We start from the raw sequence: 56,580 nt of genomic DNA on the forward strand, positions 1-56,580 counted from the left end.
TTGTACATACAAGCATATGCAAGGTTGTTGCCAACTCGACGCGTCGTTGAACAGAGAGGCCTGTAAGGCGCTGAAACACCTGAGTTGCGCGGCCAGCCCTCCGCGAACCCATCGCGCGAATCAACCTTGGCGAGGAACTTGCGCACGGTATTGAGGCACAAAGTAACAATCTGCCAGAAGCTGGTGCGCGCACGAGTAACATCCCACGGCATTGACCAGCACGCGTGCACCTGTGGTCACAACCCGTTACTGTCGACCCTGGAAAGATCCGGCCCGCGGCGAAAACACGCACTCAAGGCTTTTGAGATTTTCGTGCCAAACCACGGTTTTTCGTACCCAGCCCAGAAATTTGAGAGAAAATGCAAACCCAGCACACGGTCCGTTGTCATTTGCCCCATGCGTAAACTTCTTGGCTTCACCCTCATCATGGCCCTGGTCGCCGCCGTTTCCGCCTATCTGGTCTGGACCCAGGAGCGCCCCGTGGGCCATTACCTGTCCGACCTGCGGATCAACCTGGCCGTCGACCAAGGCGTGCCCGCCGACCGCGGCAACCTGCTGGGCATCCAGCCGGAACTGTTCCCCGCCGACTACCAGAGCCTGGAACGCCTGCACCTCAAGCTGGCGGCCTATCTGCAAAACGCCCGTGACCAGGGCCTGATCAACGACAAGACCATCGTGGTACTGCCGGAACATATCGGCACCTGGCTGATGGTCAGCGGCGAAAAGAACGAGCTGTACCAGGCCACCAACCTCAAGGAAGCGATGAACTGGTTGTCGGCGAGCAACCCACTGCTGTTCCTGCGGGCCTTGATCAGCGCCAAGGGTGACGACCGCATCGACGACGCCTACCTGCGTATGAAGGCCCCGGCCATGGCCCGCGACTATCAAGTGCTGTTCGGTGGCCTGGCCAAGGAATTCGGCGTGACCCTGGTGGCCGGCTCCATTGCCCTGCCCAACCCGAGCGTCAGCCAGGGCCAGCTGCAGATCGGTCATGGCGCGCTGTACAACACCAGTGTGGTCTTCGACCGCGATGGCTTGCCGCTGGGCCAGCCGCAACGCCAGCTGTATCCGATTTTTGACGAGCGCGGCTTTATTGAGCCGGGCGATGAAAACAGCGTCAGCGTGGTCGATACCCCGGCCGGGCGCCTGGGCATCCTGATCGGCAGCGACAGCTGGTACCCGGACAACTACCGCAAGCTCAACGAGCAAGGCGCCCAGTTGGTGGCGGTGCCGGCCTTCGTGATTGGCCGCGAGACCTGGGACAAGCCGTGGCGCGGCTTCAAAAGCGTATCGACGCCAGCCGAGATCAGCCTCAAGCCCGAAGAGCTCAGCGAAGGCGAAGCCTGGCACCGCCTGACCCTGATCAGCCAGCAACCCATCAGCCAGGCCACCGCCGGCATGAGCGTGTTCCTGCGCGGGCAGTTCTTTGACATGGGCAGCGCCGGGCAAAGCTTCCTCAGCAGCAACGGCCAGGTGTTCGCCGACGGCAATGCCCGTGGCGCGCGCCTGCTGAACGTGTGGCTGTAACTCAATGAAGCCGGTGCGGCTTGGGGATTTGTCGGTGGGCTTCGTCCACACCTTGGCCGATGCGATCCACAGCCATGGCCTGGACCCGCAACCGTTGCTGCTGCAATACGGCCTTGACCCGGCACGCCTGGCCGAGGCGGGTGCACGCTTGTCGATCCCGCGCTATATGCGCCTGGGCTTTGCGGCCATCCAGTTGACCGGCGACGCCAGCCTGGGCCTGCGCATGGGCCAGCTCAGCCGCCTGAGCCAGGCCGGGCTCGCCGGGGTCACCGCCGCCCAGGCGCCCACCGTGCGCGAAGCCGCCCGTACCCTGACGCGCTTCGAAGCCTTGTACGGCTCCAACTATCGCGGCCAGTCGAGCTTTCACGAGGACACGGATGGCGCCTGGTTGCGCTTCTATTCCATCAGCCCCTACAACGCCTACAACCGCTTTGTGGTGGATTCGATCATCGCCGGGTGGCTGCATCAGTTGTCGAGCCTGAGCCTGCAACCGGTGCAGGCGCAACGCATCGAAATCGAATTCGAAGCACCGGACTACAGCGAGCGCTACAGCGTGCTGGGGGACTGCCCGATCCAGTTTGGCGCCGAGCACAACCAACTGCGCCTGAGCCAGAAAACCCTGGCCATGCGCAACCCGGAACATTGCCCGAGTACCTGGCAATTACTGGTGCAATTGTGTGAACGGGAACTGGAGCAGTTGACGCGCACCCGCAGCCTGCGCGAGCGCATTACCCGCTTGCTCGGGCCGATGCTCAATGGTGGCCGGGAACCCGACCTGGAAGAAGTGGCGTCACGCTTGAAACTGCCGACCTGGACCTTGCGGCGCAAGCTGGCGGAAGAAGGGACTCAGTTCCGGGCGATTCTCAATGACACTCGCCGCGACCTGGCCATGACCTACATTCGCGATACCGAACTGGCGTTCGGTGAAATTGCCTATCTGCTCGGTTTTGCTTCAGCGGAAGCCTTTCAACGGGCGTTCAAGCGCTGGAACAGCCAGACCCCAGGGGAATTTCGCCGCAGTCAGCGGCATTCCGCCTGACGTCTGTCTTACAGCTCGGTGGCATCATCGGCCGGATCCAGCGGATCCAGTTCAAAGGCGTGGTACTCGAGCAATTCTTCCTGGTAATCGTCCATGGTTGACTCCTTGTTTTATGAAAAGGGGTTGCTTAGTGACCTGCACAACCAGCCTAAAGTGCCGTCATGACGAAAAAATGTCCGTGGCATGACGTTCCTGCACTTCAGGATTAAACGTAGCAGGATTGCCTTGATTTAGCCGGATGAATTTTAGATGCAACTGCAATCATTGCAATTGCAATCGTAAGCCGAATTCCTTTAGGGTATGGGCACCCGTTGCCAAGCGACCCTGCTCATGACTGCCAGCACCGAACGCTCTGCCCTGATCTGCATCGACGCCCTGAATGCAACGCAGCAGCCCCGCTGCTCGCCCCTGTATAGCGTGATGACCATGGCCAACACCCTGGAGTCCAGCCGGCAGGCGTGGGTGATTCGCGGCCAGTCGCGCTCACGCCGAGTGGTGAGCTGGCCCACCTGGTTCGCGCGCAATACCGGGGAAAAACCCATGCTGTACCTGCACACGGCCGCGTCATCGGCGCAGTTGCGCGCGCTGTCCGGCGAGACCCGTCAGCGGGGCATCCTGTGCAACGACAATGCAACCCAGCCCTCCCCTTCACTGCCCTTATGGCTGGCCAGCAATCCTCACTGCACACCTTATGACCCGGCCTCCGGCGAGGAAGCCCGGGCGATTGTGCTGGCGGGTTTGCAGGCGCTGTATGTCGACGGCGAGCCAGGGTTCTACTACCTGGCACTGCACGATCAACACGAAGGGCCAGGGCTGAGCCCGCAGGATAGTGACCATGCGCTCAGGGGCATGTACCGGGTCCGACGCTCATACGCCAGTGAATTGAGGGTGCGGTTGCTGGGTGCGGGTCGAGCGTTTGAAGAAGTCGTGCACGCCGCGCAGTTGCTCGAGACGGATTGGAACGTCGAGGCGCAACTGTGGAGTTGCCCCAGCTATACACGGCTGGCCCGCGAAGCAGATGCAGCGCAACGCTGGAATCGCCTGCACCCGTTGGCACCGAAGCGCAGTTGTCATCTAAGGGATTGCCTGGCTGGGGATGGCGCGCCGGTGGTCGCAGTCACCGGGTATCCGCAGCCTATCGTCGATCAATTGGCGGGGCATGTGGATGCGCGTTTTGTAGCATTGGGTGCGGGCTCCGTGGAAACGTCAGCACCCAGTCGATATTGGGTAGCGGTGCTGGCATTGAAGGCGTTGGCGGATGACGGCTGGATCGAAGCAGAACAGGTGGAGAACGCCCTGAATCGATATCACCTGAAATGACGATCTGCAATCCATCGCAGATCAAATGTGGGAGCGGGCTTGCTCGCGAAGACGGTGTACCTGTTGATATTACTGTTGCTGACACACCGCTTTCGCGAGCAAGCCCGCTCCCACACGGAATCCGCGTCGCCTGGAGTCTTTGCTTCAGGTCTTACGTCGCCCGCGGGTCTGCACGCCCGCCTCCATCGCCAGCCCCGCGGTACGCTCCAATGCCTCGGCAAAACCCCGGCGTTGCTCGCTGTCGAGCTGCGACAAAAACAATTCATCCACGCTGCTTTCGTAGATTTTCCACATCTTTTTACGCAATACCCGGCCCGCGTCGGTGATCGAGACAAAGGCAGCACGCCCGTCACCGTCGGAGCGCGAACGCACCACCAGGCCGTCCTTTTCCAGGCGGTCGACCAGGCGCGTCAGGTTGTAGCGTTCGATGGCCAGCACATCGGCCAATTCGTGCATGCGCCGGGTGCCATCGGGGCCACTTTCCAGGCCCCACAAAGCGTCGTACCAGGCATACGGCGGCAGACCGGCATCGGCCAGGCGCCGCTCGATTTCACGGATGACCGTCCTGTGGGCCCGAACAAAACGGAACCAGACATCAGGCTCTTTCGACGACATGCAACACCATCCGGGGAATTTCAAGAAGGTTGCAATAGTAGCTCATCCCGCGCTAGATTCAGTCATGTAGTTGCAATTGCAACTACATTCGCAAAGCTCCCACAAGGAGCCCACACGCTGAAACCCGTCCACCCTGGAGCCTGACATGACCCCGAACACTGCAGTACGCCTCGACGACGATCCACAGGAAACCCGCGAATGGCTGGAGTCCATCGAATCGGTGCTGTCCACCGAAGGCCGCCCGCGCGCGCATTACCTGATTGATCAGTTGCTGGATTTCGATGTGGCGCGGCATGGCGACTTCTACGGGCGGGTGACCACCCCGTACGTCAACACCATCCCGGTAGACCGCCAGCTGCCCTACCCCGGCAACCTGGCCACCGAGCGCCGGCTGAATGCGTTTATCCGCTGGAACGCCATGGCCATGGTGCTGCGCGCGGGGAAACATTCCGGCGTGGGCGGGCATATCGCAACCTATGCATCGGCTGCGGTGCTGTATGACGTAGGCTTCGACCATTTCTTCCGTGGCCGAACTGAAAGCTTCGATGGCGACCTGGTGTACATCCAGGGCCACTCCGCGCCGGGCATTTACGGGCGGGCGTACCTCGAAGGCCGGATCAGCGAAGCGCAGCTGGACAACTTCCGCCGCGAAGCCGGTGGCGACGGTTTGTCATCCTATCCGCACCCTCGCCTGATGCCGGACTTCTGGCAGTTTCCTACGGTTTCCATGGGCCTCGGACCGATTACCGCCGCGTATCAGGCGCGCTTCATGCGCTACCTGGAGTTCCGCGACCTCAAGCAGCACCAGGGCCGCAAGGTGTGGGCGTTCCTCGGTGATGGCGAGATGGATCAGCCGGAATCCCTGGCGGCCATTTCCCTGGCCGGGCGCGAGAAGCTCGACAACCTGATCTTCGTGGTCAACTGCAACCTGCAACGCCTGGATGGACCGGTGCGCGGCAATGCCAAGGTGATCCAGGAGTTCGAAAGCCTGTACCGCGCCGCCGGCTGGAACGTGATCAAGGTAATCTGGGGCGGCGGCTGGGATGCGCTGCTGGAAAAGGATAAAAGCGGCTTGCTGCGCCAGCGCATGATGGAGTGCGTGGACGGCGACTATCAAAACTACAAATCACAAAACGGCGCCTACGTGCGGGAACACTTCTTCGGCAAATACCCGGAGTTGCTAGCGCTGGTGGCAGATATGTCCGACGACGATATCTGGAAACTCTCACGGGGCGGCCATGACCCGGACAAGGTCTACAACGCCTATGCCGCCGCCGTGCGTCACAGCGGCCAGCCGACGGTGATCCTGGCGAAAACCGTCAAGGGCTTCGGCATGGGCGAGGCCGGCGAAGGCCAGAACATCAACCACCAGCTGAAAAAGATGGGCGCTGAAGCCGTCAAAGCCTTCCGCGATCGCTTCGGGCTGGAAGTGGCCGACGACCAACTGGCTGAAATCCCGTATCTCAAACCGGCCGCCGACAGCGAAGAGGCCCGCTATTTCGCCGCCCGCCGCCAGTCACTGGGTGGCTACGTGCCGGCTCGCCATAGCGCGGTCGAGTCGCTGAAGATCCCGGAACTGGATGCCTTCGCCACCCAGCTCAAGGACACCGGCGAACGCGCGATCTCCACCACCATGGCCTTTGTGCGCATCCTCGGCACCCTGCTCAAGGACCCGAACCTGGGCAAACTGATCGTGCCCATCGTGCCGGACGAGTCCCGCACCTTTGGCATGGAAAGCCTGTTCCGCCAGATCGGCATTCACTCCGCTGTCGGCCAGCTCTACACCCCACAGGATGCGGGCCAGCTTTCCTACTACAAGGAGAGCAAGGACGGACAGATCATGCAGGAAGGCCTGAATGAATCCGGCGCCATTTCCTCATGGATCGCAGCGAGTACGTCCTACGCCAACCACGGGTTGATGACCGTACCGTTCTACATTTTCTATTCGATGTTCGGCTTCCAGCGGGTCGGCGACCTGGCCTGGGCCGCGGGCGATGCGCGGGCGCGGGGCTTCCTGCTGGGGGCGACCGCCGGGCGCACCACACTGATGGGCGAAGGCCTGCAGCATGACGATGGCCACAGCCATGTGCTGTCGTCGGTGATCCCGTGCTGCATTTCCTACGACCCGACGTTTGCCTTCGAGCTGGCGGTGATCATTCGCGAAGGCATGCGCCGGATGTACGTCGAGCAAGAGGACATCTACTACTACATCACCCTGCTCAACGAAAACTACCCGCACCCGGCGATGCCCGAAGGCGGCGAGGACGGGATTCTCAAGGGCATGTATCGGTTGAAGGCGGCTGAAGACACCACGCAACCACGGGTACAGCTGATGGGCAGCGGTTCGATCCTGCGGGAAGTCATCGCCGCCGCGGACCTGCTGCGCGATGATTTTGCCGTGGCCAGCGATGTGTGGAGTGTCACCAGCCTGACCGAGCTGCGCCGGGAAGGCCATGCCGTGGAGCGCTGGAACCTGCTGCATCCTGAAAGCGAACCGCGTACCAGCTATGTCGAGCAGTGCCTTGAGGGCCAGCCCGGGCCCGTGGTGGTCGCCACCGACTACATGAAAATCTTTGCCGATCAGATTCGCCCGTTTGTACCGGGCCGGCGCTTTGTGGCGCTGGGCACCGATGGCTTCGGGCAATCGGATACCCGCGAAACCTTGCGCCAGTTCTTCGAGGTGGACCGGTATTTCATTGCCCTGGCGGCCTTGAAGGCGCTGGCGGATGACGGCCTGATCAGCCGCGCCAGGGTGGCGGAGGCGATCAGCCGCTACGGGATCAACGTCGACAAGGCCAACCCCGTAGCGGTGTAGTTACTGCGCAGGCGTCGGCAGAGGCGGAATCGCTTCGGTCGGCGCCGGCAGCGCAGGAGTGGTGGCCTCTGGCGCAGGTGCCGGGGCTTCCTTTGGTGCAATCGGCGCAGGTTCCGCCGGTGGTACCACCGGCTCCGATGCCGCTGGCACTACCGCCGGCGTCACTGGGGCTGCCGGTGTGGCCGGCGCTTCTTTTGGCACTTCTTTCGGCGCTTCAACCTTATCGGCCTTATCGGCCGCCGGAGCTGCCTTAGGTTCCGGGATGCCCAGGTCAGCCTTGGGCTTCTCTGGAATATGCGCTGCCTTTTTCACTTCCTGGGGCAGGAAAACGTCCACCAGGGCGAAATAACGCTCATAAAACTTCGGCGCAGACACCGTCTCGCTGGCCACCTTGACCATGGAGTCGTCGGTGGAGCCAATCGGCATCGACACCGAACCCAACACACCCACACCGAGGCTGGCGGAGTTGTTGACCTTCTTCAAGGCGTAGCGATCCTGCAAGGCGTTGGCGAACATCGTCGAGTGATGATTGCCGCTGCCATCGTCGGCACACACCACGTTGAAGCTGATCTGCAGGTGAGTTTCGCCGGTCTGCTGGAAGCTCTTGTTACCCGCCACCAGCTTTGGATCGCTGCTGGTGATGATGTAACCCTGGCTCAACAGCGCACGCCGCGCCGCTTCGCAGGCCGCCGTGTCACTGACCGGGTAATCACGGGAAAACGTGCCGGAGTCGTCGAAGTTCTCATGTTCATAAATAGCGGTCTTGGGTGACGAGCAGCCCGCAGCGCCCGCCAGCACCAGCGCCAACCCGAGGCTACGCAAGTGAAATGATGTCGACATCGAAAATCCTGAGGAAAACAGTCAGGGCGGTATTGTGCAACAGAACGTGGCCTCGGCGCGCGAATTCCTGTCGGTAAAACGTCACAGCCTTACGGGACGGTGTCCGCAGGAAAAAGCCGCTCGCCCATATGGTCGATAAACACGCGCAATTTCGCCGAGGCATGGCGACTTGATGGCCAGAGCATCCAGAAGCTGCCGCTGTGCTCCAGGTAATAGTCCAGCACCCGTTGCAGCCGGCCCTGCTCCACCGATTCGCGGACCATGAAGTCTGGCAGGCAGGCAATCCCCAGGCCTTCATGGGCCACGTGCATCAGTGATTCGATGGTGGTGGAGACCAGCGGCGCACGCAGGGTCGGCTCCGGCAGGCCCGGCTCCGGGCGCAGTGGCCAGGTTTCCAGTTTGCCGGTGGCGCAGAATTTGTGGCGCAGGCAGGCGTGGTCGCTCAAATCCCGGGGCTGGCGCGGCGTACCGTGCAGGCGCAGGTACTCCGGGGACGCCACCAGCACCAGGCGGTAATACCCGAGGTGGCGCGCCATCAAGCGTGAGTCCTCGGGTTTGCCGGTGCGGATCACCGCGTCGAAACCCTCCTCGATCACATCCACCATGCGGTCGGAGAAGTCCACGTCCAGCTCGATCTCGGGATAGGCGCGCATGAAATCCGTCAGTACCGGCATCAACAAGCCGCGCACTTGCGGCAGGCTGACGCGCAACTTGCCTCTGGGGGTGGCGGATGCCTGGCTAAGTTCCTGTTCTGCGGCTTCGACTTCCGCCAGGATGCGCCGGGAGCGTTCGAGAAACAGCGCGCCCTCGCTGGTCAACGTGATACTGCGGGTGCTGCGATGGAACAGCCGCACCCCCAGGCGCTCTTCGATGCGCGCGATGCTTTTGCCAATCGCCGAGGACGACACCCCCAGCATGCGCCCGGCCTCGGTAAAGCTGCGGGTTTCGGCCACCTGCACAAACACTGAAATACTGCCCAGGCTGTCCATCGTCTCGCTCCCGAGGATTGCGGACATTGGCGTCCGATAAGTTCGGAACCTTAGCCTGTTTTTCTCCACCGTGCAGCACCCTACTCTGGCTCCCTGCCCTTTCGTCTGAAAACCGGAGCCAAAAAACATGAGCGACAGCGCCCTATCTTCCACGACCCGCGCGGTGAGCCGTGAACGACTGCCTCTGGGCGGTCTGTTGGCATTGGCTACCGCCGGCTTCATCACCATCCTCACCGAAGCCATGCCGGCGGGCTTGCTCCCGCAAATGGGCGCCGGCCTCGGGGTGTCCGAAGCGTTGGTGGGCCAGTTGGTGACCCTGTACGCCCTGGGCTCGCTGTTGGCCGCGATTCCCCTGACCATCGCCACCCGGGGCTGGCGCCGGCGGCCATTGCTGATGATTGCCATCGGCGGGTTTGCCTTGGTCAACAGTGTGACGGCGTTTTCCAGCGATTACCTGCTGACCCTGGTGGCCAGGTTCTTCGCCGGGGTGTTCGCGGGATTGCTCTGGGCGCTGCTGGCCGGTTATGCCAGCCGCATGGTTGCGCCGCACCTGCAAGGCAGGGCCATTGCCGTGGCCATGCTCGGCGCGCCATTGGCGCTGTCACTGGGTGTACCGGCCGGGACTTTCCTGGGCACCACGGTGGGCTGGCGCCTGAGCTTCGCGATCATGTCCGGCCTGACGGTTGTGCTGCTGGCCTGGGTGCGCTGGCAGGTCCCGGACTTTGCCGGGCAACAGGCGGAAAAACGCCTGGGGCTGCGCCAGGTGCTGGCACTGCCAGGGATTCGTCCGGTGCTGTTTGTGACTTTCACCTACGTGCTGGCTCATAACATTCTCTACACCTATATCGCGCCGTTCCTGGTACCTGCCGGGATTGCAGCGGACATCGACCAGGTGCTGCTGGTGTTTGGCCTGGCGGCGCTGCTGGGTATCTGGATCGTCGGCGCGCTGATTGATCAGCGGCTGCGCGCGTTATTGGTGATCAGCTGCGCAATGTTCGCGCTGTCGGCCCTGGCGCTGGCGTTCTGGATCACCTCGGCGACGGTGATCTACACCACGGTGGCCTTATGGGGGCTGGCGTTTGGCGGTTTGCCGGCATTGCTGCAAACGGCGCTCGCCAAGTCGGCCGGGGATTCAGCCGATGCCGCGCAGTCGATGCTGGTGACGGTGTGGAACCTGGGCATCGCCGGTGGCGGACTACTCGGCGGCATGTTGTTGCAGGGGTGGGGAGTGACATCGTTTCCATGGGCGGTCGCCGCGTTGGTCGTACTGGCGCTGATCGCGACGCTGCGTTTAACCGATGTTTAAACGAAACGTGACGTGATGTTTCTTAACTCTTATGATCGCACCGGGTGCGCTGCTGCATACGGCACAGCGCAGGTTAAAGGATAAGCATTGGTCGGGCCGCCAATGGAGACTTGTCGTGCCTGATAAACACCCTGCTATTCCGCGCCCCCAGGTTCTGGTCGAAGGCGCCCTGTCCGCATTGGAGCGGTTTTCAAGGATCGAAGCAGTCAGCGGTATCGTGTTGCTGCTGGCAGCGATCGTCGCGCTGGTCTGGGCCAACAGCCCCGTCGCAGATTCCTACGAACACTTCTGGAACACCCCACTCACTATCGGACTGGGAGACTTCACGGTCTCGCGCTCGTTGCACTTCCTGGTGAACGATGGGCTGATGACCATCTTCTTCCTGGTGGTGGGCGCCGAGATTCGCCAGGAGATCAGGGACGGCGCACTCGCCAACCTGAAACTGGCCACCCTGCCCCTCGGCGCTGCGCTGGGTGGCGTGCTGATGCCGGCACTGATTTACACCCTGCTCAACCATGGCACCGTAGCGGCCAGTGGCTGGGCAGTGCCCACTGCCACCGACATCGCATTTGCCGTGGGTGTGCTGGCGCTGCTGGGCAAATCGATTCCGGCTGGCGTGCGCATCCTGTTGCTGGCTTTGGCGATCATTGATGACATCGTCGCCATCCTGATCATCGCGATTTTCTATACCGCCAGCCTGGACTACATGGGCCTGGTGATCGCGGCCTGCGGGCTGGCGCTGGTGCTGGTTTTTCAGCGGATGGGAATTGGCAAGGCGGTGGTGTACCTGTTGCCAGGGGCGATTGTCTGGTTTGGCCTGCTCAAGACCGGCGTCCATCCGACGCTCGCGGGCGTAATGCTTGGCCTGATAACGCCCGTGACTTCCAGACCGACTCGGGAACGCCCTCTGGACACCATCGGGCGCACGTTCAACGAGCTGATGGAGCGGCTTTCACAATCGGCTGAAAGTGCCCATCAAGTCGCCAAACCGTTGAAGCAATTGAGACAGGCCCAGCGGGAAATGCTGCCGCCGGTGCAACGTATTCAAGCGGGCTTGCACCCCTGGGTGGCCTTTGGCGTCATGCCACTGTTTGCCCTGGCCAACGCCGGAGTGAGCCTGCAAGGGTTCAACCTGGACGATCCACTGCCCCACGGCGTGTTCATGGGGGTCATCCTGGCCCTGGTGCTCGGCAAGCCGCTCGGTGTGATGCTGGCGAGCGTGGTGCTGGTCAAACTGAACATCTGCCAACTGCCGGAGGGCGTGACCTGGAACGGCGTCGCCCTGGTGGGCCTGCTGGCGGGAATTGGTTTCACCATGTCGATCTTCATCTCGTCACTGGCCTTCTCCGATCCGACGCTACTGTCGGCTGCCAAGCTGGGTGTGCTGAGCGCTTCGACCCTGGCGGCTGTGATTGGCCTGAGTTGGGGCAAGCTCAAGTTTGCGCGTTGAATCAAGACTGGTTGAGTCAGCTGATTAGTGGATAAAAAAAGACCCCGGCCTCTTCAGGCCGGGGTCTTTTTATTCAGGCTGTTACGAGATCAGAACTTCTTGATCTCAGCCTTGGTTTCCAACTGCTTGCGATAGGCGGCGAAGTCTTGCTGGCCGACACGGGACGCGAGGAAGCGGCGGTACTGAGCCTTCTCGTCATCGGTCGGTGCAGCGGCTTCATTGACCGCGTTCAAGCGCACGATCACCAGGCTACCGTCTGGCAGGGTCACGCTGGTGAAGGTCGGCTTGTCCTTGGCCGCAGGCTTTGGCATGCGGAACAGGGCTTGCAGCACAGCTGGCTCGACGCCTTCCTGGCCACGGGTGGCCGCTTCGGTGACTTTCCAGGCCTGGCCATCCACCGGCTGGTTCAGCGGTGTCTTGCCATCACGCAGGTTGGCAATCAGCTCGTCCGCGTGAGTCTTCGCCGCAGCGCTCGCGCGCTCCTTGGTCAACTGGGCACGGATGGCAGTGGCAACGCTTTCCAGCGGCAGCTGGGTAGGCTTCAGGTGCTCTTTGGCACGCAGTACCACGATGGTTTCCGGGTCCAGCTCGATGGCGGTGCTGTTGGCACCCTCATCCAGTACTTCAGGGCTGAATGCAGCGGTCACCACGGCACGGTTGGCAGCGATGCCTTCGCCACCTTCACGGCCAAACGGCGCGGAGGTGTGCACGGTCAGCTTCAGGTCCGACGCCGGCTGGGCCAGGTCGGAAGCTTCGAATGCAGCGTCTTCCAGTTGCTTGGTCGCATCGACGAAACGCTGTTCAACCTGTTGGGTCTTGAGCTCGCGGGTCAGCTTGTCTTTCAGGCTGGCGAACGATGGCACTTCAGGTGCTTCAACGCCCAACAGCTTGATCAGGTGCCAGCCGAAGCTGGAACGCACCGGTGCCGAGACCTGGTCCTTGTTCAGTGCATACAGCGCTGTTTCGAAGGCAGGGTCGTAGACGCCAGGGCCAGCGAAACCGAGGTCACCGCCGTTGTTCGCAGAACCCGGATCCTGGGAGAACTCCTTGGCCAGGGCTTCGAATTTCTCGCCCTTGGCCAGGCGTGCCTGGATCTCTTCGATCTTGGCCTTGGCCTGCTCGTCGGTGGTCTTGTCGTTGACTTCAATCAGAATGTGCGCCGCGCGACGCTGTTCAGCGAGGTTGGCGGTTTCTTTCTGATAGAGGGCTTGCAGCTCATCGTCCTTGACCGCGACCTGGTCGAAGAAGGAAGCCTTCTTCAGCTCCAGATAGTCGATGACCACCTGGTCCGGGGTCATGAACTCCTTGGCGTGCTGGTCGTAGTAAGCCTTGACCTCGTCGTCAGTGATCTTCACTGCTGCAGGGTCGGCCTTGACGCTGACGGTGGCGAAATCGCGGGTCTGTTTTTCCAGACGGGCGAACGCGAGCACTTCGGCATCAGTCACAAAACCGCTGCCGGCAATACCAGCACGAACCTGGCCGATCAGCATTTCCTGGCTCAGCATCTGACGGAATTGCATACGGCTGTAGCCCAGCTGACGGATCACCTGGTCGAAACGCTCAGCGTTGAACTGGCCATCCACCTGGAATTCCGGCGTCTGCAGGATCACTTGATCCAGCGCAGCTTCGGAGAAAGCGAATTTCGAATCGGCCGCGCCTTGCAGCAGCAGCTTGCGATCGATCAGGCCCTTGAGGGCGGCGTCGCGCAGCAGCTTTTCGTCCAGCAAGGAAGCATCGAAGTCCTTGCCCAGCTGTTGCATCAGCTGGCGACGTTGCATGTCGACGGCCTGGCCCAGTTCGCTTTGGGTGATTTCTTCACCGTTGACCTTGGCCACGTCCTGCTTGTTGTTGGTCGAAGCCTGAAAAATAGCCTCGATACCGGTGAACGCCATCAATGCGACGATGATCCCGATAATGGTCTTGGCAATCCAGCCTTGTGAATTGTCCCTGATATTCTGCAGCATGCGTCCCCCAGAAACGGTTGAACTTCAAAATTAGGCAACCGTGGAGCGTGGGTAGAGTCCGGATAGAAGAAAGGCGCATCCGAGGATGCGCCTTCTCGTAACTGGCGGAGCGGACGGGGGCTTGAACCCACACCCCCGGCGTGGCGACCCGATGGATACTCGGGTCAGCTGCCGCTCCGCTGCCAGGTCAGACCTGCGTCCGACCCGGATGGGTAAGGCTTGAGCGAAGCTTAGTTAACGGCTTCTTTCAGGGCTTTACCGGCTTTGAAACCTGGTTTTTTGGCAGCGGCGATTTGCAGAGCCTTGCCAGTCTGTGGGTTACGGCCAGTGCGAGCTGGACGATCGGTCACAGAGAAAGTACCGAAACCAACCAGTACCACAGAGTCGCCGGCCTTGAGAGCGCCAGTGACGGATTCGATTACTGCGTCCAGCGCACGGCCAGCAGCGGCTTTCGGGATATCAGCAGATGCAGCGATAGCATCAATCAGTTCCGACTTGTTCACTCTAAGTCCCCTTATATCTATTGAGTATGATTCTAAGTTTTTTGGTGAAAGCAAAAACCAGTGCTGAATGGCCTACAGACACTTAAGAGCCGCTTTATAACAAGGGCTCTAAAAAGCTGTCAAGGAAGCCCCCAGGCTTAAACGTATTAATGCGTGCTAATTCTTTCCTTAGAGTCAGTCTCGCGTTTTTCATCCTTTGCAACTATCTCAGGAGCCACATCCGGCAAGGGCTCCGGCGCGTATTGCAGCGCAATTTGCAGGACCTCGTCAATCCATTTAACCGGTTTAATCTGCAGATCCTGCTTGATGTTGTCAGGAATCTCCTTCAAGTCGCGGACATTCTCTTCAGGAATGATCACAGTCTTGATACCACCGCGGTGTGCAGCCAGCAATTTCTCTTTGAGGCCACCAATGGCCAGTACCTGGCCACGCAGGGTGATTTCCCCGGTCATGGCGACATCGGCGCGCACCGGAATGCCGGTCAGGGCTGATACCAGTGCCGTGCACATGCCTACGCCTGCGCTAGGACCGTCTTTCGGCGTTGCCCCTTCCGGCATGTGGATGTGGGTGTCGTGCTTCTCGTGGAAGTCCAGGGGGATCCCCAGGCTCTTGGCGCGGCTGCGCACCACGGTCTGCGCGGCGGTGATGGATTCAACCATCACGTCACCCAGGGAACCGGTCTTGATCAGTTGCCCTTTGCCCGGGATCACGGCGGCCTCGATGGTCAGCAATTCGCCGCCCACCTGGGTCCACGCCAGGCCAGTGACCTGGCCTACCTGGTCCTGCTGCTCAGCCAGGCCGTAGCGGAATTTGCGCACGCCCAGGAAGTGTTCCAGCAGGTCAGCGGTGACCTTCACCGAGAAGCGTTTTTCCAGCGCATGTTCCTTCACGGCCTTGCGGCAGATCTTCGCCAGTTGACGCTCAAGGCCCCGTACACCGGCCTCGCGGGTGTAGAAACGAATGATGTCGCGGATCGCGTCGGCATCAAATTCGATCTCGCCTTTTTTCAGGCCGTTGGCCGCAATCTGCTTGGGCGAGAGGTATTTGACGGCGATGTTGATCTTCTCGTCTTCGGTGTAACCCGGCAGACGAATCACCTCCATCCGGTCCAGCAAGGCTGGCGGAATATTCATCGAGTTGGAGGTGCACAGGAACATTACGTCGGACAGGTCGTAGTCGACTTCCAGGTAATGGTCGTTGAAATTGTGGTTCTGCTCGGGGTCGAGCACTTCCAGCAAAGCAGACGCCGGGTCGCCACGCATGTCGCTGCCCATCTTGTCGATTTCATCGAGCAGGAACAGCGGGTTGCGCACACCCACCTTTGTCATCTTTTGAATCAATCTTCCTGGCATCGAACCGATGTAAGTCCGGCGATGACCACGGATTTCCGCTTCATCACGCACACCGCCCAGGGCCATGCGCACGAATTTGCGGTTGGTGGCGTGGGCAATCGACTCCGCCAGCGAGGTTTTACCCACACCAGGAGGACCGACCAGGCACAACACCGGGCCACGAATCTTCTTCACGCGCTTTTGCACGGCGAGGTATTCGAGAATGCGTTCCTTGACTTCTTCGAGGCCGTAGTGATCGGCGTCGAGAATATCTTCGGCGCGGGCCAGGTCCAGGCGCACCTTGGTCTGGGCCTTCCACGGCACCTGCACCAGCCAGTCGATATACGAACGAACCACGGTGGCTTCGGCCGACATCGGCGACATTTGCTTGAGCTTGTTCAGCTCGGCAGTGGCCTTGGTCAACGCGTCTTTCGGCAGGCCGGCGGCATCGATGCGCTTTTTCAGCTCCTCGATTTCGTTGTGGCCTTCCTCGCTGTCGCCCAGCTCTTTCTGAATGGCCTTCATCTGCTCATTCAGGTAGTACTCGCGCTGGCTGCGCTCCATTTGCTTTTTGACACGGCCGCGAATGCGCTTCTCAACCTGCAGCAGGTCGATTTCGGCATCCAGCAGCGCCAGGACGTGTTCGACCCGGGCCGACAAATCGATGATCTCGAGAATGTCCTGCTTCTGCTCGATTTTCAGCGCCATGTGCGCGGCCATGGTGTCGACTAGGCGGCTTGGCTCATCAATGCTGTTGAGGGAAGAGAGGACTTCTGCGGGGACTTTCTTGCCCAGTTGCACGTATTGCTCGAACTGGGACAGCAGGCTGCGAACGAACACTTCGGATTCGCGCTCAGGGGCGTCGACTTCGTCGATCAGCGCCACTTCGGCACGCAGGTGGCCGTCCACTTCCATGAAGCGCTCGACCGCACCGCGCTGCTCGCCTTCCACCAGCACCTTGACGGTGCCATCAGGCAGCTTGAGCAGTTGCAGGACAGTTGCAACGGTACCAACGCGATACAGGGCATCTTCGCCCGGATCATCGTCAGCAGGATTTCTCTGGGCCAGCAGCAGGATCTGCTTGTCGCCCGTCATCGCGGCCTCGAGGGCTTCGATAGACTTCTCGCGCCCCACGAACAGCGGGATAACCATGTGCGGATAGACGACGACATCACGCAACGGCAGGAGAGGCAATTCGATGGTTGTCTTCATGATTTCGCCTCTATGACAGATGAAAGTAAGCTTGAAACCAAGATGGGGGCTGCCTGCAAAAAAAACAAGCGTAATGGCATCAGTTAAACGCAGTAAAAACAAAGGGGCCCCTTAAGGCCCCTTTATTTTGTACAGCTCGGCAGTGCAACGCTTACGCGTCTGGCGCAGCCTTGGCAGCCGGCTCACTGTTTTCGTAGATATACAGTGGCTTGGACTTGCCTTCTATAACGCTTTCGTCGATCACCACTTTACTCACCTCGGACTGCGAGGGGATTTCGTACATGGTGTCGAGCAGTACGCCTTCGAGGATCGAGCGCAAACCACGGGCGCCGGTCTTGCGCTCCAGTGCCCGCTTGGCCACCGATTTGAGCGCGTCAGCACGGAACTCGAGGTCCACACCTTCCATCTCGAACAGCTTGGCGTATTGCTTGGTCAGGGCGTTTTTCGGCTCGGTGAGGATCTGCATCAACGCAGCCTCATCCAGCTCGTCCAGCGTCGCCAGGACCGGCAGACGACCAACGAATTCAGGGATCAGACCGAACTTGACCAAATCGTCAGGCTCGACTTCACGCAGGGATTCACCGACTTTCTTGCCTTCTTCCTTGCTGCGTACTTCTGCACTGAAGCCAATGCCGCCACGGGTGGAACGGTTTTGAATAACCTTTTCCAGGCCGGAGAACGCACCGCCACAGATGAACAGGATGTTGCGCGTATCAACCTGAAGGAATTCCTGCTGCGGGTGCTTGCGGCCGCCTTGTGGCGGTACGGAAGCAACCGTGCCTTCGATCAGTTTCAACAGCGCTTGCTGCACGCCTTCACCGGAAACGTCCCGGGTGATCGACGGGTTGTCGGATTTGCGCGAAATCTTGTCGATTTCATCGATGTAGACAATGCCCATCTGGGCCTTCTCCACGTCGTAGTCGCATTTCTGCAGCAGCTTCTGAATGATGTTCTCGACGTCTTCACCTACGTAACCGGCCTCGGTAAGAGTGGTTGCGTCGGCGATGGTGAAGGGAACGTTCAGCAGGCGAGCCAGGGTCTCTGCAAGCAGGGTTTTACCCGAGCCTGTAGGGCCGATCAGCAAGATGTTGCTTTTGCCGAGCTCGACGTCGTCGCTTTTCTTGTCACGCTGGTTCAGACGCTTGTAGTGGTTGTACACCGCTACGGCCAGAACCTTCTTTGCACGCTCTTGACCAATCACATACTGATCAAGGATGCCGCTGATTTCTTTAGGCGAAGGCAATTTATGCGCGCTGCTTTCGGCCTGGGCTTCCTGCACCTCCTCACGGATGATGTCATTGCACAGGTCGACGCACTCGTCGCAGATAAAGACCGAGGGGCCGGCAATCAACTTGCGTACTTCATGCTGGCTTTTGCCACAGAAGGAGCAATAGAGCAGCTTGCCGTTGTCCTCGCCGTTGCGGGTGTCAGTCATTCGTTCGATCCAAATCCGATAGGCTTGCAACACAAGATGAAGGCTATTGAGGGCTTTTTCAAGTCCACTGGTGGTCGGACCTGCCGACCAGCCCTATTTTGAGCTGCTTATATTAAGCGGGGCGCTTTTCGATCACTGCGTCGATCAACCCGTATTCACGAGCCGCTTCGGCGCTCATGAAATTGTCACGGTTGGTGTCGCGCTCGATCTCTTCCAGGGTATGCCCGCTATGCTTGGCCATCAGCGTGTTGAGACGCTCACGAATGAAGAGGATTTCCTTGGCATGGATTTCGATGTCCGATGCCTGGCCCTGGAAACCGCCCAGTGGCTGGTGAATCATCACGCGTGAGTTCGGCAGGCAGTAACGCTTGCCCTCAGCACCAGCGGTCAGCAGGAAAGCACCCATGCTGCACGCCTGACCGATACAGGTGGTCGATACGTTCGGCTTGATGAACTGCATGGTGTCGTAGATCGACATGCCCGCTGTCACCGAACCGCCCGGGGAGTTGATGTAGAGATGGATGTCCTTGTCCGGATTTTCCGCTTCAAGGAACAGCAGCTGCGCACAGATCAGGTTGGCCATGTAGTCCTCTACCGGACCAACCAGAAAGATCACTCGCTCCTTGAGCAGGCGCGAGTAGATGTCATAGGCGCGTTCGCCACGAGCAGATTGCTCGACAACCATCGGGACCAGGCCGCCAGCGGCCTGGATATCAGAGTTCTGCTGAATATACGAATTACGGAACATGCTCTGCAGTTACTCCCAAATAGTCATGTCTTGAATACGCATAAGCCAGCGCGAGGCTGGCTTATGGGTGTATTTTCAAACGAGTTGAGCGATCAGTCGGCTTGTGCTGCTTCAGCCGGCTTGACTGCTTCTTCGTAAGAGACCGCTTTATCGGTCACCTTAGCCTTCTGCAGAACAGTATCCACAACTTGCTCTTCCAGCACAACCGAACGCACTTCGTTCAGCTGCTGGTCGTTCTTGTAGTACCAGGACACAACAGCCTCAGGCTCCTGGTAGGCCGAAGCCATTTCCTGGATCATTTCGCGAACGCGGGTTTCGTCAGGCTTGAGGTCGAATTGCTTGACCACTTCAGCCACGATCAGACCCAGTACAACGCGGCGCTTGGCCTGTTCTTCGAACAGTTCGGCCGGCAGTTGGTCAGGCTTGATGTTGCCGCCGAACTGCTGAACAGCCTGCACGCGCAGACGATCAACTTCGTTGGACAGCAGGGCCTTCGGCACTTCGATCGGGTTGGCAGCCAGCAGACCGTCCATCACCTGGTTCTTGACCTTGGATTTGATGGCCTGGCGCAGTTCACGCTCCATGTTCTTGCGAACTTCGGTGCGGAAACCTTCGATACCGGTTTCCTTGATGCCGAACTGGTTGAAGAACTCTTCGTTCAGTTCTGGCAGCTTGGGCTCGGAAACGGTGTTGACGGTCACGGTGAACTCGGCGGTTTTGCCAGCCAAGTCCAGGTTCTGATAGTCAGCCGGGAAAGTCAGGTTCAGAACGCGCTCTTCGCCGGCTTTGGCGCCAACCAGTCCGTCTTCGAAACCAGGAATCATGCGGTTGGAACCCAGCACCAGCTGAGTACCCTTGGCGGAGCCGCCAGCGAATGCTTCGCCGTCAACCTTGCCTACGAAATCGATGTTCAGCTGGTCTTCGTTCTGGGCAGCACGATCGGCCACTTCAAAACGGGTGTTCTGCTTGCGCAGGATTTCCAGCATGTTGTCCAGGTCGGAGTCAGCAACATCAGCGCTCAGGCGCTCGATGGCGATCGAATCGAAACCGGCAACTTCGAACTCAGGGAACACTTCGAAGATTGCAACGTATTCCAGATCCTTGCCTGCTTCCAGGGACTTGGGCTCGATGGAAGGCGAGCCAGCCGGGTTCAGCTTTTGCTCGACAACGGCTTCGTAGAAGGAAGCCTGGATCACGTCACCTACAGCTTCCTGACGTGCATCAGCACCGAAGCGGCGCTTGATTTCGCTCATTGGCACTTTGCCTGGACGGAAACCAGCGATCTTGGCCTTTTGGGCAGTCTGCTGCAGACGCTTGTTGACCTGGGTCTCGATGCGCTCGGCCGGCACGGTGATGCTCATGCGGCGCTCAAGAGCAGAAGTATTTTCAACAGAAACTTGCATGGATATTCCTCGTTGCACAGACGTTAGCTGGCCGTTTCCGACCCCAGAATCAAGGGCATGCATTCTAGTGGGTCAAACTCAAGAAGTCACCCTACTGAAAACGGGTAAAAAAACAGCAGGCAATTTATAGGTGCGAATGCACGAGTGCAGCTCGCCCCGGTGGCAAATACATCCCATCATGCCAGGGCTCTGCGCCAACCCTTCTATATATAGAAGCGGTTGCCAATCATCTCCCTGACAACCGACCCTGCGGACAAGGCCGGCAGGCAGTGCGGCATCATCGCGAAACATAAATACGACGAAACGCCCTGCCCTGCAGCCCAACACCTGCGACTGCGTTGAAACTCAAACCGCTGAAACAAAAAAGGCGCCAGACTATTAATCTGGCGCCTTTCGAAATATGGGGTGGACGAAGGGGATCGAACCCTCGACAACGGGAGTCACAATCCCGTGCTCTACCAACTGAGCTACGCCCACCATATTGCGTGACCAAAAAGCCCGTCAAAAAGGCTATTTGTTGAGCTTCGCGCCGACCCGCAGGCCTTCACGAAACTTTATTTGGTGCGGATGAAGAGACTCGAACTCTTACACCTTGCGGCGCTGGAACCTAAATCCAGTGTGTCTACCAATTCCACCACATCCGCGCTTGAAGCTTTTAAAGCAAAGGCGCCAGACTATTAATCTGGCGCCTTTTTAAATATGGGGTGGACGAAGGGGATCGAACCCTCGACAACGGGAGTCACAATCCCGTGCTCTACCAACTGAGCTACGCCCACCATATTGCGCTACTTGTGCCAAAGCTGCCTAATGGCGCACCCGGCAGGACTCGAACCTGCGACCATCCGCTTAGAAGGCGGATGCTCTATCCAGCTGAGCTACGGGCGCCTTATTAATCTGTACTCTTGGAGGATTACAAACTAACCAGTGCTAGGCTGTGCCCGACAAGTGCGACGAATAGTATAGATGGACCCGAAACCCGTCAAATCCTTTTTATAAAAAATTCATTTTATTTAAGGGGTTAGGGGAATTTGCAGACCAAGCGCCTTTGCCCTCACGCCATGGCATGCGAGAATGCGCACACTTTTCTTCCCCCTCTCGATGGTTAATCACGCGTAATGACTGCACAACTTATCGACGGCAAATCAATCGCCGCCAGCCTGCGCCAGCAGATCGCCAAACGAGTCGCCGAGCGCAGCCAACAAGGCCTGCGCACGCCGGGCCTCGCGGTGATCCTGGTCGGCAGCGATCCTGCCTCTCAGGTTTATGTCTCGCACAAGCGTAAAGACTGTGAAGAGGTCGGCTTTATTTCCAAAGCCTACGACTTGGCTGAAGACACCACCCAACAGGCCCTCACCGACCTGATCGACAGCCTCAACGACGATCCGGCCATCGACGGCATCCTGCTGCAACTGCCATTGCCCGAGCATCTGGACGCGTCGAAATTGCTCGAACGCATCCGCCCGGACAAGGACGTCGACGGTTTCCACCCTTATAACGTCGGCCGCCTGGCCCAGCGTATCCCGCTGCTGCGCCCGTGCACCCCGAAGGGCATCATGACCCTGCTGGAAAGCACCGGCGTCGATCTGTATGGCCTGGATGCCGTCGTCGTCGGCGCCTCGAACATCGTCGGTCGCCCGATGGCCATGGAACTGCTGCTGGCCGGCTGCACAGTGACCGTGACTCATCGCTTCACCAAGGACCTGGCCGGCCACGTTGGCCGCGCCGACCTGGTGGTCGTCGCCGCCGGCAAGCCGGGCCTGGTCAAGGGTGAGTGGATCAAGGAAGGCGCCATCGTCATCGACGTGGGCATCAACCGCCAGGACGATGGCAAGCTCGTGGGCGACGTGGTGTACGAAACCGCCCTGCCCCGTGCCGGCTGGATCACCCCGGTACCCGGTGGTGTCGGCCCGATGACCCGTGCCTGCCTGCTGGAAAACACCCTGTACGCCGCCGAAACCCTGCACGTCTAATAACCAGCCGTTCTGAAAGAGCCCTGCCTTATCGCAGGGCTTTTTATTGGCCGAAAAAAAGTAGTTTTTTCTTTGTTTTTAAGGGGTTTCATCTGTTTCTAGAAGAACATTCGACAGTTTCTGATCCATACTTCTAGAATGTAACGTTATTTGTCAGAACCTCCGTTGCAGAACGGTATATCCCTACTTTTTTTAGCGAGTTCATCCGCGTGAAAATTCATCTTTCCATTGTCAGCCTATTTTTTGCATTGACAGGCACCTTCGCGAGCGCAAGCGAAACCACCACCGCTCCCCGCGACATGTCCACCCTGCACATCGCCTCCGGCAGTGCGATGGTGGTAGACCTGCAGACCAACAAAGTCATCTATGCCAGCAACCCGGATGTCATCGTGCCGATCGCCTCGGTGAGCAAACTGATGACCGGCCTGATCGTGCTGGAAGCCAAGCAGAACATGGATGAATACATCGACATCAACATCAAGGACACGCCAGAGATGAAAGGCGTGTTCTCCCGGGTCAAGATCGGCAGCGAGATGCCGCGCAAGGAGATGTTGTTGATTGCCCTGATGTCCTCGGAAAACCGCGCCGCCGCCAGCCTGGCCCACCACTACCCGGGCGGCTACCCGGCCTTCATCGCGGCGATGAACGCCAAGGCCAAGGCACTGGGCATGACCAGTACCCATTACGTGGAACCAACCGGCCTGTCGATCCATAACGTGTCCACCGCCCGCGACCTGAGCAAGCTGCTGGCCGCCGCACGCAAGTACCCGATGCTCAGCCAGTTGAGCACCACCAAGGAAAAGACCGTCTCGTTCCGCAAACCCAACTACACCCTGGGTTTCTCCAACACTGACCACCTGATCAACCGCGCCAACTGGGACATCAAGCTGACCAAGACCGGCTTTACCAACCAGGCCGGCCATTGCCTGGTGCTGGTGACCAGCATGGGTAATCGCCCGGTGTCGCTGGTGATCCTCGATGCCTTCGGCAAATTCACCCACTTTGCCGATGCCGGGCGCATCCGCAGCTGGGTCGAAACCGGCAAGAGCGGCTCGGTGCCAGACGTCGCCTTGCGCTACAAGGCTGACAAGAACCTGAAGAACCGCCCACGGGCGAATGTTCAGGTCACCGAGTCCCGCTGATCCGTAAATAGCGACATAAAAAACGGCGCCCCTAAGCGCCGTTTTTTATTTGGCCTGACTGGCCAGTGTCTTGACCGCCTGGGCCGCCGCCTGCTCCTGGCCCGCCTGCGCGGTGGCACTTGCGGCCTGCTGCCAGCGCTGGGCGTCGACCTTGGCAGGCAACTGGGTAGGCCGCTGAATCAGTACCGCCCACTTGCCGCCGTCTTTCCACGCCGACTCAAACGCGCTGAAATCCATCGGCATGCGCCGCGCCAAGCCTGAACGCAGCAACACCATGCTCTTCTGCTTGTTGTAACCCACCACCACGACATACCGCGGCCCGGCCCAGAAGGTCGAGCCCTGGGTGATACGCGCCATCACCGGGTACCCGGCCGCGACCTGTGCCAGCAGCGCCGGCAGCTGATCTTCCAGCGGGTACACCAACATCCCGTATTCACGGGCCAGCACCTGCATGTTGCGCTCAAGGTCCGCTTCAGCGCCCGGCAAATGCAGTGGCTTATCCAATAGCCCCGGTGTAATCACAATGCCTTGTTGAGACAGCATGCTGGCCAGAGCGGCTGGGCCACCGAGGTAAGTCTCACCGCGAAACGCCGGCACACCCTTGAGCTCGACACTCTCCGGCAGCCCCGGGATGCTCGTGGGTTTTGGATGCGAGGAACAGGCCGCCAGCCCCATGAAACAGGCGGCGACCCACCAGGAGGTTTTAATGTTCGAGGGAAACCGCAACTTCTTCACTCACTTGATCAACGGTCGACGTGGGCCCTGATCATAGGACGCTCCGGGGCGCGGGTATAGCCTTGCAGCGCAGTAAAAGGCCGGCGATAGAGCAAACAAGTTGGACGCACACGACCATTGGTCAATAGCAGGCAACCTGCGGATAGCTAGACTGTCCATTGAGAAGACAGTGTGTGCCCGGCACCGGGCGAAAGGAGGCACTTATGAGCCTGACAACAACGATTCTGCTTTTGATCTGTGGCTGGCTGGCCGTCGCCGCCGCCATGCTGTGGGGCGTGATGCGCGTGACCCGCCGGCACCATCACCCACACGTAAAACCCGCAGCACCCGGCAAGCTGCACAAACCCGCCGGGCACCACGCCTGACGCCTTAGCCAGGCATGCAACTGAAGTCTTCGGTCTGCGCCAACTCCTTGCCGTGGCTATCCTTCAACTCGGCACGCACCGTCGTACCCAGGCTGGATTCCACCAGGGTGTAATGCTCGCCGGCCTTGAAGTTGCCGTAGGTTACATGCCCGCGACAATCCTGCTGGTTATCATCCCCCGCCTCTTCTTCAAACAAGGTGACGTCCAGGCGATGCGCGCCGGGTTTCACTTCGAAGTAGCGGCCATCATTAATGTTTTTACCGTCTACCCGCTCGGCCATCAGGTCGTTGGGTGCCTCCTCTTGCAAGCCGATCCAGGCTTCGCTCGGGTCCGCCTTCGGCATCGGGCCGGCACACGCCGACAACAACAGGACCGCACTCAAGGCCGGGATCAACAACAAGGGTTTAAGAGACATGGCAGAACTCCAAATGGATAAAGAGTGAACAGGCGAAACAGCTCCCGTTCGATCGGTATCCAGCTTGTTACTGTCACCATTGTTGAACAAATGAATACATATGAAAGGATCTTCAGCCGTTAACTAAATCTTCCTTCACCTGGCTGAAAGGTGCGTGTTAGGTGGGTCCGTCAAGACTGCGAGCGTTTGCAATCCAACTCCTTTGGAGGTTACGGCATGCTCGGGCTGGTAAAGACCGCACTGCTCAAGCCCTACACGTTTATCGTGCTGGCAATTTTCATCTGCATCATCGGGCCCATGGCGGCCTTGCGTACCCCCACTGACGTATTTCCCGATATTGGCATCCCCGTCGTTGCGGTGGTTTGGCAGTACAACGGCCTGTCTCCGGACGCCATGGCCGGTCGCGTGATCTACACCTACGAACGCTCCCTGAGTACCACCGTCAACGACATCGAGCACATTGAATCGCAGTCGTTACCCGGCATGGGCATCGTGAAGATTTTCTTCCAGCCCGGCGTGGATATCCGCACCGCCAACGCCCAGGTAACAGCGGTGTCACAAACCGTGCTCAAGCAGATGCCACCGGGCATTACGCCGCCGCTGATCCTCAACTACAGCGCCTCTACGGTGCCGATTCTGCAGATGGCGTTCTCCAGCCCCAGCTTGTCGGAAGCGAAGATCCGCGACCTGGTGCAGAACAACATCCGCTTGCCCCTGAGCGCCCTGCCCGGCCTGGCCATGCCCACGCCAATGGGCGGCAAGCAACGCCAGATCACCCTCGACCTCGACCCCCAGGCGCTGGCCGCCAAAGGTCTCTCGGCGCAGGACGTAGGCAACGCCCTGGCCCTGCAGAACCAGATTATCCCGGTGGGTACCGCCAAACTCGGCCCCAACGAATACACGATTTTGCTCAACAACAGCCCGAAGGCGATTGATGAGCTCAACGACTTGCCGATCAAGACAGTCGACGGTGCGATCATCACCATCGGCCAGGTGGCCCACGTGCGTGACGGCTCGCCGCCGCAGACCAACATCGTGCGCGTCGACGGCCACCGTGCGGTGCTGATGCCGGCCCTGAAAAACGGCAGCATCTCCACCCTGTCGATCATCGACGGCATCCGCCAGATGCTGCCGCGCATCAATGAAACCCTGCCGCCGTCGCTGAAGACCTCGCTGCTCGGCGACGCCTCGGTGTTCGTCAAACAGTCGGTGGGCAGCGTGGCCCAGGAAGGCATCATCGCCGCCTTGCTGACCAGTGCGATGATCCTGCTGTTCCTCGGCAGCTGGCGCTCGACCATCATCATCGCCGCGTCGATTCCCCTCGCGGTACTCTCGGCCATCGCCCTGCTGGCGGCCACCGGGCAAACCCTCAACGTCATGACCCTCGGCGGGCTGGCGTTGGCGGTGGGGATCCTGGTGGACGACGCCACAGTGACCATCGAGAACATCAACTGGCACCTGGAACAAGGCAAGGCGGTGAAGGACGCGATCCTCGACGGCGCCAAGCAAATCGTCGGCCCGGCGTTCGTGTCCCTGCTGTGTATCTGCATCGTGTTTGTGCCGATGTTCATGCTGCAAGGCATCGCCGGCTACCTGTTCCGCCCGATGGCATTGGCGGTGATTTTCGCCATGGCCAGCTCGTTCATTCTGTCGCGAACCCTGGTGCCGACCCTGGCGATGTTCCTGCTCAAGCCGCACGTGCCGGAGCAAGGTGAAGGTCATCACCCGGAAGATGAATTCATCAACCATCACGAGGGCGACCAGCACAAACCGCAGCGCAACGCGGTGCTGCAATCGGTGCTGAATTTCCAGCAGGGTTTTGAGCGTCACTTCTCCAACGTGCGGGACGTTTATCACGGCCTGCTGACCCTCGCCCTGGGCGCACGCAAGCGATTCATCGTGGGTTTTCTGGCGTGCATCCTTGCCTCGTTCCTGCTGCTGCCAAGCCTGGGTCAGGACTTCTTCCCGGCCACCGACGCCGGGGCCATGGCCCTGCACGTGCGCTTGCCGCTGGGCACACGCATCGAAGAGAGCGCGGCGGCCTTTGACCGGATCGAAGCGCGGATTCGCGAGATCGTTCCGGCCGACGAACTGGACACCATCGTCGACAACATCGGCATCCCGCTGAGCGGCATCGACATGGCCTACAGCAGCAGTGGCACCATCGGCCCACAGGACGGCGATATCCAGGTCACCCTGAAAAAGGACCATGCGCCCACCGCCGACTACGTGAAAAAACTGCGTGAAGCGTTGCCCGAAAGCTTCCCCGGCAGCCAGTTCGCATTCCTCCCGGCAGACATCAGCAGCCAGATCCTCAACTTCGGTTCGCCGGCCCCGCTGGACGTGAAAATCTCCGGGCGCAGCGATGAAGAAAACCGCGCCTACGCCATCGAACTGGAACGTCGCCTGAAACACATACCGGGCATTGCCGACCTGCGCATCCAGCAGTCCACCGGCTACCCGTCACTGCAAGTCAACGTGGACCGCATGCGTGCCAACGGCCTGGGCATCACCGAGCGTGACGTAACCAACAGCATGGTTGCGTCCCTGGCCGGCAGCTCGCAAACCGCACCAACGTTCTGGCTCAACCCGGCCAACGGCGTGTCGTATTCGATCGTGGCAGCCACCCCGCAATACCGCCTCGACAGCCTGCCGTCCCTGGAAGCGTTGCCGGTAACCGGTGCCGATGGTCAGTCGCAGATCCTCGGCGGCGTGGCGACCATCTCGCGGGTACAAAGCCCGGCGGTGGTGACCCACTACAACATCGAGCCGACCCTGGACCTGTACGCCAACGTGCAAGGCCGCGACCTCGGCGGCGTCGCCAGCGATGTGCAAAAAGTGCTGAACGACATGGCCCCGATGCGCCCCAAAGGCGCGACCATCAGCCTGCACGGGCAGATCGATGCGCTGCATGAAGCGTTCAACGGCTTGAGCTTCGGCCTGCTCGGTGCGGTGGTGCTGATCTACCTGCTGATCGTGGTCAACTTCCAGTCCTGGACCGACCCGTTCGTGATCATCACCGCACTGCCGGCAGCGCTGGCGGGGATCGTGTGGATGCTGTTCCTCAGCGGCACGTCATTGTCGGTGCCCGCACTCACGGGGGCCATCCTCTGTATGGGCGTGGCCACCGCCAACTCGATCCTGGTGGTGAGCTTCTGCCGAGAGCGCCTGGCCGAACATGGCGATGCACTCAAGGCCGCACTGGAAGCCGGCTACACCCGTTTCCGCCCGGTCTGCATGACCGCCCTGGCGATGATCATCGGCATGTTGCCGCTGGCCTTGTCCGAAGAACAAAACGCGCCGCTGGGACGTGCCGTGATCGGCGGCCTGATCCTCGCCACCACTGCCACTTTGCTGTTTGTACCCGTGGTCTTCAGCCTGGTCCACGGTCGTCACCCTACTCGCGCTGCTGCTGGAGAAACTTCACATGTCGTCTGATCACAAACCCTCGCGCAAGCGTCTGATGCTCATGGGTGTCGGCGGCCTGACACTGGCCGCCCTGTTGGTCGCCAACGGCCTGCACGCCCGTACGATGCATGAAAAATCCGTCACCGCCTGGACCGAAACCGCCGCCGTGCCGCAGGTGCTGGTGTTCCAGCCCAAACAGAACGCGGCCGGCGACACCCTGCGCCTGCCCGCGCATCTGGAAGCCTGGAGCAAGGCACCGATTCATGCGCGGGTCAGCGGTTACCTGAAAGACTGGAAAGTCGACATCGGCAGCCAGGTCAAGGCCGGGCAGATTCTCGCCGAGATCGACAGCCCCGACCTCGACCAGCAAGTAGCGCAAACCCACGCGCGCATGGTGCAGGAACAGGCCAACGCACGACTGGCAGAAACCACTGCCACCCGTTGGAAAAACCTGCTGGACAGCCATTCGGTATCGCGCCAGGAGGCCGATGAAAAAACCTCCAACGCGCTGGCGGCCAAGGCCAACGCCCAGGCCGCCGAGGCTGACTATGCGCGGCTCTCGGCGCTGGAAGACTACAAGACCATTCGCGCGCCATTCGCCGGTGTGATCACCGCGCGCAACACCGACATCGGCCAGTTGATCAAGGCTGACAGCGACAGCGATCCGGAACTGTTCGACATCGCCGACACCCACCAACTGCGCCTCTACGTGCCGGTGCCGCAGAACTACGCCGCGGTGATTCATCCCGGGCTGGCCGCCCAACTGACGGTACCCGAGCACCCCGGCGAACACTTCAGCGCGAAGCTGATGGGCGACTCCACCGCCATCGACCGCCGCTCCGGCACCCTGCTCGCACAGTTCGTGGCCGACAACCCGGACGGCAAGTTGCTGCCCGGCGACTACGCCGAAGCCACCCTGGCGATTCCGGCGGATACCCATGGCGTGAGCATCCCGGCCAGCGCCCTGATCTTCCGGGCCGAAGGCACCCAGGTCGCGGTACTGGACGCCAAGAACCACGTGCACCTGCAAGACATCCACATCGGCCTCGACCTCGGCGAGCGCCTGGTGATTGACCAGGGCCTGAAACCCACTGACCGCGTAGTCGACAACCCACCCGACGCACTGCGCGAAGGCGACGCCGTGCAAATGGCCGATGCCGGAGGTGCCCATGCGCCCAAGGCTTAAACCCCTCGCCGCCCTGGTATTGGTGGCACTGCACGGTTGCTCGCTGGCGCCCACCTACAAGACGCCAACCATCGACCTGCCGGCCAAGTACCGCGAACAGACCAGCGACGGTCCGTGGCACAGCGCACAACCGTCCGACCAACTGGCGCCGAAGTGGTGGCAGCTTTACCAGGACCCGCGCCTGAACGACCTGCAGGAACAACTGCTCAAGGCCAACCCGGACCTGGCGGCGGCGCTGGCGCATTTCGATGCGTCCCAGGCGTATGCCAGCCAGTTGCATGCCGGGCTGTTCCCGCAAATAACCGCCAGCGCGCAACCGTTGCGCCAGCGGCAATCGGACAATCGGCCACTGCGGGGTGATACCCAGCCTTCGGTGTACAACAGCAACACGGCGGGGTTTGCGCTGAGCTTCGATCTGGATCTGTGGGGCAAAATCCGCAACCAGGTGGCGGCTGGCGATGCACAGGCCCAAGCCTCCGGGGATGATTTGGCGGTGGCACGCCTGAGCCTGCAGCATCAGTTGGCGACGCTGTACGTGCAGCTCAACGGACTGGATGCCCAGAGCCGGATTCTCAGCAGTTCGCTGGATGATTTTGGCCAGGCGCTGAAACTGACCCGCAGCCGGTACGAGGGGCAGATCGCCTCGGAGCTCGACCTGACCCGGGCGCAGAATCAGCTGGCTGAAGCACAGGCGCAGCTTGACGATGTGCGCGGTCAACGCAATCTCACCGAGCATGCGATTGGTGAATTGGTGGGCGTATCCGCCAGTGAATTCCAGCTGCCGCCGAGCCAGCAATTGATCGCCTTGCCGGGAATTCCACAGCAGTTGCCGAGCCAGTTGCTGCAACGTCGGCCGGATATTGCGGCGGCGGAACGGCGGGTGTTTGCGGCCAACGCGAATATCGGCGTGGCCAAGGCGGCGTGGTACCCGGATTTCAGTTTGACCGGCTTGATTGGCGGGCAGACCCAAGGTGTGGGCAACTTGTTCTCCGCCGCCAATCGGTATTGGGCGCTGGGGCCGCTGGTGAATCTGCCGATCTTTGATGGCGGCCGGTTGAGCGCCAATGAGCGCCAGGCCAAGGCGGAGTTTGAAGAGGCTTCGGCGCACTATCGCAGCCAGGTGTTAAGAGCCGTGCGTGAGGTGGAAGACAACCTTGGGCAACTGCGCGACTTGCAGCAGGAGGCGATGGACGAACAAGCCGCCGCGAATGCCGCCGAGCACACACAGGCACTGGCGATGAACAGTTACCAGGCGGGGGCTGTGAGCTATCTGGATGTGGTGACGGCGCAGACGGCGGCGTTGCAGGCGCAGCGCACGTTGCAGGCGGTGCAGACGCGGCAGTTGCAGGCGAGTGTGGGTTTGGTGACGGCGCTGGGCGGCGGCTGGTTGCCTGGGGCGTGAGGTTGCTTCCTACAACCGGGATCACATACGGGAGTTTTGTTGATCCGGACGTCAGGGCGCCAAGTAGGCTCCCACAGCCTCGAGTGCTCGAAGCTTCAAATAATCCGCCTTGATGACCGCGTTGTCGGCATGCACCAAATAAATGGTACCCGGTTGGCTGAATACGTCTTTGGTCATGCCAATCGGCTGCCCGCTGCCAACGTAGAACACCGAATAAAAATAGGACTCGAGCTTCAGAAGCTCGCTTAAAAACAGCTCTTTGGTGAAACAACCCGGCGAACGATTGATTAGGCAGACGTTATAGCTGTGCAGCAACAATTCATAACCTACCTGGGCGTCAAGCAAGCGCTCAAATTGTTCCGGCTCAACGATGGACATAACCGTGGCGCGAATCTGCCCCAGTCCTGTCGTCTGTTCGGATACTTCAGGACGAAGAATTCCGTCGGTGCGCGCTGCGATCTCCACAAGTCTGGGACCTTTTTCGGTCAGCATAACCTCCGCGTGGCTAGGGCCATTTTCAATGCCCAGGCTTCTGACGACCTTGCGGGTGTAGTCGACCAGCAGCTCACACTCAGGCTCGGCAGGGCTGACCAGTTCATCAATGTCGTAAATGACGCTACCGCTGTCCAGCCGCTCCTTTCGGTATCTCACCACTTCAGTGACCATCTGCCTCGCGCCCAGGGAGACCATATTCACAACATATTCCACACCAACCAAATATTCCTGGATCAGGACCTGAGCGTTCCTAATATTGAGTCGATTGGTCGTTCCCAAAACCTTTCCGAAGGCGACCTCACAATCTTGCAAATCATCGCAAATATAAACCCCATCCGCGCCTGCACTATCCAGAGGTTTCAGCACCACGGGAAACCTGCCATGCCCCAGGATCCAGGCCTTGGCCGCATTCCATGACTCAACGATAGCCTGTTGCGCGGCTGGCAGCCCAGCGTCGGCGACACAACGGATCATTTCAAACTTGTTCCTGCGCGCCTGAGTTCGGTTGAATTGGTTGCGATAAGGAAGATTGAGCTGCTCGTTGAGCCAATCAGACAACAACACACCGGTTTCAGCCCCAGCGATGATGTACTGGGGATCGAACGTCGCAACGCGTTCGACCGTCGCTTCCAACTGCTTATTGACGATCAGACATTCATAAATCGAGGCATCGAAACCCATGTAGTAATAATCATCGAGCGTCGCGGACGACGCCACATGGATCAACGTACAGCCTCGCTCACGCAACGCTTTCGCGACAAACTTACCGGATGAAAAACCATCGACTATCACGACTCTGCTCATCTCAATCCCCGCCTTTCGAGATACAGACTTGCGATTGCTCGTCCAGAGAGTAAAAAAATAATGACGCCAACCGCCGTGACACTGGCTGCCGAAAACTCCACTCGTGTGTCGAGATATTGAAGCAGCAGGACAAACACCGGCAGTGTCAGCAGTAACAGCGAGACATGGATAGCACTGAGATAATGAATGGTTTTTTGAATCAGATAAATCGGCAGCAAATGGCCAATCACCACTAACGTCAGCATCGGCCAGAACAGCTCAGGGCCCAAGGCAAAACCGACACCCGTCGCGGGAATCAAGACGACACAGGCAATGATCATCACCACATTTCGGACCGCCAGAATTTCATAAACAACCCACTGTCGAGCGAATAGCTTTTTCGAGACGATCGTATACATCACGGTGCCCAACGCGCACACCAGAACGCTGACGATGCCAAGCATTCGCTGCGCGGTAGTGGTGGAAGACACACCACTGTCACCCATGAATGACTTGAACAACATGATTCCCACGGAAATCAGTACCAGCCAGGAAATCAATGTATCCGCCAACGCGGTTTTAACCCTGTTTTTATCAAAAGCAGAGAGGATGAGCGTTAGCGCCGGCCCGCATGCCACTGAGGCCACGCCGACAACGGCAGGTTCCAGGTAACGGAGTGCGTAGAACAGGCCGCCCCAGTTCAATAGAACTGCAACATTGACTAAAAAAACTAACAATATGTTTTCGCACAGTTTTATGATAAGTTTTTTGTTACTTCGCAAGAGCGTAAAACTTAGAAAAAACGCTCCTGAAAAACTGAAGCAGTAAAAAATGACTACCAAGGGATTTATCATTTGGGTAACAAAAGCCACATACACGTCAAATGCAGCACTGATAAAGCAAAAAATCAGCCCAAGCACCATTCCGCGCCGCATCAAGCTACTCATTTAAATCACCAGATGGTGTGCAACCTTGACGGGCTTCGAATTGCTTCATCGTCTTGATGCCATCTAAAATCCGCATCAGTCAATCACCTCAACACCTCCAGCCCTCACATTGATTTTTATTATAGTTTTTACCAAAATCCCAGTTTTCTCAAACACTTCCCCGATTCCTCCGCTGCCTACTTTTTCTACTGCACAGATAACACCTAAAACTTCCCCGCCACTTGCTCTAACGGCGTCAACCAATGAAACAATCGTCCCCCCGGTACTCAACGTATCATCAACGATGACAACTCGATCATCGCGACCTATTCCGTTGAGATATAGTTTCCCGTCAAAGTATTCTGAACTAATATCCACAACCTGCTCATTTAGACAACCCAGGCTATAGGGATACCAGCGCGCCATCGCAAGAGGAATGCCAGTCAATAACGAAACCGCTGTGGCGAGAGGTGCCCCTTTATCCTCCTCAGTAACAATTTTAGTAGCAGTCAGATCCATAAGCCTAATTGACCTCTGAGCGACTTCCATCAAAACTTGTGGCCGCAGCGCGGGAATCTGATCCGCAAATTCATTAACCGTAGTCAATGCTTTTCCAGAATTCACAACATCGGCGTTCCTATAAACATCTTCAAGTAACATTTTTTCAATCCTCCCTGTATTCTGGATAAATACCATCCCAGCGACTTCTATATTTCCACGCACTATCAAAAAATAGAGTCACGATATTTTGATTGTTACACTCCCGAATAATCTCGTCACAGACCAATAAATTTGCGCCGCAAGTTGGTCCAATCTGGATACCCGAATCAACGATAAATTGCTTCATGCGCTGCCAAGACCGGGCGCCATCCACTAACCTCACCTCATCTACAAGTTCAGGTATCGTATTAATGGATAATACTCCAGCCCCCAGCCCCATAAGATTATGAGGACGATGCTTAAAAGCCGTATTTTTCTTCATCGCGTAGAGAGGTGCCGAACTTTTGACCTCTATACCTATAGCTTTAATTTCTTTGTATTCTCGTTTCAACACTTCTGCAATACCGGAAAACGTTCCCCCTGTACCGATGGAGCATATGAAAAAGTCAGGTATGACATTCATCTTTTTTAGTGCATTGACGATTTCTTCGCCACAGCCGTGCCATGCCTCTTTATTTAGTAGCGTATTGGACTGATCCAGAAAGTAGGTATTTCCTTCTAGTGCTTCTGAGGAAAACTTTTTGGCCATCGTAGCCGCTCCAGCTAAAAACTCTTCCTTTGGAGTTTCGGTTATTTGTGCCCCATAAGATAAAATTTGTGCTTTGCGTTCCTGCGTCATGCCCTCTGGCATAAAAACTCTTATTGAATAACCTTTTTCTCTGCCTATCCATGCGAGCGCGGCACCTCCGTTCCCTGTGGAACTATCCACCAGTATCATGCCAGGTTGAATAACCCCCGATGCCTCTAGCTTGGTAATGATACTCAAGTAGGTTCTATCCTTATGACTGCCCGACGGGTTCATAAACTCGCACTTTGAAAACACCCGATTTCCGCTGTCGCTTTTAACCTCCACAAGTGGCGTATCTCCTATATCACCTAGCTTCATTATTCCTCCTTTAACCCAAGCATTTATTCCGATGCATTTGACCCTATCAAAACATTGCAAAAGTAAATAGCTAGCAAAACGGTTAGGTGCTTGCAAAAAAAACTAACACCTTCAGGTAGCACCGATAACGGAAAAATGAAAAAGGGAACTTTCACACAAGCTGCTCGGATGTGACCTTCATACTATTTAACCCATTATCTGCAGTTACCAGTATCCACTGGGCTCTGGGGTCCTTGGTAAACCTGCCGATCTTCGACGGCGGGCGCCTGAGTGCCAAGCCAAGGCCGAGTTTGAAGAGGCCTCGGCCCACTACCTCAGCCAGGTTTTACGCGCCGTGCGCAAGGTTAAAGATAACTAGGGGCAACTGCCGGATTTGCAGCAGAAAGCGCTGGATGAACAGTTATCTGGCGGGGGCTCTGAGTTATCTGGATGTGGTGACGGCGCAGACCGCAGCGTTGCAGGCGCAGCGCACGTTGCAGGCGGTGCAGACGCGGCAGTTGCAGGCGAGTGTGGGTTTGGTGACGGCGCTGGGCGGAGGCTGGAAGCCCGACGCCTGATACCTGTCTCAAGAACGACAGTGATCAACTGTGGGAGCGGGCTTGCTCGCGAATGCGGTGGGTCAGCACCGGATATGCTGGCTGACACACCGCCTTCGCGAGCAAGCCCGCTCCCACATTTTATCGCAGTGACTGGACGTACTCAGGCAGCCAACTTACCGCTGGCGATTGCCACCGAAGCTGCCACCATCGCCCTCAGCAACACCGCACACCCCGCCGCCAAATCATCCGGCGCCGCGTTCTCGATTTCGTTATGGCTGATGCCACCTTCACACGGCACAAAGATCATCCCCGCGGGCCCCAGTTCCGCGACGAAAATCGCGTCATGCCCTGCCCCGCTCACGATATCCATGTTGGACAACCCCAACCCATTGGCCGCATCACGCACGGCATCCACGCAGCCTTTGTCGAAGTACAGCGGCGGGAAGTCAGCGGTGGGTGTCATCTCGAACGTGAGGCCGTGCTTGGCGCAGGTTTCGTCAATCACTTTGCGCACCTGGGCAATCATCGAATCCAACCGCGCCGGTTCCAGATGGCGGAAGTCCAAGGTCATGCGCACTTCGCCAGGAATGACGTTGCGTGAGCCCGGATACGCTTGCAGGCAACCGACGGTGCCGCAGGCGTGAGGCTGATGACCCAACGCCGCCGCGTTAACTGCAGCCACCACGGCCGCGGCACCGACCAGGGCATCCTTGCGCAGGTGCATCGGGGTCGGCCCCGCATGCGCCTCGACACCCCGCAGTTTCAGGTCGAACCATTTCTGGCCAAGGGCGCCCAGCACCACACCGATGGTTTTCTTTTCATCCTCAAGAATCGGACCTTGCTCGATATGTGCTTCGAAATATGCGCCCACCTTGTGCCCGCTCACCGGGCGTGATCCGGCATACCCAATGGCATTCAGCGCATCGCCCACGGTCACGCCATCGGCATCCGTCTTGGCCAGCGTGTCGGCCAGGGTGAATTTCTCGGCAAACACCCCGGAGCCCATCATGCATGGAGGAAAGCGCGAGCCTTCTTCGTTGGTCCACACCACCACTTCCAGCGGCGCTTCGGTTTCCACCTTCAGGTCATTGAGGGTGCGCAATACCTCAACGCCCGCCAGCACACCAAAACAGCCATCAAACTTGCCGCCGGTGGGCTGGGTGTCGATATGGCTGCCGGTCATCACCGGCGGCAACTGGGGATTGCGCCCGGGCCGGCGGGCGAAGATGTTACCGACGCCATCGATGGTCACGGTACAGCCCGCTTCCTCGCACCACTTCACAAACAGGTCGCGGGCCTGGCGATCGAGGTCGGTCAGGGCCAGGCGGCAGACGCCGCCCTTGGGGGTGGCGCCGAGCTTGGCGAGTTCCATCAGGGACAGCCACAGACGATCGCGGTTGATGTGCTGATGGGTGGATTGCAGAACGTCTATGGCAGCGTTCATAGAGATCTCCTCAGGCAGTAGTTCTTATGAATTTGACCAGACTCTCACTGGAGGACTGCGATCAAAAATGTGGGAGCGGGCTTGCTCGCGAAGGCGGTGATTCAGCTAACACATCTGGCGACTGGCACACCGTATTCGCGAGCAAGCCCGCTCCCACATTTGATTGCATTCCACATCGATTAAAGCGGTGTTTTCACCGCGACCACACGAGCCCCGCGTTTCATGCAGAGGGCGTAATACAACAGGCCACCGAGCGCCGAGCCGGTGAACCAGCCATAGCTGTAGAACCAGCTGAACGCGTCGCTGCCCAGGGACAGCAACGTCAACACCACCGGCACGCCAAACGCCAGGAAGCCATGCCAGTTCCACGCCGGGTACACGTCATCGCGATACAAACCGGCGAGGTCCAGTTGCTGTTTCTTGATGATGAAATAGTCCACCACCATGATCCCGGCGATCGGCCCCAAGAGGCTTGAGTAACCCAGCAACCAGTTGGAATAGACGGTTTCCAGGCTCACGTCGGAGATGATCAGCCCGAGCTTTTTCAGCAGTTCGTGGGCCATCAGCGCCAGGCCCACCAGGCCGGTGAGCACCACCGCCGTGGTGCGGTTGATCAGCTTGGGGGCGATGTTCTGGAAGTCGTTGGTGGGCGAGACGATGTTCGCCGCGGTGTTGGTGGACAAGGTGGCGATGATGATCAGCGCCATCGCCACGGCCACCCACACCGGGCTCTGGATATGGCCGATCAGGGTGACCGGGTCGGAGACGCTGACGCCCACCAGTTTCACCGAGGCGGCGGTCATGATTACGCCGAGGGCGGCGAACAGGAACATGGTCAGCGGCAGGCCGAATATCTGCCCGAGGATCTGGTCTTTCTGGCTCTTGGCGTAGCGGCTGAAGTCGGGGATGTTCAACGACAAGGTGGCCCAGAAACCCACCATCGCCGTCAGGCCCGCCATGAAGTAGCCGGTGAGGCTCGCGCCTTCGGGACGCTTGGGAGGGATCGCCATCAACTCGGTCAGCGACACATTCGGCAGCGCCCACACCAGCAGCCCGATACCCACCGCCACCAGCAGCGGTGCCGACAGGGTTTCCAGCCATTTGATCGACTCGGCGCCACGCAATACCACCCACAGGTTCAGGGTCCAGAAGATCATGAAGCCGATCACTTCACCGGTGCCGCCAAGGGATTTCCAACCCTCGAAAATCGACCCCAGGAACAGGTGGATCGCCAGGCCGCCAAACATCGTCTGGATACCGAACCAGCCACACGCCACCAACGCGCGGATCAGGCACGGCACGTTGGAGCCGAGCACGCCGAAGGACGAGCGCAACAACACCGGAAACGGGATGCCGTACTTGGTACCGGGGAAGGCGTTGAGGGTCAGCGGGATCAGCACCACGATATTGGCCAGCAGGATCGCCATCAGCGCCTCGCCCACCGACAACCCGAAGTACGCGGTGAGCACGCCGCCCAGGGTGTAGGTCGGCACACACACCGACATGCCGATCCACAGCGCGGTGATATGCCACTTGTTCCAGGTGCGTTCGCGCACCTTGGTCGGTGCCATGTCGTGGTTGTAGCGGGGGCTGTCGAGGACGTCGGGGCCGGCGTCGAGTTCGTACAGGCCGTTGCGCTCAATGACTTGCGATCTGTTCTGTTGCATGGCCGCTCCACGGTTTTTTCGAATTATTTTTGCTCATCCCGTGACATGCACGGAATGGCCGGAGTACCTCGTTGACAACATGACATCCGGGACCCGGCCAACCGCCACCGCACTCAATAACCGTGCCGTAAACCGTCAACCTGCCCGCACCGCTTGCATAACTTGCTGATGTTTATCAGCTTTATTGTCTCGACCGGAGAGCCCCTCGTTACTTTCAGCGTTACTCAGGCCAAATAACGCAGAAGTTGTCCGAACCATCAAGACTCAATCTGGTGCAACACAATTATTTTTATTTACCGGCCCCGTCAAGAGGCATGTCTCAAGCGTCTGATTTGCAATAGGAAATGTTGCTCATATTGGGAACCTGTCAAGTGCGTCAAAATGGTGAGAGGCCGCTACATTTTGGTGATTTTGATTTTTTATCGTTAAAAATCAATCACTTAATAAATATATAAGCTTATAAAAAATATTCTTGCTCATTCGAAAAACTCGGGCTAGCTTCTATTCCTGTCACCGCTGACAGGAATTAACTTTCCAGCGGCGCGATGCATGACAACACTTAGAACTGGCACAAGCCGGTCAAGCCTGTGAGGAACTCGACATGTCGCTGTTGATCCGTGGCGCTACCGTTATTACCCATGATGAAAGTTACCGAGCCGATGTTTTATGCGCAGACGGTCTAATCCGCGCCATTGGCACTGATCTGGATATTCCCGCCGGCACCGAGATACTCGACGGCAGCGGTCAATACCTGATGCCCGGCGGCATCGACCCCCATACCCATATGCAGTTGCCCTTCATGGGCACCGTGGCCAGTGAAGATTTTTTCAGTGGCACGGCCGCCGGGTTGGCGGGCGGCACCACGTCGATCATCGACTTCGTGATTCCCAACCCGCAGCAATCCCTGCTGGAAGCCTTCCATCAGTGGCGCGGCTGGGCCGAGAAGTCGGCGTCCGACTACGGCTTTCACGTCGCCATTACCTGGTGGAGCGAGCAGGTCCGCGAGGAAATGGCCGAGTTGGTGAGCCAACACGGCATCAACAGCTTCAAGCATTTCATGGCGTACAAGAACGCGATCATGGCCGCGGACGACACCTTGGTGGCGAGCTTCGAACGCTGCCTGGAACTGGGTGCGGTACCGACGGTGCATGCCGAAAACGGCGAGCTGGTGTATCACCTGCAACGCAAGCTGATGGCCCAGGGCATTACCGGGCCTGAAGCGCATCCGTTGTCGCGGCCTTCGCAGGTGGAAGGTGAAGCCGCCAGCCGGGCGATCAGGATTGCCGAAACCATCGGCACGCCGCTGTACCTGGTGCACGTGTCCACCAAGGAAGCGCTGGATGAAATCACCTACGCCCGCAGCAAGGGCCAGCCGGTGTACGGCGAAGTATTGGCCGGGCATCTGCTGCTGGACGACAGCGTGTATCAACACCCCGACTGGCAGACCGCCGCCGGCTATGTGATGAGCCCGCCCTTCCGCCCGCGCGGGCATCAGGAGGCACTGTGGCATGGCCTGCAATCGGGCAACCTGCACACCACCGCCACCGACCATTGCTGCTTCTGCGCCGAGCAAAAAGCCGCCGGGCGGGATGACTTCAGCAAAATTCCCAATGGCACTGCCGGTATCGAAGACCGCATGGCGCTGTTGTGGGATGAGGGCGTGAACACTGGGCGCTTGTCGATGCAGGAATTCGTTGCGCTGACGTCTACCAACACCGCGAAGATCTTCAACCTGTATCCACGCAAAGGAGCGATCCGCGTGGGGGCCGATGCTGACCTGGTGCTGTGGGACCCGCAAGGCACACGGACCATTTCCGCGAAGACTCACCACCAGAAAGTCGACTTCAACATCTTCGAAGGCAAGACCGTGCGCGGCGTGCCGAGCCATACCATCAGCCAGGGCAAGCTGGTCTGGGCGGATGGGGATTTGCGCGCCGAACGGGGTGCGGGTCGGTATATCGAACGGCCGACGTATCCGCCGGTGTTTGAGCAGTTGAGCAAGCGGGCGGAGCGTTCCAGGCCGGTTGCTGTGAAACGCTGAGGCCGCCATTCGCGAGCAAGCCCGCTCCCACATTCGCCCCCATTCCAACAGGATAAATGCAGTCGAATGTGGGAGCGGGCTTGCTCGCGAAGAGGCCGGTACCGGCAACAAAAAAACCACTGCCCACCAGAGGCAGCACCTCAAAAACCGTGAGGCCAATACCGTGATCCAGACCCTGAACCATCTTCCCCACCCCCATGAAGATGCGGCGGCCCTCGCCGCGCATTTCACCGACCTGGCGCCGCCGCTCAATGCCCGGCAAGCCCAACTGGAAGCCTCGCGCTGCCTCTACTGCTACGACGCGCCGTGCGTTAACGCGTGCCCCAGCGAGATCGATATCCCGTCGTTCATCCGCAATATCCACACGGAGAACGTCCAGGGCGCCGCACAGAAGATTCTCTCGGCGAATATCCTCGGCGGCAGTTGCGCCCGGGTCTGCCCGACGGAAATCCTCTGCCAGCAAGCCTGCGTGCGCAACAACGCCGAGGAATGCGCCCCGGTACTGATCGGCCTGTTGCAGCGTTACGCGGTGGACAACGCGCACTTCAGCGAACACCCGTTCCAGCGCGCCGCGCCCACCGGCAAGCGCATCGCGGTGGTCGGCGCCGGGCCTGCGGGGTTGTCCTGCGCCCATCGCAGCGCCTTGCACGGCCATGACGTGGTGATTTTCGAAGCCCGGGAAAAAGCCGGCGGCCTGAATGAATACGGGATCGCCAAGTACAAGCTGGTGGATGACTTCGCGCAAAAGGAACTGGATTTCCTCCTGCAAATTGGCGGCATCGAGATCCGTCACGGCCAGCGTCTGGGCGACAACCTGACCTTGAGCGAACTGCACCAGCAGTTCGATGCAGTGTTCCTCGGCCTTGGCCTGGCTGCCAGCAAACAGCTCGGCCTGCCACACGAAGACGCCCCCGGCCTGCTCGCCGCCACCGACTACATCCGTGAACTGCGCCAGGCCGACGACCTCAGTCAACTGCCCCTGGCCGACCGTTGCATCGTGCTCGGCGCCGGCAACACGGCCATCGACATGGCGGTGCAAATGGCCCGCCTCGGTGCTCGCGACGTCAACCTGGTGTATCGCCGTGGCCTGGCTGAAATGGGCGCCACCGGCCATGAGCAGGACATCGCCAAGGCCAACCAGGTACGCCTGCTGACCTGGGCCCAGCCCGAAGAAGTATTGCTCGACGACCAGGGCCATGTGCGCGGCATGCGTTTCGCCCGCACCCGCATGGTCGATGGCCGCCTGCAAGCCACCGGCGAGACCTTCGAACTGGCCGCCGACGCGATCTTCAAGGCCATCGGCCAAGGCTTCGACGACGAGGCGCTGCACGACCCGCTGGCCCACCAACTGCAACGCCAGGGCGATCGGATCTTCGTCAACGAACAGCTGCGCACCAGCATCCCCGGTGTGTACGCCGGCGGCGATTGCGTCAGCCTCGGCCAGGACCTCACCGTCCAGGCCGTGCAACACGGCAAGCTGGCCGCGCAAGCCATGCACGCTCAACTCATGCTGAATGTGGAGGCTGCGTAATGGCCGATCTCTCGATTGTATTCGCCGGCATCAAAGCCCCCAATCCGTTCTGGCTGGCCTCCGCGCCGCCTACCGACAAGGCCTACAACGTGGTCCGCGCCTTTGAAGCAGGCTGGGGCGGCGTGGTCTGGAAAACCCTCGGCGAAGACCCGGCCGCGGTCAACGTCTCATCGCGCTACTCGGCGCACTTTGGCGCCAACCGTGAAGTGCTCGGCATCAACAATATCGAGCTGATTACCGATAGGTCCCTGGAGATCAACCTGCGGGAAATCACCCAGGTGAAAAAGGACTGGCCGGACCGCGCGCTGATCGTGTCATTGATGGTGCCGTGTGTTGAGGAGTCGTGGAAACACATCCTGCCACTGGTGGAAGCCACCGGCTGCGACGGCATCGAGCTGAACTTCGGCTGCCCCCACGGCATGCCGGAACGCGGCATGGGCGCGGCGGTGGGCCAGGTGCCGGAGTATGTGGAACAGGTGACGCGCTGGTGCAAGACCTATTGCTCGCTGCCGGTGATCGTCAAGCTCACGCCGAACATCACCGACATACGCGTGGCGGCGCGGGCAGCGTATCGCGGGGGCGCGGATGCGGTGTCGCTGATCAACACCATCAACTCCATCACCAGTGTCGACCTGGAGCGCATGGTCGCCCTGCCGATGGTCGGCACCCAAAGCACCCACGGGGGTTACTGCGGCTCGGCGGTGAAACCCATCGCGCTGAACATGGTGGCGGAGATTGCCCGGGACCCACAGACACAAGGCTTGCCGATCTGCGGGATTGGCGGGATTGGCAACTGGCGCGATGCAGCGGAATTCGTCGCGCTGGGCTGCGGCGCGGTGCAGGTGTGCACGGCGGCGATGCTGCATGGGTTTCGGATTGTCGAAGAAATGAAGGACGGGCTGTCGCGGTGGATGGACAGCCAGGGTTACAGCAGCCTGCAGGAATTTTCCGGGCGGGCGGTGGGCAATACGACGGATTGGAAGTACCTGGATATCAATTACCAGGTGATCGCCAAAATTGACCAGGCGGCATGTATTGGCTGTGGGCGTTGCCATATTGCCTGTGAAGACACGTCGCACCAGGCGATTGCCAGCTTGAAGCAGGCGGATGGGACACATAAATACGAAGTGATCGATGATGAGTGCGTGGGGTGCAACCTGTGCCAGATCACCTGCCCGGTGGCGGACTGTATCGAGATGGTGCCGGTGGATACCGGGAAGCCGTTTTTGAACTGGACGCAGGATCCGAGGAACCCCTACCGCGAGGCGGTGTAGCCTGAATGATCGTTCCCACGCTCCGCGTGGGAATGCATCCGTTGACGCTCCGCGTCACGACCTTAAGAGCGGACGCAGAGCGTCCAGGGCGGCACTCCCACGCGGAGCGTGGGAACGATCTAGGGCTCCAACCCAATCCCCCGCAGGATCACACTCGTCACCGTCTGCACCGCCCGCTCAAACTGCATGTCCGACAACGGCTGATGGTCATTCAGGATCTTCACCTGATGATCAAAGTCGGCATAGTGCTGGGTCGACGCCCAGATCATATACAGCAGGCTCGACGGCTCCACCGGCAAAATCCGCTTGTCCTCCACCCACTGGCGAATCTTCGCTTCCTTCATCTTGGCCCAGTCATACAGGCTCACATCCAGCGCCTCCCCCAGGGTTGGCGCGCCGTGGATGATTTCATTCGCCCAGACTTTCGAACCATAAGGCCGGCTGCGGGAATGTTGCATCTTGGCGCGGATGTAGCTACTGAGCACCACCCGCGGGTCGTCGAACATCTCGAAGCACAAGGCGTCCTGCTTCCACACCTCCAGCAGGTCGAACAACACCGCGCTGTACAGCTCGCTCTTGGTACTGAAGTAGTAATGCAGGTTGGAGCGCGGCAGTTGCACTTCTTCAGCGATGTCGGCCATGGCGGTGCTGCCATAGCCCTTCTCGGCGAAGACCTTTTCAGCCGCCAGCAGAATCTTTTCGACGTTGACCCGACGAATACCGATCTTGTGATTGCCCATAAGGGCTCCCTGACAACAACATGGCTTCAAGACTACCATCCGCTCTAGATCGCGGCGACACGCCACTGTGAAACTTCGTACAAGAACCTTCCCCGTCGATAGCGGATTGGTTAGCATCGCCATCCCCTCGAAGGATCATCCCCCATGACTATTCGACAGCGAAGCGCGTGCGACGACCCGGTGCTGGGTGCACTGTGGGAACGCTCGGTGCGCGCCACCCATGACTTTCTCAGCGAAGACGACATCCAGCGCCTGCTGCCCCTGGTACGCGACTGCTACCTGCCGATGCCCGCACTTGAAGTGTGGGTGTACGAAGATACCCAAGGCATTGGCGGCTTCGTCGGCACCGGCGGCAATAATGTCGAGATGCTGTTTATCGACCCGAACCGACGCGGCCAGGGCATCGGTCGCCAGTTGCTGGACTTCGTCCGCGCCCGCCACGACACCCTGCGGGTCGACGTGAACGAGCAGAATCCACAGGCCGTGGGTTTCTACCTGCACTATGGTTTTATCCAGACCGGCCGCTCGCCCGTCGATGGCGAAGGCAAGCCCTTCCCCTTGTTGCACATGGCACTACCGAACGACTGACTCTCACCTGAAGGTATTGAACAATGTTGATCAAGAAGACCCTCACCACCGTTGCCCTGCTCGCTTCCCTGCTGGGCGCCTCGGCCGCGTTTGCCCACGCCCACCTGAAAAGCTCGGAGCCTGCCGCCGACAGCAGCGTCGCTGCGCCCAAGGACCTGCGCCTGACGTTCAGCGAAGGCGTTGAAGCGACCTTCACCAAGGTATCCCTGAGCAAGGACGGCACCGAAGTCGCGATCAAGGGCCTGGAAACCCCGGACGCCGACAAGAAAGTATTGGTGGTGACACCGGCCGCACCCTTGGCCGCCGGCACCTACAAAGTAGTGTGGAACGCGGTCTCGGTGGATACCCACAAGAGCAACGGTGAATACAGCTTCAAGGTCGGCCAATAATCCATGGCCACCCTGCTGGTGCTGTGCCGTTTCCTGCATTTCATCGTCGTGCTGTTGATGTTCGGGGCCTGCGTGTTCAGGCCCTGGCTGCTGGGCGCGGGACCGCAACCGGTGCTGGACCGCCAACTGTCGCGCATCACCCAAGGGTTGGCGTGGCTGGCATTGGTGTCGGGGGTGGCGTGGCTGCTGTTGATCAGCGCGAGCATGGCCGGTGTCGGCCTGGGCGCGCTGGAATGGTCGACCGTGCAGTTGGTGCTGGGCAAAACCTTCTTCGGCCAGGTCTGGACCTGGCACTTGCTACTGAACGTGCTGCTGGTGCTGGGCCTGATGACGCCGTGGAAGGCGTCGCGCCTGCCGCTCTGTGCATTGCTGCTGGCGACACTGGCACCGGTGGGCCATGGCGCCATGCTCAATGGCATGGCCGGACAGTTGCTGATCCTCAATCAGGTGGTGCACCTGGTGTGTGTCGGTGCCTGGCTGGGCGGCCTGCTCCTGCTGGTGTTGATCCTCAGGCAATCGCCCCGCTATCCGTTGGAGCCGATCCTCAAGCGCTTCAGTGGCATCGGTTATGGCCTGGTGACAGGGCTGCTGGTGACCGGATTGATCAACGTGCGGGTGCTCACCGGGCAGTTCTGGCCGACGCCCTTGTTCACAGGGTTCGCCCTGATCCTGTTGATCAAGGTGCTGCTGGTGTTCGGCATGCTCGCCCTGGCGCTGCTGAACCGCCTGCGGATTCACAACTGTGAACAGCGGCTGCCTGCCTTGAAGGCCAGCGTGATGATTGAATGGTTACTAGGTGTTTCAGCGGTAGCCGCCGTTTCGCTGCTTGGCACCTTGCCGCCCATGGTTGCAACGGGATAACTCCTTCCCCCCTGACTCCCTTCACGCAGGGAGTCATCGTATAACTTTCGATTGACAACCCCCTGAAACCTCGCAAATATCGCCCCCAATGTTGTACGACAACGTATAACAAAAAATAAAAACAACAAAAAGACAAGGGAGCGTCACTGTGAGCCAACACGTCCGCCAGTTCTCCGGCACCACCCGTTTTGCCGCCATCGGTTTGAGCAGCCTGGCCTTTACCCTCCCCGCCACCGCCTCGGCAGAAGGCTTCATCGATGACGCCACCGCCACGCTCAACCTGCGCAACGCCTACTTCAGCCGCAACTTCACCAACCCCGCCTACCCCCAGGGCAAGGCCGAGGAGTGGACGCAAAACTTCATTCTCGACGCCAGGTCCGGCTTCACCCAAGGCACCGTCGGTTTCGGCCTGGACGTGCTGGGCCTGTACTCGCAGAAACTCGACGGCGGCAAAGGTACCGCCGGCACCCAACTGCTGCCGACCCGCAGCGATGGCCGCCCTGCCGATAACTTCGGGCGCCTGGGCGTGGCGCTGAAAACCAGGCTGTCGAACACCGAATTGAAAGTCGGCGAATGGATGCCGGTACTGCCGATCCTGCGCTCGGATGACGGCCGCTCACTGCCGCAAACGTTCCGCGGCGGCCAGGTAACGTCCAGAGAAATCGCCGGCCTGACCTTGTATGGCGGCCAGTTCCGCGGCAACAGCCCGCGCAACGACGCGAGCATGGATGACATGTTTCTCAACGGCAAAGCCGCATTCACCTCGGACCGCTTCAACTTCGGCGGCGGCGAATACACCTTCAACGACAAGCGCACCCAGGTTGGCGTGTGGTACGCCGAACTCAGTGACATCTACCAGCAACAGTATTTCAACCTCACCCACAGCCAGCCCGTGGGCGACTGGACCCTGGGCGCCAACCTCGGATTCTTCACCGGCAAGGAAGACGGCAAGGCCCTGGCCGGCGACCTCGACAACAAAACCGCGTTCGCCCTGCTCTCGGCCAAATACAAAGGCAACAGCTTCTATATCGGCCTGCAGAAACTCACCGGCGACAGCGCCTGGATGCGGGTCAACGGCACCAGCGGCGGCACCCTGGCCAACGACAGCTACAACGCCAGCTACGACAACGCCAAGGAAAAGTCCTGGCAGGTGCGGCACGACTTCAACTTCGTGGTAATGGGCATTCCCGGGTTGACCATGATGAACCGCTACATCAGTGGCGATAACGTGCACACCGGGGCGATCACCAATGGCAAGGAGTGGGGCCGTGAGTCGGAGCTGGCCTACACGGTACAAAGCGGTCCACTGCGGGACCTGAATGTGCGCTGGCGCAACGCAACGATGCGCCGGGATTTCAGTACCAACGAGTTTGATGAAAACCGGATATTCATCAGTTACCCGCTGTCGTTGTTATAGCGGTTTACAAACAACCGGAAAGGTTTTTGTGGCGGGGGAGCTTGCTGTGGGGAGAGATTGCTGTGGGGAGGTAGATTGCTGTGGGGAGGTAGATTGCTGTGGCGAGGGAGCTTGCTCCCGCTGGGCTGCGCAGCGGCCCCAAAATCTTGGGAGCGCTTCGCACTCCAGCGGGAGCAAGCTCCCTCGCCACAGCAAGCTCCTTCGCCACAGCAAGCCCTCTTGCCACAGCAAGCTCCCTCGCCACAGGACAGCGATGAGCCTCTATCAACTTCGACCAATAGTGCGTTGACAAGTGTAGGAAACCCTAAGGATACTTCGGATCAGTCATACGACAACCTACAACAATAACGGGATCACCATGACCACCACAACCGCCCCTACCCCGTTCAACCGCTTGCTGCTCACCGGTGCCGCCGGTGGCCTGGGCAAAGTCTTGCGCGAACGCCTGCGTCCTTACGCCAAGGTACTGCGCCTGTCGGATATCGCCGACATGGCCCCGGCCGCTGACGACAGCGAAGAAGTATTGCCTTGCGATCTTTCCGACAAACAAGCCGTGCACCAACTGGTGGAAGGCGTCGATGCGATCCTGCATTTCGGCGGCGTATCGGTGGAACGCTCGTTCGAGGAAGTGCTGGGCGCGAACATCTGCGGGATCTTCCACATCTATGAAGCGGCGCGCCGCCATGGGGTCAAGCGCGTCATCTTCGCCAGCTCCAACCACGTGATCGGCTTCTACAAGCAGGACGTAGCCCTCGACGCCCACTCCCCGCGCCGCCCCGACAGTTACTACGGGCTGTCCAAATCCTACGGCGAGGACATGGCCAGTTTCTACTTCGATCGCTATGGCATCGAGACCGTCAGCATCCGCATCGGCTCCTCGTTCCCGGAACCCCAGAACCGCCGGATGATGCACACCTGGCTGAGCTTCGACGACCTCACCCAACTGCTCGAACGCTCGCTGTACACACCGAATGTCGGGCATACCGTGGTCTACGGCATGTCGGATAACCTCGATGTGTGGTGGGACAACCGCTTCGCCGCGCACCTGGGCTTCACCCCGCGGGACTCTTCCGAAGTATTCCGCAAACAGGTGGAAGCCCAGCCGATGCCCTCTGCCGACGACCCGGCGCGGGTGTACCAGGGTGGCGCGTTTTGCGCCGCCGGCCCGTTCGGTGACTGACCACAGACCAACCCAAGGGAATGAGTGGCCATGCAAGCAGAACTGATTGTCGACGCCCGCAACGCCGTGGGTGAATGCCCGGTGTGGGTCCCCGGGGAAAACGCCCTGTACTGGGTGGATATTCCCACAGGCGAACTGCAACGCTGGAACGCCACCAGCGGCCAGGCGCAGGCCTGGAAAGCTCCGCAGATGCTCGCCTGCATCGCCCGCACCTCGGCGGGCGATTGGGTTGCGGGCATGCAAACCGGGTTTTTCCGGCTGACGCCCCACAACGATGGCAGGCTCGACACTGCGCCCCTGGCCAGCGTCGAGCACGCCCGCCCGGACATGCGCCTGAACGATGGCCGCTGTGATCGCCAGGGCCGGTTCTGGGCCGGCAGCATGGTGCTGAACATGGCCGAGAATGCGGCCGACGGTGCACTGTACCGCTACGAAACAGGCCGGGCGGTTCACACCGCACTCAACGGTTTCATCACCCCCAACGGCCTGGCCTTCAGCCCGGACGGGCGCACGATGTACCTCTCGGATTCGCACCCGTTGGTCCAGCAGGTCTGGGCCTTCGACTACGACATCGACAGCGGCACGCCGTCCAATCGGCGGCTGTTTGTGGATATGCACCAGTTCCTCGGCCGCCCCGACGGAGCCGCCGTGGATGCCGAAGGTTGCTACTGGATCTGCGCCAACGATGCCGGGCTGGTCCACCGCTTTACCCCCGACGGCCGTCTCGACCGCTCACTGGCCGTGCCGGTGAAAAAACCCACCATGTGCGCCTTCGGTGGCAACCGCCTGGACACCCTGTTCATCACCTCGATCCGCGACGACCACAGTGCCCAGTCGCTGGCCGGCGGCGTGTTTGCCCTCAACCCCGGGGTCACCGGATTGCCGGAGCCCACCTTCATCCTCTAGCTGCATCGCTGTGCCTTGAATAAAACAATAACAAGACTGGAGAGACACCCCATGGACTTCAAACGCACTTTGCTCCTCGCCGCACTCCCCTTCACCTTCATCTTCGCCGGTGCCGCCCAAGCGCTGGAAATCAAATTCGCCGACATCCACCCCGCCGGCTACCCCACCGTCGTCGCCGAAGAACAGCTGGGTAAAACCCTGGTGGCCGAAAGCAACGGCGGCCTGACCTTCAAGATGTTCCCCGGCGGCGTGCTGGGCTCGGAAAAGGAAGTGGTGGAACAGGCCCAGGTCGGCGCGATCCAGATGGCCCGGGTCAGCCTCGGCATCGTCGGCCCGGTGGTGCCGGACGTGAACGTGTTCAACATGCCGTTCGTGTTCCGCGACCAGGTGCATATGCGCAAGGTCATCGACGGCGAGATCGGCGATGAAATCCTCGCCAAGATCACCGACTCCGAATTCAACCTGGTGGCGCTCGCCTGGATGGACGGCGGCACGCGCAACCTCTACACCAAGAAACCGGTGCGCAAGATCGAAGACCTCAAGGGCATGAAGATCCGCGTGCAGGGCAACCCGATCTTCATCGAAACCATCAACGCCATGGGCGGCAACGGCATTGCCATGGACACCGGCGAGATCTTCAGCGCCCTGCAGACCGGCGTGATTGACGGCGCGGAAAACAACCCGCCCACCCTGCTGGAACACAACCACTACCAGAACGCCAAGTTCTACAGCCTGACCGGCCACCTGATTCTGCCCGAGCCCATCGTGATGTCGAAAATCACCTGGAACAAGCTCACCCCCGAGCAACAGGTGCTGGTGAAGAACACCGCCAAGGCCGCGCAGATCCAGGAGCGCGAGCTGTGGGACGCCAAGTCCGCCAGCAGTGAAGCCAAGCTCAAGGCTGCTGGCGTCGAGTTCATCGACATCGACAAAAAACCGTTCTATGAGGCCACCGCTTCCATTCGCGACAAGTACGGCGCGCCCTACGCCGACCTGATCAAGCGCATCGAAGCCGTCGAGTAAACCTTTTTCCCCTCATAGATAAGGCCCGGCGCGGTCGGCATCGACGCGCCCGGTTACGGTGAACGCCATGAAGAATTTACTGCTGCGCATCAACGACCGCATTTACATGAGCTGCATCTGGATCGCCGGCCTCGCCGTTCTTGGCGTCGCGCTGATCATTCCCTGGGGCATCTTCGCCCGCTACGTGCTCGGCACCGGCTCCAGCTGGCCGGAGCCCACCGCTATCCTGCTGATGCTGGTGTTCACCTTTGTCGGCGCCGCCGCCAGTTACCGCGCCGGGGCGCACATGTCGGTGGCCATGGTCACCGACCGCCTGCCGCCCGGCCAACGCCGAATCGTCGGCATCGTCTCACAATTGCTGATGGCAACCATCTGCCTGTTCATGACGATCTGGGGCAGCAAATTGTGCCTGTCGACCTGGAACCAGTTCATGAGCGCCATGCCGACCTTGCGGGTGGGCATCACCTATATGCCGATCCCGATCGGTGGCTTGCTGACCCTGGTTTTTGTGCTGGAAAAACTCCTGCTGGGTGACCAGAGCAATCGTCGGGTCGTGCGCTTCGACCTGGTTGAAGAAAGTGAAGGGGCTGCCTGAATGGACGCATTGATTCTGTTGGGCAGCTTTATCGCCCTGATCCTGATTGGCATGCCGGTGGCCTACGCCCTGGGGCTTTCTGCGCTGATCGGCGCGTGGTGGATCGACATTCCGTTCCAGGCCCTGATGATTCAGGTGGCCGGCGGGGTGAACAAGTTTTCGCTGATGGCGATTCCGTTCTTCGTGCTGGCCGGGGCGATCATGGCCGAGGGCGGCATGTCGCGCCGGCTGGTGGCGTTTGCCGGGGTGCTGGTGGGCTTTGTGCGCGGCGGCCTGTCCCTGGTGAACATCATGGCCTCGACGTTTTTTGGCGCGATCTCCGGCTCGTCGGTGGCCGATACGGCGTCTGTCGGTTCGGTGCTGATTCCGGAAATGGAACGCCAGGGCTATCCCCGTGAATTCGCCACCGCCGTCACCGTGAGCGGCTCGGTACAAGCCTTGCTGACGCCTCCGAGCCACAACTCGGTGCTCTACTCCCTGGCGGCGGGCGGCACCGTGTCCATCGCCTCGCTGTTCATGGCCGGCGTGGTCCCGGGCCTGCTGATGAGCGCCTGCCTGATGGTGCTGTGCCTGATCTTCGCGAAAAAGCGCAACTACCCCAAAGGCGAAGTGATCCCCCTGAAACAGGCACTGAAAATCTGCGCCGACGCATTGTGGGGCCTGATGGCCATGGTGATCATTCTTGGCGGGATTCTGTCGGGCATCTTCACCGCCACCGAGTCGGCGGCGATTGCGGTGTTGTGGGCGTTCTTCGTGACCATGTTCATCTACCGCGACTACAAATGGAGCGAGCTGCCCAAGCTGATGCACCGCACGGTGCGCACGATCTCCATCGTGATGATCCTGATCGCGTTCGCCGCCAGCTTCGGCTACATCATGACCCTGATGCAGATCCCGGCGAAGATCACCACGATGTTCCTGACCCTGTCGGACAACCGCTACGTGATCCTGATGTGCATCAACGCCATGCTGCTGTTGCTGGGTACGGTGATGGACATGGCGCCGCTGATTTTGATCCTCACGCCGATTTTGCTGCCGGTGATCCTGGGGATTGGCGTCGACCCGGTGCACTTCGGCATGATCATGCTGGTGAACCTGGGGATCGGCCTGATCACCCCGCCGGTGGGTGCGGTGTTGTTTGTGGGGGCGGCGGTGGGCAAAGTCAGCATCGAGAAGACCGTGAAGGCGTTGCTGCCGTTTTATGGCGTGCTGTTTTTGGTGCTGATGGCCGTGACCTACATTCCGGCGTTGTCGTTGTGGTTGCCGGGGTTGGTGTTATAAGCCCCACACTGCGTGTAGCGAGGGAGTTATTGTGGAGAGGGAGCTGCTGTGGCAAGGGAGCTTTCTGTGGCGAGGGAGCTTGCTCCCGCTGGAGTGCGAAGCGCTCCCGCTTTTTTGGGGCCGCTCCGCAGCCCATCGGGAGCAAGCTCCCTCGCCACACAAGCATTCATCATTCAATAGGTCTGCTGACACTCATGATGCTTGAACTCGAAGACAACCTGACCCACCTGACGCTGGCGCCAGCGTTGGGCGGGAGTATCGTCAACTGGACAGTACGCAGCAGCGGCCAGCCGTTGCTACGCCACACCGATCAACAGTCGCTGGCCAGCGGCCTGCCGGGGAAGCTTGCGTGCTTCCCGCTGGCGCCCTGGTCGAACCGGGTTGCCGAAGGTGGCTTTGATAACCCATCAGGGTGGTTGGGACTTGAGCCCAACAGCCCGCTGGACCCGCTGCCAATTCATGGCAGTGCCTGGCAACAGGTGTGGCAGGTGGTCAGCCAGACGTCAGACGAAGTGGTGTTGCAACTGGACAGCAGCACACCCTTTGCGTATCGCGCCGAGCAGCGAGTTCAGTTGAAGGGCGGCAAGTTGAGCATCACCTTGCGCGTCACGCACCTGGCGGAAACGGCGACGTGGCACGGGCTGGGATTGCATCCGTATCTGCCCCGCAGGCCGGGCACGCAATTGCAGGCAAAGGCTTCGCAGGTATGGATGAGTGATGCGGCGAAATTGCCGACAGGCCTAGCTGCCGTACCCGCCGAGTGGGATTTTCAACACCCAGAATCGTTGCCCGAGACACTGGTGGACAACGGTTTTTGCCAGTGGGACGGGCGCTGCGTCATCCAGCAGCCAGACCTGGGTTACACCCTGGAATGCCAGGCCACCGGCAGCGACTATTACCTGCTGTATTGCCCGCCGGGGCTGGATTTTTTCTGCTTCGAGCCGGTGAGTCATCCGGTGAATGCCCATCACCTGCCGGGTAGGCCGGGATTGAAGCTGTTGGAACAAGGCCAGTCGGCAGAACTCAGTTTCAGCCTGCAATACAAAACCCTCTAACAACACAAAACCCATGTGGGAGCGGGCTTGCTCGCGAATGCGGTGGATCAGTCAACACATCTGCGACTGACACTCCGCATTCGCGAGCAAGCCCGCTCCCACATTTTTGATCTCCATTGTGTCTTAGGGAGGGGTGTTTTTCAGGCGCCCCGCCGTGTCGATACTCACCACCACCGATAACCCCGGTCGCAGCCGTTCACTCTGCTCCTGCCCCGGATCCACGGTAATCCGCACCGGCACCCGCTGGGCGATCTTGACGAAGTTGCCGGTGGCGTTATCCGCCTGCAACAGGCTGAACTCCGACCCGGTCGCTGGGGAAATGCGCTGCACCGTGCCGTGAAACTTTCGGTGGTCCAGGGCATCCACGGTAAAGGTCACCGGCTGGCCAACCTGCACGTTGTCCATCTGGGTTTCTTTCATGTTGGCGATCACCCACAGCTGGTTCGGCACCAGCGCCATCAACTGCGCGCCGCTGTTGACGTAGGCCCCGAGGCGCACGCCAATCTGGCCCAGTTGCCCGTCACGCGGGGCGATGATCCGGGTGTTCGACAGGTCGATACGCGCCAGCTCCACTGCCGCATCGGCACTGGCCACCGCCGCCTCCAGCGAACCGCGATTGACGATCACTGTCTGCAAATCCTGCCGGGCGATTTCCAGGTTGGCCTGGGCCTGGGCCACGGCCGCAATGGTTTGCGCATTGGCGGCGCGGGTCACGTCCAGCTCGCGTTTGGACACCGACCCATCGCTGATCAACTCCTCATTGCGGCGCAAATCCGCGGTGCTTTTGCGGGCCTGGGCCTGGCTGTCCATCAAGGCCGCCTGACGCAGCTTGATGGTCGCCTCGGCGCTGTTGCGTTGCTGCACCACATTGGCCAGGGACGCCTGCTGCACCGCCAATTGCGCCTGGGCCTGATCAAGGCGCTGCTTGTAGATACGGTCATCGAGGCGCACCAGCAAATCCCCGGCCTTGACGTACTGGAAGTCCGTCACCGGCACTTCATACACGTAGCCGCTGAGCTGCGGCCCGATGATCGTCACCTGGCCGCGCACCAGGGCGTTTTCGGTGGTTTCCACGGCGCTGCTGAAGGGCGGCAACTGCCAGGCGTAGAGCACGATCAGCACGCCGATAATCGCAATCGCGGCAAAGCCCATGGAAGAGATGATGCGCACCCGCAAGGAGCGCGGTTCGGTGGTCGGCATGCTCGGCGGCGCGGTGCCTTCCGGCGTGGAAGCGATGGCGTTGGTGGTGGTCGTCGTCGGTTCGGTCATGAAGAAAGTGCGCCGCTGGGTTGAACGGGAGGCGCTGCACTGGCGGCAGCTTTAGTGGTACTCATCAGCCAGAGGCTGCGGATAAAGATCCAGATCATGGTGAGTATGGCAATGATCGCGATCAGCATGAACACATCGTTGTAGGCCATCACATTCGCCTCGCGGGTGGCGGCCGTGGCCAGGCTGCGAATGCCCATGAGGTTGCGCAACTCGGGGTCGGCGATCACCCCGCCATAGGCCGAGCCGCCGCTGGCAACACGCGCCGCCACACGCGGGTCGAGCAAGGTCAGGTGTTCGACGATCATGCTGGAATGGAATTTCTCCCGCACGATCTGGAACGTACCGAGCAATGCCGCACCAATCAGGCCGCCGAGGTTCTGGCAGATCCCGAACAGCACCGAGAAACTCACCAGGTTCCTGGGGTTGGTCAGTACGTTCTTCGTGCCCAGGACCATGGTCGGCCCGAGGAAGAACGTGCCGCCAAAGCCTAGCAGGAACTGGCTGATGTACATGTTTTGCGGACGCGTGAGGTTGCTGGAGAAACTGTCCATCACCGAGCCCACGGCCATGAAGGCCAGGGAGATGATCAGCGGCATCAGCAAATGCGCGGGGTTGATGGTCAGCGCGCTCACGGCCAGGCCGGCAATCGCCCCCGCGAGCATCACCCAATACAGCGTGCGCATCTGCTCGTTGCTCATGTTCAGCATCTGCATGAAGCCCACGGCGCCGGTGGACTGCTCCGAGAGCACCATGCGAATCAGCACCACCGCCAACGCCAGGCGAATCATCGCCCCGCTGCCCAGCCAACGGGTCATCAGCAACGGGTTGGAGCGGTTATGTTCGATGGCCAGGCCGGCCATGATCAGCACCAGCGAGCAGGCCGAGGCGATACCGATCCACGGCGCTTCCAGCCACCAGTCGATACGGCCCAGGGACAGCACCGCGCAGAGCAAGGCGACGCCGGTGGCGAGGATGGCGAAGGTCAGGAAGTCGAGTTTTTCGAAGGTCTTGAAGCGGTCGCCCGGTGGCAGCTTGAGCAGGAACACACAGCCCAGGCAGGTCAGCGCCATGCCCAGTTCGAACAGGTACAGGCCGCGCCATTCGGCGATTTGCAGCAGGTCTTCGGAGAACAGTCGGGCCAGGGGCAACGCCAATTGCGCGGTGCCCAGGCCGAGCACCAGGGCTTTCATCCGCCACTTTGCGGGAAAGGCCTGGATCATGTAGTAAAGGCCCAGGGAACTGAGGGCGGCGCCGACCATGCCGTGGGCCGCGCGTACGGCGATGGCCGAGCTGAGGTCGTTGACGAACAGGTGGCCGAAGGTGACCAGGGCGTAGAGCACCAGGAACACTTCGGTGAACGCACGCAGGCCGAATTGCTGGCGGAATTTCACCAGCAGCAGGTTCATGGAGACGTTGGTCATGACGTAGGCGGCGGGGAGCCAGGCCATCTCGGCCGTCGTCGCGCCCAGGGCGCCCTGGAGGTACACAAGGTTGGCGATCACCAGCGAGTTGCCGAGGCCACCGGTGATTGCCACGAGTACGCCGACGAGGGCGTAGGCCCAGCGCTTGCGGGTGGAATGCAGCGGCGTCGACGGCGAGCCCGGCAGGCTCGGGCGCTCGTGGGGCTGCCAGGTGTGGGGGGTGTATTTGTCCATTCGGTGGCCTTGATGACCGGCGTTTGGGGCCGGTGGAACGGTTACTCAGGGAGTAGTAAACCTGAGTGGAGTTCAACTTGCCATCTTGGGAGGGATTTGGGCGGTTGGGGTGCATATCCGTTGCTGCGGTAACGGCTGCTTATGGTTCCGCTCTTATATCGGCTCACTTCTTAACAGCGCAAAAGTAAGCAAAAC

At 59.8% G+C, this 56,580-nt stretch carries 45 protein-coding genes, 4 tRNA genes and 1 pseudogene; 26 read left to right on the forward strand and 24 right to left on the reverse strand.

Annotation, left to right across the window (positions count from 1 at the left end):
- Positions 1–396: 396 nt before the first annotated feature.
- The 3 genes from HX801_RS13805 to HX801_RS13815 all read left to right on the forward strand — a co-directional run bounded on the left by HX801_RS13805 (position 397) and on the right by HX801_RS13815 (position 3,886).
- Positions 397–1,527, forward strand: a complete 1,131-nt coding sequence (locus tag HX801_RS13805; RefSeq protein ID WP_003207875.1) for a carbon-nitrogen hydrolase family protein — start codon at positions 397–399, stop codon at positions 1,525–1,527.
- Between the two features lie 4 nt (positions 1,528–1,531).
- Positions 1,532–2,566, forward strand: a complete 1,035-nt coding sequence (locus HX801_RS13810; protein ID WP_177022251.1) for an AraC family transcriptional regulator — start codon at positions 1,532–1,534, stop codon at positions 2,564–2,566.
- Between the two features lie 300 nt (positions 2,567–2,866).
- Positions 2,867–3,886, forward strand: coding sequence for a pyruvate dehydrogenase (locus HX801_RS13815; protein ID WP_177022252.1), 1,020 nt, complete (start codon positions 2,867–2,869; stop codon positions 3,884–3,886).
- A 144-nt stretch (positions 3,887–4,030) separates the two neighbouring features.
- On the opposite strand, the gene HX801_RS13820 is transcribed toward HX801_RS13815, so the two are convergent.
- Complete coding sequence (locus tag HX801_RS13820; protein WP_008431958.1) at positions 4,031–4,501, reverse strand: MarR family winged helix-turn-helix transcriptional regulator; 471 nt, start codon at positions 4,499–4,501, stop codon at positions 4,031–4,033.
- Positions 4,502–4,646: 145 nt separating this feature from the next.
- Here HX801_RS13820 and aceE point away from each other — a divergent pair, with 145 nt between their 5' ends.
- Complete coding sequence (gene aceE / locus HX801_RS13825) at positions 4,647–7,316, forward strand: pyruvate dehydrogenase (acetyl-transferring), homodimeric type (protein ID WP_177022253.1); 2,670 nt, start codon at positions 4,647–4,649, stop codon at positions 7,314–7,316.
- Here aceE and HX801_RS13830 read toward each other — a convergent pair whose 3' ends face one another.
- Positions 7,317–8,156, reverse strand: a complete 840-nt coding sequence (locus HX801_RS13830; protein ID WP_003207865.1) for a DUF2242 domain-containing protein — start codon at positions 8,154–8,156, stop codon at positions 7,317–7,319.
- A gap of 89 nt (positions 8,157–8,245) precedes the next feature.
- The gene (locus HX801_RS13835) at positions 8,246–9,145 is read right to left on the reverse strand and encodes a LysR family transcriptional regulator (RefSeq protein ID WP_003207864.1); all 900 of its coding nucleotides are present in this window, start codon (positions 9,143–9,145) and stop codon (positions 8,246–8,248) included.
- A 127-nt stretch (positions 9,146–9,272) separates the two neighbouring features.
- Between HX801_RS13835 and HX801_RS13840 the strand changes: the two genes are divergently transcribed.
- Together HX801_RS13840 and nhaA are read left to right on the forward strand one after the other, a co-directional pair.
- Positions 9,273–10,451 carry an MFS transporter gene (locus HX801_RS13840; RefSeq protein ID WP_177022254.1) on the forward strand — a complete coding sequence of 393 codons (1,179 nt, stop codon included), beginning with the start codon at positions 9,273–9,275 and terminating at the stop codon, positions 10,449–10,451.
- A 115-nt stretch (positions 10,452–10,566) separates the two neighbouring features.
- Positions 10,567–11,901, forward strand: coding sequence for a Na+/H+ antiporter NhaA (gene nhaA / locus HX801_RS13845; RefSeq protein ID WP_177022255.1), 1,335 nt, complete (start codon positions 10,567–10,569; stop codon positions 11,899–11,901).
- A gap of 89 nt (positions 11,902–11,990) precedes the next feature.
- Here nhaA and HX801_RS13850 read toward each other — a convergent pair whose 3' ends face one another.
- The 10 genes from HX801_RS13850 to HX801_RS13895 form a co-directional block, all read right to left on the reverse strand.
- The gene (locus HX801_RS13850; RefSeq protein WP_003207860.1) at positions 11,991–13,865 is read right to left on the reverse strand and encodes a SurA N-terminal domain-containing protein; all 1,875 of its coding nucleotides are present in this window, start codon (positions 13,863–13,865) and stop codon (positions 11,991–11,993) included.
- A gap of 230 nt (positions 13,866–14,095) precedes the next feature.
- Positions 14,096–14,368, reverse strand: a complete 273-nt coding sequence (locus HX801_RS13855) for an HU family DNA-binding protein (protein ID WP_003174819.1) — start codon at positions 14,366–14,368, stop codon at positions 14,096–14,098.
- A 146-nt stretch (positions 14,369–14,514) separates the two neighbouring features.
- Positions 14,515–16,911: an endopeptidase La gene (gene lon / locus HX801_RS13860; RefSeq protein WP_003207858.1), complete on the reverse strand. Its 2,397-nt coding sequence runs from the start codon at positions 16,909–16,911 to the stop codon at positions 14,515–14,517.
- Positions 16,912–17,062: 151 nt separating this feature from the next.
- Entirely contained in the window at positions 17,063–18,346 is a 1,284-nt protein-coding gene (gene clpX, locus HX801_RS13865) for an ATP-dependent Clp protease ATP-binding subunit ClpX (protein WP_003207856.1), read from the reverse strand.
- 112 nt (positions 18,347–18,458) lie between these two features.
- A complete protein-coding gene (gene clpP, locus HX801_RS13870; protein WP_003174822.1) occupies positions 18,459–19,094 on the reverse strand; it encodes an ATP-dependent Clp endopeptidase proteolytic subunit ClpP in 636 nt (211 codons plus the stop codon).
- A gap of 92 nt (positions 19,095–19,186) precedes the next feature.
- A complete protein-coding gene (gene tig / locus HX801_RS13875; protein ID WP_003207855.1) occupies positions 19,187–20,497 on the reverse strand; it encodes a trigger factor in 1,311 nt (436 codons plus the stop codon).
- Positions 20,498–20,898: 401 nt separating this feature from the next.
- Positions 20,899–20,974 (reverse strand) — tRNA-His (locus HX801_RS13880).
- Between the two features lie 82 nt (positions 20,975–21,056).
- Positions 21,057–21,141 (reverse strand) — tRNA-Leu (locus tag HX801_RS13885).
- Between the two features lie 56 nt (positions 21,142–21,197).
- Positions 21,198–21,273 (reverse strand) — tRNA-His (locus HX801_RS13890).
- 32 nt (positions 21,274–21,305) lie between these two features.
- Positions 21,306–21,382 (reverse strand) — tRNA-Arg (locus HX801_RS13895).
- Positions 21,383–21,612: 230 nt separating this feature from the next.
- On the opposite strand from HX801_RS13895, the gene folD reads away from it, so the two are divergent.
- Positions 21,613–22,467 (forward strand): bifunctional methylenetetrahydrofolate dehydrogenase/methenyltetrahydrofolate cyclohydrolase FolD, encoded by an 855-nt coding sequence (gene folD, locus HX801_RS13900; RefSeq protein WP_003207853.1) that lies wholly within the window; start codon positions 21,613–21,615, stop codon positions 22,465–22,467.
- 209 nt (positions 22,468–22,676) lie between these two features.
- On the forward strand, positions 22,677–23,609 hold the full coding sequence (gene pbpG / locus HX801_RS13905) for a D-alanyl-D-alanine endopeptidase (protein ID WP_003207851.1): 933 nt from the start codon (positions 22,677–22,679) through the stop codon (positions 23,607–23,609).
- Positions 23,610–23,654: 45 nt separating this feature from the next.
- On the opposite strand, the gene HX801_RS13910 is transcribed toward pbpG, so the two are convergent.
- Positions 23,655–24,284, reverse strand: a complete 630-nt coding sequence (locus HX801_RS13910) for a peptidase C39 family protein (protein ID WP_177022276.1) — start codon at positions 24,282–24,284, stop codon at positions 23,655–23,657.
- Between the two features lie 263 nt (positions 24,285–24,547).
- Between HX801_RS13910 and HX801_RS13915 the strand changes: the two genes are divergently transcribed.
- Positions 24,548–24,709: a hypothetical protein gene (locus tag HX801_RS13915; protein WP_003207847.1), complete on the forward strand. Its 162-nt coding sequence runs from the start codon at positions 24,548–24,550 to the stop codon at positions 24,707–24,709.
- Positions 24,710–24,713: 4 nt separating this feature from the next.
- On the opposite strand, the gene HX801_RS13920 is transcribed toward HX801_RS13915, so the two are convergent.
- The gene (locus HX801_RS13920) at positions 24,714–25,124 is read right to left on the reverse strand and encodes a hypothetical protein (RefSeq protein ID WP_003207845.1); all 411 of its coding nucleotides are present in this window, start codon (positions 25,122–25,124) and stop codon (positions 24,714–24,716) included.
- A gap of 216 nt (positions 25,125–25,340) precedes the next feature.
- Between HX801_RS13920 and HX801_RS13925 the strand changes: the two genes are divergently transcribed.
- Genes HX801_RS13925 through HX801_RS13935 form a run of 3 tightly spaced genes read left to right on the forward strand, consistent with a single transcriptional unit; the run spans position 25,341 to position 31,120 of the window.
- The gene (locus HX801_RS13925; protein WP_003207843.1) at positions 25,341–28,562 is read left to right on the forward strand and encodes an efflux RND transporter permease subunit; all 3,222 of its coding nucleotides are present in this window, start codon (positions 25,341–25,343) and stop codon (positions 28,560–28,562) included.
- Positions 28,552–29,718 (forward strand): efflux RND transporter periplasmic adaptor subunit, encoded by a 1,167-nt coding sequence (locus HX801_RS13930; RefSeq protein ID WP_003207841.1) that lies wholly within the window; start codon positions 28,552–28,554, stop codon positions 29,716–29,718. Before HX801_RS13925 ends, HX801_RS13930 begins: the two co-directional genes overlap by 11 nt.
- A complete protein-coding gene (locus tag HX801_RS13935; RefSeq protein ID WP_177022256.1) occupies positions 29,702–31,120 on the forward strand; it encodes an efflux transporter outer membrane subunit in 1,419 nt (472 codons plus the stop codon). The genes HX801_RS13930 and HX801_RS13935 overlap by 17 nt, the downstream gene beginning before the upstream one ends.
- A gap of 51 nt (positions 31,121–31,171) precedes the next feature.
- Here HX801_RS13935 and HX801_RS13940 read toward each other — a convergent pair whose 3' ends face one another.
- The 4 genes from HX801_RS13940 to HX801_RS13955 form a co-directional block, all read right to left on the reverse strand.
- Entirely contained in the window at positions 31,172–32,419 is a 1,248-nt protein-coding gene (locus HX801_RS13940; RefSeq protein WP_087693202.1) for an ATP-grasp domain-containing protein, read from the reverse strand.
- Positions 32,416–33,345: a DMT family transporter gene (locus HX801_RS13945; RefSeq protein ID WP_177022257.1), complete on the reverse strand. Its 930-nt coding sequence runs from the start codon at positions 33,343–33,345 to the stop codon at positions 32,416–32,418. Before HX801_RS13945 ends, HX801_RS13940 begins: the two co-directional genes overlap by 4 nt.
- A gap of 75 nt (positions 33,346–33,420) precedes the next feature.
- On the reverse strand, positions 33,421–33,984 hold the full coding sequence (locus HX801_RS13950; protein ID WP_177022258.1) for a phosphoribosyltransferase family protein: 564 nt from the start codon (positions 33,982–33,984) through the stop codon (positions 33,421–33,423).
- A 4-nt stretch (positions 33,985–33,988) separates the two neighbouring features.
- Positions 33,989–34,930 (reverse strand): cysteine synthase family protein, encoded by a 942-nt coding sequence (locus tag HX801_RS13955; protein WP_177022259.1) that lies wholly within the window; start codon positions 34,928–34,930, stop codon positions 33,989–33,991.
- A gap of 215 nt (positions 34,931–35,145) precedes the next feature.
- Between HX801_RS13955 and HX801_RS13960 the strand changes: the two are divergent.
- A pseudogene (locus tag HX801_RS13960) lies at positions 35,146–35,487 on the forward strand (RND transporter); the annotation flags it as partial.
- Between the two features lie 142 nt (positions 35,488–35,629).
- Here the strand turns inward: HX801_RS13960 and HX801_RS13965 are convergent.
- Both HX801_RS13965 and HX801_RS13970 read right to left on the reverse strand, forming a co-directional pair.
- Positions 35,630–36,913, reverse strand: coding sequence for a Zn-dependent hydrolase (locus HX801_RS13965; RefSeq protein ID WP_087693198.1), 1,284 nt, complete (start codon positions 36,911–36,913; stop codon positions 35,630–35,632).
- Between the two features lie 179 nt (positions 36,914–37,092).
- Complete coding sequence (locus tag HX801_RS13970; RefSeq protein WP_003207834.1) at positions 37,093–38,580, reverse strand: NCS1 family nucleobase:cation symporter-1; 1,488 nt, start codon at positions 38,578–38,580, stop codon at positions 37,093–37,095.
- A 601-nt stretch (positions 38,581–39,181) separates the two neighbouring features.
- Between HX801_RS13970 and hydA the strand changes: the two genes are divergently transcribed.
- The 3 genes from hydA to preA all read left to right on the forward strand — a co-directional run bounded on the left by hydA (position 39,182) and on the right by preA (position 43,426).
- A complete protein-coding gene (gene hydA, locus HX801_RS13975; RefSeq protein ID WP_003207833.1) occupies positions 39,182–40,621 on the forward strand; it encodes a dihydropyrimidinase in 1,440 nt (479 codons plus the stop codon).
- Between the two features lie 163 nt (positions 40,622–40,784).
- On the forward strand, positions 40,785–42,152 hold the full coding sequence (locus HX801_RS13980; protein ID WP_087694481.1) for an NAD(P)-dependent oxidoreductase: 1,368 nt from the start codon (positions 40,785–40,787) through the stop codon (positions 42,150–42,152).
- Entirely contained in the window at positions 42,152–43,426 is a 1,275-nt protein-coding gene (preA, locus tag HX801_RS13985) for an NAD-dependent dihydropyrimidine dehydrogenase subunit PreA (RefSeq protein WP_003207829.1), read from the forward strand. The genes HX801_RS13980 and preA overlap by 1 nt, the downstream gene beginning before the upstream one ends.
- 119 nt (positions 43,427–43,545) lie before the next feature.
- On the opposite strand, the gene HX801_RS13990 is transcribed toward preA, so the two are convergent.
- Positions 43,546–44,166 (reverse strand): TetR/AcrR family transcriptional regulator, encoded by a 621-nt coding sequence (locus HX801_RS13990; RefSeq protein ID WP_003207828.1) that lies wholly within the window; start codon positions 44,164–44,166, stop codon positions 43,546–43,548.
- A gap of 144 nt (positions 44,167–44,310) precedes the next feature.
- Here HX801_RS13990 and HX801_RS13995 point away from each other — a divergent pair, with 144 nt between their 5' ends.
- From HX801_RS13995 to HX801_RS14040, 10 genes are all read left to right on the forward strand, one after another.
- The gene (locus HX801_RS13995; protein ID WP_003207827.1) at positions 44,311–44,754 is read left to right on the forward strand and encodes a GNAT family N-acetyltransferase; all 444 of its coding nucleotides are present in this window, start codon (positions 44,311–44,313) and stop codon (positions 44,752–44,754) included.
- A gap of 23 nt (positions 44,755–44,777) precedes the next feature.
- Positions 44,778–45,143, forward strand: a complete 366-nt coding sequence (copC, locus tag HX801_RS14000) for a copper homeostasis periplasmic binding protein CopC (RefSeq protein ID WP_003207825.1) — start codon at positions 44,778–44,780, stop codon at positions 45,141–45,143.
- Positions 45,144–45,146: 3 nt separating this feature from the next.
- Entirely contained in the window at positions 45,147–46,004 is an 858-nt protein-coding gene (gene copD, locus HX801_RS14005; protein WP_177022260.1) for a copper homeostasis membrane protein CopD, read from the forward strand.
- A gap of 148 nt (positions 46,005–46,152) precedes the next feature.
- Positions 46,153–47,421 carry an OprD family porin gene (locus tag HX801_RS14010; protein ID WP_177022261.1) on the forward strand — a complete coding sequence of 423 codons (1,269 nt, stop codon included), beginning with the start codon at positions 46,153–46,155 and terminating at the stop codon, positions 47,419–47,421.
- 358 nt (positions 47,422–47,779) lie between these two features.
- A complete protein-coding gene (locus HX801_RS14015; protein ID WP_177022262.1) occupies positions 47,780–48,601 on the forward strand; it encodes an NAD(P)-dependent oxidoreductase in 822 nt (273 codons plus the stop codon).
- A 30-nt stretch (positions 48,602–48,631) separates the two neighbouring features.
- Positions 48,632–49,507, forward strand: a complete 876-nt coding sequence (locus HX801_RS14020; RefSeq protein WP_177022263.1) for an SMP-30/gluconolactonase/LRE family protein — start codon at positions 48,632–48,634, stop codon at positions 49,505–49,507.
- Between the two features lie 51 nt (positions 49,508–49,558).
- On the forward strand, positions 49,559–50,530 hold the full coding sequence (locus HX801_RS14025) for a TRAP transporter substrate-binding protein (protein WP_177022264.1): 972 nt from the start codon (positions 49,559–49,561) through the stop codon (positions 50,528–50,530).
- A 67-nt stretch (positions 50,531–50,597) separates the two neighbouring features.
- Positions 50,598–51,125: a TRAP transporter small permease gene (locus HX801_RS14030; RefSeq protein WP_003207813.1), complete on the forward strand. Its 528-nt coding sequence runs from the start codon at positions 50,598–50,600 to the stop codon at positions 51,123–51,125.
- Entirely contained in the window at positions 51,126–52,406 is a 1,281-nt protein-coding gene (locus tag HX801_RS14035; protein ID WP_003207810.1) for a TRAP transporter large permease, read from the forward strand. It abuts the gene before it with no gap.
- Between the two features lie 194 nt (positions 52,407–52,600).
- On the forward strand, positions 52,601–53,461 hold the full coding sequence (locus tag HX801_RS14040; RefSeq protein WP_134327686.1) for an aldose 1-epimerase: 861 nt from the start codon (positions 52,601–52,603) through the stop codon (positions 53,459–53,461).
- Between the two features lie 123 nt (positions 53,462–53,584).
- Here the strand turns inward: HX801_RS14040 and HX801_RS14045 are convergent, their stop codons facing one another.
- The gene (locus tag HX801_RS14045; protein WP_177022265.1) at positions 53,585–54,730 is read right to left on the reverse strand and encodes an HlyD family secretion protein; all 1,146 of its coding nucleotides are present in this window, start codon (positions 54,728–54,730) and stop codon (positions 53,585–53,587) included.
- A complete protein-coding gene (locus HX801_RS14050; RefSeq protein ID WP_003207803.1) occupies positions 54,727–56,385 on the reverse strand; it encodes an MFS transporter in 1,659 nt (552 codons plus the stop codon). Before HX801_RS14050 ends, HX801_RS14045 begins: the two co-directional genes overlap by 4 nt.
- Positions 56,386–56,580: the final 195 nt, after the last annotated feature.

It is taken from the genome of Pseudomonas sp. G1002 (assembly GCF_013385455.1).
Classification (GTDB): Bacteria; Pseudomonadota; Gammaproteobacteria; order Pseudomonadales; family Pseudomonadaceae; genus Aquipseudomonas.

Excerpts from the sequence above, each read along its gene's own strand:
- HX801_RS13805 (WP_003207875.1), top strand. The coding sequence starts at position 397 with ATGCGTAAACTTCTTGGCTTCACCCTCATCATGGCCCTGGTCGCCGCC.
- HX801_RS13810 (WP_177022251.1), top strand. The coding sequence starts at position 1,532 with ATGAAGCCGGTGCGGCTTGGGGATTTGTCGGTGGGCTTCGTCCACACC.
- HX801_RS13815 (WP_177022252.1), top strand. The coding sequence starts at position 2,867 with ATGGGCACCCGTTGCCAAGCGACCCTGCTCATGACTGCCAGCACCGAA.
- HX801_RS13820 (WP_008431958.1), bottom strand. The coding sequence starts at position 4,501 with ATGTCGTCGAAAGAGCCTGATGTCTGGTTCCGTTTTGTTCGGGCCCAC.
- aceE (WP_177022253.1), top strand. The coding sequence starts at position 4,647 with ATGACCCCGAACACTGCAGTACGCCTCGACGACGATCCACAGGAAACC.
- HX801_RS13830 (WP_003207865.1), bottom strand. The coding sequence starts at position 8,156 with ATGTCGACATCATTTCACTTGCGTAGCCTCGGGTTGGCGCTGGTGCTG.
- HX801_RS13835 (WP_003207864.1), bottom strand. The coding sequence starts at position 9,145 with ATGGACAGCCTGGGCAGTATTTCAGTGTTTGTGCAGGTGGCCGAAACC.
- HX801_RS13840 (WP_177022254.1), top strand. The coding sequence starts at position 9,273 with ATGAGCGACAGCGCCCTATCTTCCACGACCCGCGCGGTGAGCCGTGAA.
- HX801_RS13850 (WP_003207860.1), bottom strand. The coding sequence starts at position 13,865 with ATGCTGCAGAATATCAGGGACAATTCACAAGGCTGGATTGCCAAGACC.
- lon (WP_003207858.1), bottom strand. The coding sequence starts at position 16,911 with ATGAAGACAACCATCGAATTGCCTCTCCTGCCGTTGCGTGATGTCGTC.
- clpX (WP_003207856.1), bottom strand. The coding sequence starts at position 18,346 with ATGACTGACACCCGCAACGGCGAGGACAACGGCAAGCTGCTCTATTGC.
- clpP (WP_003174822.1), bottom strand. The coding sequence starts at position 19,094 with ATGTTCCGTAATTCGTATATTCAGCAGAACTCTGATATCCAGGCCGCT.
- tig (WP_003207855.1), bottom strand. The coding sequence starts at position 20,497 with ATGCAAGTTTCTGTTGAAAATACTTCTGCTCTTGAGCGCCGCATGAGC.
- folD (WP_003207853.1), top strand. The coding sequence starts at position 21,613 with ATGACTGCACAACTTATCGACGGCAAATCAATCGCCGCCAGCCTGCGC.
- HX801_RS13910 (WP_177022276.1), bottom strand. The coding sequence starts at position 24,284 with ATGGGGCTGGCGGCCTGTTCCTCGCATCCAAAACCCACGAGCATCCCG.
- HX801_RS13915 (WP_003207847.1), top strand. The coding sequence starts at position 24,548 with ATGAGCCTGACAACAACGATTCTGCTTTTGATCTGTGGCTGGCTGGCC.
- HX801_RS13920 (WP_003207845.1), bottom strand. The coding sequence starts at position 25,124 with ATGTCTCTTAAACCCTTGTTGTTGATCCCGGCCTTGAGTGCGGTCCTG.
- HX801_RS13925 (WP_003207843.1), top strand. The coding sequence starts at position 25,341 with ATGCTCGGGCTGGTAAAGACCGCACTGCTCAAGCCCTACACGTTTATC.
- HX801_RS13930 (WP_003207841.1), top strand. The coding sequence starts at position 28,552 with ATGTCGTCTGATCACAAACCCTCGCGCAAGCGTCTGATGCTCATGGGT.
- HX801_RS13935 (WP_177022256.1), top strand. The coding sequence starts at position 29,702 with ATGCGCCCAAGGCTTAAACCCCTCGCCGCCCTGGTATTGGTGGCACTG.
- HX801_RS13940 (WP_087693202.1), bottom strand. The coding sequence starts at position 32,419 with ATGAGCAGAGTCGTGATAGTCGATGGTTTTTCATCCGGTAAGTTTGTC.
- HX801_RS13945 (WP_177022257.1), bottom strand. The coding sequence starts at position 33,345 with ATGAGTAGCTTGATGCGGCGCGGAATGGTGCTTGGGCTGATTTTTTGC.
- HX801_RS13950 (WP_177022258.1), bottom strand. The coding sequence starts at position 33,984 with ATGTTACTTGAAGATGTTTATAGGAACGCCGATGTTGTGAATTCTGGA.
- HX801_RS13955 (WP_177022259.1), bottom strand. The coding sequence starts at position 34,930 with ATGAAGCTAGGTGATATAGGAGATACGCCACTTGTGGAGGTTAAAAGC.
- HX801_RS13965 (WP_087693198.1), bottom strand. The coding sequence starts at position 36,913 with ATGAACGCTGCCATAGACGTTCTGCAATCCACCCATCAGCACATCAAC.
- HX801_RS13970 (WP_003207834.1), bottom strand. The coding sequence starts at position 38,580 with ATGCAACAGAACAGATCGCAAGTCATTGAGCGCAACGGCCTGTACGAA.
- hydA (WP_003207833.1), top strand. The coding sequence starts at position 39,182 with ATGTCGCTGTTGATCCGTGGCGCTACCGTTATTACCCATGATGAAAGT.
- preA (WP_003207829.1), top strand. The coding sequence starts at position 42,152 with ATGGCCGATCTCTCGATTGTATTCGCCGGCATCAAAGCCCCCAATCCG.
- HX801_RS13990 (WP_003207828.1), bottom strand. The coding sequence starts at position 44,166 with ATGGGCAATCACAAGATCGGTATTCGTCGGGTCAACGTCGAAAAGATT.
- HX801_RS13995 (WP_003207827.1), top strand. The coding sequence starts at position 44,311 with ATGACTATTCGACAGCGAAGCGCGTGCGACGACCCGGTGCTGGGTGCA.
- copC (WP_003207825.1), top strand. The coding sequence starts at position 44,778 with ATGTTGATCAAGAAGACCCTCACCACCGTTGCCCTGCTCGCTTCCCTG.
- copD (WP_177022260.1), top strand. The coding sequence starts at position 45,147 with ATGGCCACCCTGCTGGTGCTGTGCCGTTTCCTGCATTTCATCGTCGTG.
- HX801_RS14015 (WP_177022262.1), top strand. The coding sequence starts at position 47,780 with ATGACCACCACAACCGCCCCTACCCCGTTCAACCGCTTGCTGCTCACC.
- HX801_RS14020 (WP_177022263.1), top strand. The coding sequence starts at position 48,632 with ATGCAAGCAGAACTGATTGTCGACGCCCGCAACGCCGTGGGTGAATGC.
- HX801_RS14025 (WP_177022264.1), top strand. The coding sequence starts at position 49,559 with ATGGACTTCAAACGCACTTTGCTCCTCGCCGCACTCCCCTTCACCTTC.
- HX801_RS14030 (WP_003207813.1), top strand. The coding sequence starts at position 50,598 with ATGAAGAATTTACTGCTGCGCATCAACGACCGCATTTACATGAGCTGC.
- HX801_RS14035 (WP_003207810.1), top strand. The coding sequence starts at position 51,126 with ATGGACGCATTGATTCTGTTGGGCAGCTTTATCGCCCTGATCCTGATT.
- HX801_RS14040 (WP_134327686.1), top strand. The coding sequence starts at position 52,601 with ATGATGCTTGAACTCGAAGACAACCTGACCCACCTGACGCTGGCGCCA.
- HX801_RS14045 (WP_177022265.1), bottom strand. The coding sequence starts at position 54,730 with ATGACCGAACCGACGACGACCACCACCAACGCCATCGCTTCCACGCCG.
- HX801_RS14050 (WP_003207803.1), bottom strand. The coding sequence starts at position 56,385 with ATGGACAAATACACCCCCCACACCTGGCAGCCCCACGAGCGCCCGAGC.